The sequence below is a fragment of the Photorhabdus sp. CRCIA-P01 genome, assembly GCF_003545805.1.
Classification (GTDB): domain Bacteria; phylum Pseudomonadota; class Gammaproteobacteria; order Enterobacterales; family Enterobacteriaceae; genus Photorhabdus; species Photorhabdus antumapuensis.
Genome location: NZ_NMQR01000006.1, coordinates 115,343 through 173,013, shown reverse-complemented (window position 1 = coordinate 173,013; position 57,671 = coordinate 115,343). Strand labels below are relative to the sequence as shown.

Genomic DNA, 57,671 nt, shown 5'->3' with positions numbered 1-57,671 from the left:
ATTTTCGTATCGGGACATTCACTCATACCCTTGATGCCAGCAAAATTGACGGTAAACAGGCATGGCAGGTCACATTTACTTTACGTGAACATTTCTCTATTGCCGAAAAACGGGAYGCCCGCACTGCTGATAATATTCAGGCCAAAAAGCAAACAGGTCAGGGCGCAACCATAGCAAAAGAAGCGCCGGAAAAATTTAGCTGGTTTGAAAGAAAAGTATTGAAACCGATTAATGACAAAATAGGMCCCGCCAAATAATGACACCGATTAACCGGCTCTATCTTTCCGGTGATGAAATTCACCTGGTTGACGCCAATATTATGCTGGAACTGTCATCCTGTGGCCGTGGTTTTATCACGGCGGAAACGACAACCGATTACACTGGAAAATGGGTGCGGCTGGATGTCGGTTACACGGATTTGGTATTGCGCTGGTTCACGGGCTATGTGGAACGCTCACAGCCAGCCCAAAACGGTTACCAGCGTTTGTTTGTGCGTGAGCTGGTCGGGGTGTTTGACCGATTATGGTCGTGTTCATTTCAGCATCCAACACTGAACCAGATTGCGGACTGGTTGCAGGAGCACAGCGGACTSACCTTYACATTGCCGGMTGCCCCTTATACGGAGACACCTATCCCGCATTTTACCCATTATGGTACCGGCTATCAGTTGCTGGCTAATCTTGGGCAGGTTTTTTCGATTGAGGATTATCTCTGGTATCAATTGCCGGATGGCTCGGTTTATGTCGGCAGTGGGGCGCATTCGATGTTTGCGGGGAAACCGGTAGAGATCCCCAATGAATTTAGCCAGCGCCAGACGGCGGGCAATGCCATGACCATTCCCATGATCCCATCGTTGCGCCCAGGTGTGGTAGTCAATCAGCACCGGCTGAACAAAGTTAATCTGAATAATGAAAACATGGTGATTACATGGGAAGCCATCAACGAATTGATCGGTCAGTCTCAGACCAGAACGCCCATGCAGCGCCAGATTGATGCCGTCTACCCCGAATTGTCGGCAGGGTTGCACTTACCCAAATTTGCCCGCATTGAGGCACACACCGAAAGCACGGTTAGCGGTGATATTTCCGACCCATTCCGACCGCGCTATGCCGTTGATGTTCAATTGTTAGATAATGATGGTCAGGATGCCGCTGTCCCTGTTTACCACGCTGTCCCGCTGCCTTTGCCGATGGCGGGCAGTGAATCCGGTCTGTTTCAATATCCGCCAGTCGGAACGGTGGTTGAAATCGCTTTTGAGGCGGGCAGGCCGGACAAGCCCTTTATCCGGCAGACATTAAGCCAGGGCAATACCTTACCCGATATCAAGCCAGGCGAACAATTGCAGCAGCAGCGGGCGGAAGTTTCGCAGCGCGTCACGCAGGAGGGGAGTTGGATTCGTCAGACTGACCAGACCATTAACGAATCGTCCATGCACCGTGAAGTCAGGGCAGACACGGAAACACGCACGGTAGTCGCACGGGGAACCACGATACAGGCCACGGATAAGACCACGGTTTTGGGCACGTCTATGCTGTTGGCGGGTGCTGTCCAGCAAATCGCAGACGGTGACTATAGTGTGGCGACATCATCAAATTTCATTGCCAGTGTGGGGAAAGAGGCCAATATCGAAATCGGGCAAACGCTGATAGAAAAAATTGGCCTGCTTAAGCAGAGCATCTCCGGAGCCCGGCAAGAAATCGTCGCGCCAGTGGTCTGGGTGGGCAGCCAGCAAATCAACGTTATGACTTTGATGTTAGAGACGCTGGATGTGGTTAAGGAATTAGCGGAACTGACCGCCGCGCATACGCACCATAACACAGGCACGCCGGAGAACGCCAGCGCGATAAGGAACACGGTCTATAAATCCGATGGACTGAAACAGAAATATTTGCCGGTGATTGGGTGAATATCGTCCATTTGTGTGAGGTTCTTTACGCTGTACCCTAGGTTGATATTTTATGCTATAGGTATTAGACTGGTTATGTCAGTTAAGGAATATCGCGCTAGGACTGAGGCTACCAATCTTGGTAATAGCACAAAAGATACCTCTACCCTGTATGGGTAAAAACAAAAAAGCCAACCTCACCAGTTGGTTTTTTTGTTTTTACCAACTCATCACTTCAATTGATTGAATCATCTGAAAATAAACCTATAATCAACGGCTGTTAGTTTGGGGTAGCGTTCTGGCCTGTGTATCTCTGACGCAAGTTTTCGTAAGTCCTGGCTGAGTACAGGTGGTGCTGATTCAGTGCCTCGGTCAGAGCGCGATATTCCTTAACTGACTTGATGGAAGCCAGCCGGACAGGCAGCGTAAAGGCAATGGCTGGTTAAGTCGTGCTCCTAACTGGAGCAAACGGGTGAAAGCATTTATTGACACTGCTATCATCGTTCTCAAAGCGTTAATCGCGCTTTTAGAGCTGATCCGTGCATTTCTGAAATAGATAACGGAAACGTAGCTAAGGCCATCGGGGTAACCTCCCGGTGGCCTTTAACATTTACCGCTTTTGATCAAGCTACTGTGTTTTATAATCTTTACCCTTCACAAAAATACTGATTTAAAAGCTTAAATTTGGCAATCCCTACTGGATTTGAATCAGTAATCAGGCGATTATTGTTCCGGTAGTATGGGGGTAGTCAACAGATTAGTATAATGAAATTAATGAGTTAATCGCTTGATATGGTTAAACAATTGTGAGTCATACACATAATAACATTGGGATGCCTTTTTAAATGCGGTATCAATCAGCGCTACGGGGTTGTGTTTCGATGGTCTGAAACACAATTATCTCGCCCGCAACATGCGGGCTTTTTTACACCTTCATAGAGCTTGAATACAATTCTGATATTAAAGAATGGACAATGAGTGTAATAAGAAACTGATAATTCAGAGTGTTATATTAGTTTAGTGGTTTAAAAGTTGTCGTTACTTTTTCGGATATAGAAATAACTGATGTGATATCGGAATTGTTTGGTAAATCATGTCGGACGGTTCGTTTGATAGGCTGCTTATTTTCGTCAAAATACCGACTGGGCCATATTTCAGCAGGGGTGACACCAATTTCCTGAGCAATCAGTAATTCCCCTTTAGGCCAGGGGCGCGTTAAAGCATTGGCTAATGTTGAAGAACTTAAGCCGTGCTCTCTGGATAATGATGCCAGCGTTTTATTCTTCTTACGTATCGCAGCGATAATATCGGCGGTGTGCCAGTCTTTTTTCATATTCCTGCTTACCTCTTTGGTGGTGGCGATTCAAACAGGGTTCGCAGTACTGGGATTCATCAAACCAGCGAGACGTTAGTCTCCCCTGCCTGAACCGCCATAGAAGGTGCGATAGCAGGCACACTGGTAAATAGTCTTTACCAGTGTTGATGAATCCAAGGCTGCGACCCCTTGACCATCGGATTTTGCCGATGGCGACACTACTTTAACCGATTGTATTATCTGACTCAAGAATCAAATAAATACCTTAGTGACGGTTTGTCTCACTTTGCTTATGACGAAATAAGCGAACTTATGACGAAAACGGCACTACACCGCACCCGCCTGCATGTTTTGGATCAAAAAATTTTTTCAGTTTTAAAATCTTACAAGTCAAACTGCCAAACCGCACCAGAACTGGCGGTGTGAGAGAAATCACAAACTGAAAGGTTTGAAAAGATTTTCAGGAAATTTCAGTTTTTGGATCAAAAGAAGACAACGGAGAAAATTACAATGCAATGATATTAAAGGAAAAATTATATTTTACATGAAAAATAAGATCATGAAGGAAAGCCGTGCATTTATCATAGAAATCAGATAGGGCGCGGCTTTACAGGATATACAGAACTGAAATTATTTTCTCCTTTTGCATTATGACAAGGAGAAAGTGAAAGCATTAAAGTGTGTTTAATTCATTAATAAGTGCAGGGTTACGTTCAAGCATCTTAAGTAATTTCAGTGATGAATCAGCAGGAATACAGTGGTGCAGGTAGTGTCCATTGATGCCCATAAAAATAAAATGGGTGGACGTAAAGTGGACATAGACAAAGAAAAAGGGGCTACGTTCTCACGTAACCCCTTGATTTATTTGGTGGAGCTGGCGGGAGTTGAACCCGCGTCCGAAATTCCTACATCCTTGGTACTACATGCTTAGTCTAATCTTTACATTCGCTTGCCAGCTGCGGATAGACACGCCACTAACAAACTAGCCTGATTAGATTTAACGCTTCAACCCCAGGCAAGGCATCCACGCGATCTCTTTTGGGTTTGACCTCTCTTGATCCCCGTCCTAAGAGCGGAGGCTAGGGAGAGAGGGCTCTGCGCAGGTTATTAAGCTGCTAGTGCGTATTTTTCGTCGTTTGCGACTATTTTTTTGCGGCTTTTTACGAGGCCAACCGCCCCTCGGCATGCACCTTGGGTTTCGCGAATCCCGTCGAATCCAGAATCAGCCCCAAGTGTCTTAGACGCAAGTATATCAGAACACTAAACCATAATACCAGAATTTATCGCCCGGCATTCTTCATAATACGTGCTTTGTCTAATTTCCATTCACGTTCTTTGATGTCCGAACGTTTGTCGTGTGCCTTTTTGCCTTTCGCTACGCCAATTTTGACTTTGCACCAAGCATTTTTCCAATAGAGAGATAAGGCAACAACGGTATAACCTTCACGATTGACTCGACCATATAATGAGTCAAGTTCGCGCTGATTAAGTAAGAGTTTGCGTGAACGCATTGGATCACAGACGACATGGGAAGAAGCTACATTTAATGGGGTGATGGTGGCACCAAAAAGATAAGCGTCGCCATCTTTGAGCAAAACGTAACTGTCGCTGATGTTGGCTTTACCAGCGCGCAGCGATTTGACTTCCCATCCTTGTAACGAGAGACCCGCTTCAAATTCTTCTTCAATGAAGTATTCGTGACGAGCTCGTCTATTCATGGCAATGGTTGCCGAACCGGGTTTGTGTGCTTTTTTCTTTGTCATAGTGTATGCATTATACTGAATGCTTTGGTGAAAGAAATCTTTTCCCGTGCATATTTGCCGATTAATGAGTGTTTATTGCATTATATGCTGACAGATTTTTCTTTGATCACGTATAGGTGATATTATTTGCTACAATTAAGCCTTACAGGAAATTATATGCCACAGATTAGTCGCTCTGCGTTAGTACCGTACAGCGTGGAACAAATGTACAAATTGGTCAATGATATCGGTTCTTATCCGGATTTTTTACCGGGGTGTGTTGGCAGTCGTGTGTTGAGTGTTAGCAATAACGAAATGACTGCATCAGTCGATGTTTCGAAAGCGGGTATAAGTAAGACCTTTGTTACCCGGAATATTCTGGCCGATAACCAAAGTATTAATATGCAACTGGTCGACGGGCCTTTTCGTAAGTTAATGGGAGGCTGGCAGTTTATACCATTGAGTGAAGATGCCTGTAAAGTTGAATTGCGCCTTGATTTTGAGTTCACTAATAAACTGATTGAATTGGCTTTTGGTAAGATTTTTAAGGAACTTGCCGGGAGTATGGTGCAGGCTTTTACTTTGCGTGCACGCGAGGTTTATCGTGTCTGATATCAATGTCGAAGTTGTTTATGCATTGCCTGATCACCAATATCTGCGTACGGTGAAATTGTCTCAAGGTGCAACTGTTGAGCAGGCAATAGTTGCATCAGGTTTGCTGGCTTTGCGTAATGATATTGATTTGCAAAAGAATAAAGTCGGAGTTTATAGCCGTCCTGTCAAGTTGACGGATATTTTGGAAGAGGGTGATAGGGTGGAAATTTACCGCCCATTATTGGCTGATCCAAAAGAAATGCGTCGTAAACGTGCTGAGCGGGCTAAAAATAATGCTCAATAGTTATCATAGACAGTCAGCGATCTATTTTTTGACTGACTGTCTATATTTCTTTGGTTATTTAAGATCTTCGGTAAGTGAATTTTCGTTTTTAATGTCAGTTAGTACACCATTACTGTCAAATGTCAGGGTCAGCGTTTGCTGAGTCACTTTTTCGTGCCCAGGTTGCTGACGAAATACATAAAACCACGTTTGAGTCCCAAATGGGTCTTGTAACATTGGTGTTCCTAATGTGTAAGCTACCTGTTGCTGGGTCATTCCCTTGTGGATTTTTGATACACTAGCCGGTGTTAGGTAGTTTCCCTGATTAATGTCAGGGCGATAAACAGCCCGTTCCAACGTAGAGCAACCCGCAGTCAGCATAACGAATGATACAGCAGCGGCAGTCAACATTTTACAGCGCATGGTAATTACATTCCTTTAGGAGTCAGGGTGTTGATAATAATAGACCTTGACGAGATTGAAAACCTTTACAAGCTTTAGCTATGACCTTAAATATACGCAAAAGTTGTATCAAATTACGCTGCTAGCAGCTCTTTGGCGTTTGCCAGGGTATTTTTTGTGACTTCACTGCCTGCGAGAAGCCGCGCCAGCTCTTGTAATCTGGCTTTTTTATCCAGCAGCTGCATTTGAGTTTCAGTTTCTTCACCGTCAGTTTGTTTACTGACATAAAAATGTTGGTGACCACAACCAGCTACTTGAGGCAGGTGAGTGACGCACATAACCTGTGTAGATTCGCCTAATTCACGTAACAGACGGCCGACAATTGCAGCTGTTGGGCCGCTGATACCGACATCCACTTCATCGAAAATCAAAGCGGATGTTTCCATTTTTTTAGCTGTTATAACCTGAATTGCCAACGCAATACGGGAAAGTTCACCACCTGAAGCGACTTTTGCGAGAGATTGGTGGGGTTGACCAGGGTTGGTGGTGACATTAAATTCAACTCTGTCTGAACCGTCGGCATTCAGATGTTCTGGTGCAAAAGAGACATCAATGGTAAAGCGACCATGAGGCATGGCGAGTTGATGCATACTGTGGGTAATGAGTTCACTTAATTCTTTGGCATATTGCTGGCGAACCAGATGTAATCTTTCTGCAACTTCCAATGCCTGCTTATGGTGTTTATTAACCTGTTCACTAAGGTGAGTGCAGTCATCTTCTTGCCGCGCCAGTAATTGCTGCTCTTCTAATAATTGTTGATGCAGTGAAGGAAGTTCTTCCGGTACAACGTGGTGTTTACGGGCCACTCTAATTTGTTGTGAAATTTTTTGTTCCAATTCAAAGAGACGATTTGGATCCATATCCAGTTGATCGCCATAGTGGCGGAGTTCGTCGCTGACTTCATTAATTTGAATGGATGCATCTTCCAGCATAGTAAGTAATTGGCTGAATTTATCATCCATAGTGATGAGTTCTGCCAGTTCGTGTTTAGCGTAATTCAGCAGACTGATAATATTTTGTTCATCGTTATCACTGAGTAACTGGAGTGCAGTTTGGCTGACGGATAATAGCTGACCACGGTTTGCTAGCCGTTTATATTCATTATCTTGTTCCTGATATTCACCTGGTTGCGGTGCCAGCTCATTGAGCTCTTTTAAGTGATACTCCAGTAACTGTTGACGAGATTGACGTTCAAGTGCCTGTTGTTGGAATCGAGCTAGATCCTGACAGCTTTGGTGCCATTGCTGATACGCTTGTTTCATTTCATTTTGCAGATTGGATTGATTAGCGTAAGTATCAAGCAGGCATTTTTGGTGACCATTATTCAATAGTAATTGATGGGCGTGCTGACCATGGATTTGAATAAGGTGGGTACCTAATTCACGTAATTGGGAAAGTGGTACGGCAGTGCCATTGATAAAGCCTCGGGAACGGCCATCTGACGTTATTGTGCGGCGTAGTAAGCATTCATTGCTGTCATCAAGTTGGTGGTTTTCTAACCATTGCCGAGCAGAAGGCGTATCAGAAAGAGAAAAGCGGGCACAAATATCAGCACGAGAAGCCCCGCTACGCACCATATTGGCTTCACCACGATTACCCAGGCATAAACCTAACGCATCAATTGCGATGGATTTACCTGCGCCGGTTTCACCGGTGATGGCTGTCATACCTGGCTGGAAGTCAATTTCAAGCTCACGAACAATGGCAAAATTGCTAATGGTTAACTGGGTGAGCATCACACTTCTCCTGTGTATAAAAACACCTCTGTATCTTCATACAGTATAAACTGGTTTTTTATACAGTAAAGTGGTGAAACCTAAATTTTTTAGAACATTTTTTTAGACCAGCTTAGTTTTGTACTTAATGTATTGAAGTAATTATAGTCTTTAGGATGAATGAGATTGAGCTTCTGTTTGCTGCGGCTAATAATGACATCCTCTCCATCCTGTATAGGTAGAACTATCTGGCTATCGCAACTGACTTCATAATCGTTGCTATTTTGGGAAAATTTCAGCCTGATGCTGCTTTCACTACTGATAACCAATGGGCGGGAAGACAATGTATGTGGAAACATCGGTACTAGGACGATAGCATCCAGATTAGGCGTCAAAATTGGCCCGCCTGCCGAAAGCGAGTAAGCTGTGGAACCGGTTGGCGTTGCGATAATCAGCCCGTCAGAACGTTGGGAAAAGGCAAAGCGTTCATCGATATAGACTTCGAATTCAATCATATGTGCCACTTTCCCCGGATGGAGTACGACTTCGTTGATTGCGGTACTGATACGGGGTTTTTGGCCGTTTCTTCTGACTTGGGCTTCTAGTAGGAAACGGTGTTCGTTCCGATATTCACCATCCAATACTTCAGAAAGTTGTTGCAAAGCATTATCAGGATCTAAATCTGTCAGAAAACCCAGATTGCCTCTGTTAATGCCAATGACTTTAATGTCATAGCGGGAAAGGACTCGGGCAGCGCCCAACATATTGCCGTCACCACCAACAACGACAGCTAAATCAGCTTGTTTACCAATTTCGGTCAGACCGCCAGTTAGTACATCTTTTAAACCAATGTCTTTGGCTACTTGACGATCAATAATGACAGAGTAACCTTTGGATTTTAGCCAATGATAAAGCATTTCATGAGTAGCAAGTGCTTCTGGGTGGCGAGGATGACCAACAATACCTATGCATTTGAATTTTTTATTCATCGTTATAATTTCCTTCTAGCAAGAGGTTTTATCCTCACAATACGGCGGGTTCCCTTGAATCCCCAATTTAGATCCCCATAATAGGCTAAGTAGCGAGATTAATGCCAAATACGCGGAGATATTCATGAGTAGTAAAGAACAAAGAATACCTGACGAGCAAGTCTCGGAAGATATGGAAGTTGTATCTGAACAGCAAAACAGTGCGGATAAAGCAGAAGCATCAGAGACTGAAAGCGTTGTTGATCCGCGTGTCGCAGAGCTGGAAGAGCAGCTCAAGCAGGCGCAACAGCGTGAACGTGATGCTATTTTGCGTGCTAAGGCTGAAGTTGAAAATATCCGTCGTCGTACTGAGCAAGATGTGGAAAAAGCCCATAAGTTTGCGTTAGAAAGATTTGCCAATGAACTGCTACCAGTGATTGATAATCTTGAGCGCGCTTTGGAGGCAGCAGATCGTACTAATACCGAAATAGCACCTATGATTGAAGGCATTGAGCTGACGTTGAAATCTTTCCTTGGGGCTGTGGGTAAATTTGGTATCGAAGTTGTTGGCGACACAAATATTCCTTTTAATCCTGAAGTTCATCAGGCCATGACCATGATGGAATCCGATCAGCATGAGCCGAATCATGTCATGATGGTCATGCAGAAAGGGTATACCTTAAATGGCCGTTTGTTACGCCCGGCAATGGTAGCCGTATCGAAGTAATTTTAGCTCAGTAGTAATTTTAGTTCAGTAATAAGTATCAATGCCGCTCCAACTGGGGCGGCATTTTTTTACCGTGGCAATTCAGGTGTCCAGTTAATTGGCGCGATGCTTTGTTTTTCTAGCAATGCATTGGCTTTTGAAAAGTGTTTGCAACCAAAGAACCCTCTGTGGGCAGATAGTGGAGATGGGTGGGGTGCTTTGAGAACATGATGTTTATTAGCATCAATAAAGTTACCCTTTTTCTGTGCATGGGACCCCCAAAGCAGAAACACGACGCCTGAACGGTGCTCGTTGATAGCAGCAATGACTTTATCAGTGAAAGTTTCCCAACCCAGATTTGCGTGGGAGTGTGCATTACCACGTTCTACGGTGAGTACGGTATTGAGTAGCAACACCCCTTGTTTGGCCCAACTGATTAGGCAACCGTGATTTGGATGCTGGAAGTCAGGTATATCGGATGCCAGTTCTTTGTACATATTAACCAGTGAAGGTGGTGCAGGAATACCCGGTTGCACAGAAAAAGAGAGACCGTGTGCCTGATTAGGGCCGTGGTAAGGGTCTTGCCCAAGTATCACAACCTTAATATCAGTCAATTCGGTGTAGCGGAATGCATTGAATACATCCTGTTGTGGCGGATAAATGGTTTTACCTGCCTGACGTTCTTTTGCGACATAAGCCAGTGTGTCGAGAAAATAGGGTTGTTTTTTCTCATTACCGATTACGTCGTGCCATGTGAGAAGTGCGGACATAGCAAATCCTTTTTTATATGATTACCAAATGGATGTTAGCTTACCGATTACAAAATCAGAGGAAAACCTTTGATGCACACTAAAACTAAATTCTTGATAACTATTTCAATGTTGTAAAGTATTTTTGAAAGTTTATCCAAAGAATTGCTTTGTGGTTAGCCATAAAAACTTATTTAAAACATAAGATAGCAATATGTTTTGTAGTAACTATATGAAATTAACTGATCTGAATCAATGAATATCCTCATTCATGTGGGGATACTGAAATGAGATATATTGGTTTGACCAAATAACCAAGATAAATTCTTGATAATTTTATTTACTGTGTGAACGTTAGAGATAGAAATGATTACGGGTATTCAATACTGTGAAGGCCAGATTGTGGTTAAGGATGAGCTGGATTATTTGAATATCGTATGAAACCCAAACGGTATGTGTTGTAAACCGTTAGTTCACTTTGATTCTTTCTTTGGCTATTTATTGATAAATAATAGGTAGAAATTTTTCTGTTATCAGAGAGAAGAATCACAGTTGATTAACTTTGTTAACAAAGTTTAAACATTGATTTAACCTAATGGCATTCCCTGCCGATAGATTAGTTGTACTGATTAAATCGTCGATTATTTTCAGCTATCCTTAGGGGAATTTTATGAGTTTATCAATTGAAATGAATCTGTCAGTCGATTCAAGTTTTCCCGTTTTAAATAATCTTCAACTTGTTACACCGCCTTCTGTTCCAGACCAGAATATTGAAAAAGCGACTACTGAGGTTTTTTCCTTCTCGGAAACAACTAAACAGAATAATAGAGTCTATCAATCATTAATTAACGAGCAGAGTATTAACATTAATTTAAAGTCAATCACAGGAATTAAGTCTGAGCAAATTAGAGGTAAGCAATCCCATGAAATTGATTATATGTTGACTTTAATTTCTGATGATGTCTACATAAGCACCACTATGGGAATAGGTGATTATGTTCGTCTTTCTGATGGTGAATTATTAAAGGCAGGAATAGAACCGGCAAATTTAAGGGATAAAACAACGGGTTTTCAGGCGGGTATTTATCGGAATGATGATCTCTATATAGTTGCTTTTGTGGGCACTAATGATTTGAAGGATATATTAACTAATTTACGACAAGGTTTTGGATTTGATGAAGCTCAATACCATCAAGCCATTGATTTAGCTCGTGCTGCCAGAATGGCATTTGGGGAAAATTTGTTATTTACTGGACACTCTTTGGGAGGTGGATTAGCAGCGACAGCCGCATTATCAGTTGGAAAGCCTGCGGTAATATTTAATTCAGCCGGTGTTTCTGACAATATGATGAAAAATTTGGGTTTTTCACCTCAAGAGGGTAGGGCTATCGCTGAAAATGGATTGGTACGTCATTATATTGTGGAGCATGATTTACTTGATGCATTACAACAGAAATTGCCAGTATCTCAGCCAATAGGACATAAAATCTTACTGAAATATAATGATGATTCAGGAGAGTCAGGTCAAGGGTTTCCTAATAATCTGATACGTGGATTAAAAGCACATTCTCTTGAAAAGGTGCTGGAATTATTAACGATATACAAACCTTGGTCATCTTTAAATGATGAACAGCAAGAAGAATCTCTAGTCATGCTTAATGAATCGGATCTGAGCGTTTCCGCATAATTAAAGAGAGGCACGATGAAAATTGGTGAAGTAATTGAGCCTGAATCGGAACAGGATTGTCAGCGGAGTGAAGAAAATATAACCCCGTTACAATGGGCGATATTCAATCAGCAAATGGATGATGTTAATAATTTGCTGAAGGAGGGCGCTGATCCTACTCAACCTGGTTTGCAACAAGAAAGTGCTTTACATACGGCTGCAAAAATCAACAACCCTGATTATCTTAAATCTTTGTTAACAGTCGCGTCGGATGTAAATATTATGCATCCTGTAACTTTAGCAACACCTTTACATGTTGCGGTTCAGGTGGGGAGAGAAATGCAGGTCGAATTACTGTTGGTCGCCGGTGCTAATCCCAATCAAACTAATCGGATTGGGGATACTCCGTTACATATTGCAGCCAAAATTAATTCGCCGAAACTGGCATTGATATTGTTGAATTCAGATGCTGATCCTAAATTGCAAAATAAACAGCAGCTAACGTTCCAAGCGTATTTTAATCTCACACCGCTAAAAGTGCGGAGCGGTGAGATGCAAGCGGAATATGAGAAAGTCAATTATTGGCTGAAAGCTCAGCAAGTCAGCCAATATTATTTGAAATAAAATATAAACGGGCTAATCTAATCGGCCCGTTTAAAGATTCACTCATCGCTACTGGCTGAGGCTTCCGGTTTTGGATTCCCAGAAGGTTTACGGCGTTTGCCGATATTTTTGCTATCTCGATGGCGTATTTTGACTTTTTTCTTTGATTCTTCCGCTTTCTTTTTCTCTTTGCGTTTAGCCAATACTTTTTTCGATGGCTTATTGAGGGCTTTGTCACTCGGTGCTTTGGTTGTTGGGCGAAGCTCATCAACAACTCGTGACTGTAGTGGTTCATTCAGATAGCGACTGATTTTGCCTAATAAAGGATGATCATGTGCTTCCACTAAGGTAATTGCAGTACCTTTGCGACCTGCACGAGCTGTCCGGCCGATACGGTGTAGATAAATATCCGCAGTGCGTGGTAAATCGAAATTGAAAACGTGACTGATATCATCAATATCCAATCCACGGGCGGCAACATCCGTTGCAACCAGAACAGTAATGCTGCCATCATTCAGGCGTTTAACCGCTTCTGTCCTCTTCGCTTGTACCATTTCCCCTTCAAGGAACCGGGCTTTAATACCGGCTTGATGCAATTCATCCACAAGTTCGTGCACACGTTCACGTTTGCGAACAAAAATAATGGATTTAGTGACATCGGGTTGTCTTAGTAAATGGCAAAGCAGGGCTGTTTTGTGTGCCAAATTATCTGCACGGTAGTAAAATTGCTGGATTTTTTTGCGTTCACGACGTGACGGTTCTGCATCAATCTCAACTGGGTCTTCCAATAAACGTTCAGCAAAATCACGAATGGCTTCCCCTTCCAGCGTCGCGGAGAATAGCATGGTCTGCTTGCGCCAACGGGTTTCACCCGCTATGGTTTCAATATCGTTGGCAAAACCCATATCCAGCATACGATCGGCTTCATCAAGGATCAGTGTTTCAACTGCCCGGCAATCAAAGTTTTCTTCCTTGATATATTGCAGCAGACGGCCGGTAGTGGCGACGACAATATCTTGATTTTCGCTGAAAATTTCTGCGTGATTCATATAGGCTACGCCGCCAGTAATGGTAGCGATATCCAAATTGGTATGCGCAGCGAATTCTTTTGCCTGATCTGCCACTTGCATAGCCAGTTCACGGGTAGGTGTCAGGATCAGAATGCGTGGTGGCCCAGATTTTTTGCGTGGAAAATCCAATAAATGTTGCATGGCTGGCAGCAGGTAAGTTGCGGTTTTACCAGTACCGGTAGGTGCTGATCCTAGTACATCACGCCCATCCATTGCTGCCGGAATAGCAGCAGCCTGAATTGCTGTTGGGCGGGAGTAACCTTTATCATTTAGGGCGTCAAGCAGGCGTTCATCAAGCTCGAGCTCGGAAAAATTTGTTGCAGTCATTATACACCTCTGTTTAGGTCGCCGATTATAAACAGGTTGGGCGTATTGTTCATCTATTAAAGTGGTTAGTTAAGGTAGATAGCTTTTACCGAAACATAATAACCTTTATCCTATGGCGAAATTTTTTTGTGCTAACTGATGTAGGTTATTAATTTGAAACAGAAACGACCTTTACGCCGGGACGGATTTACTTTCAAGCAATTTTTTGTTGGTCATGATCGGTGTGCGATGAAAGTCGGGACTGATGGCGTTTTATTGGGGGCATGGGCTCCGGTGAGTGGCAAAAAAGCGATTTTAGATATTGGTTGTGGCAGCGGACTCATTGCGTTGATGCTAGCACAGCGTACGGATGAAAATACTAAAATTGACGCCGTGGAGCTGGATACCGAGGCTGCATTGCAGGCACAAGATAATGCAGAACAATCTCCGTGGCGGAGAAAAATAGATGTTTATCCGCAGAATATTGGTGATTTTGCTAAACGGTATTCACAGTGTTATGACTTAATTGTCAGTAATCCACCCTATTTTGAACTGGCTGTTGCTTGTCGAAATGAGGCAAGGGAACAGGCTCGTTATACGGGGTCGCTGACTCACCAGCGGTTATTACAATATGCAGAGACATTGATTACACCGGATGGCCTGTTTTGTGTGGTATTGCCATATGCCATTGGTGAGGAATTTGAAACAATGGCATATCATCTGGGTTGGTTTTCCCATCATCGGGTCAACATCCGCGATAGGCAAGGCAAACCGTTGCATCGGGTGTTATTGGCATTTTCCCGTAAGGAAAAAACGGGTTTAATCAGTGAATTGACTATTCGTCAGCTAGACGGTGCATATACGCAAGAATTTCAGCAATTGGTGACGGATTTCTATCTCTATTATTGAACATAATCACGCCGGAGCGTGGTTATGCGGAGGTTTTGCCAGCAAAAATCAGGGTGTCAGAATCGTTGGTTTTGATTCTGGCAGTAAATCGGGATAATCCAGTGTGAAATGCAGACCTCGACTCTCTTTTCTTTCTAGCGCACAACGTACGATTAATTCAGCGATTTGCACCAGATTTCGTAATTCCAGCAGATTGTTGGAAATCCTGAAATTGGAATAATAATCGTGAATTTCCTGTTGCAGCATATTAATACGGCGCAGTGCGCGTTCCAGGCGTTTGGTTGTACGCACAATGCCGACGTAATCCCACATAAATAGACGTAATTCGTGCCAGTTGTGCTGAATGATGACCTGTTCATCTGAATTGTCAACCCGGCTTTCATCCCAGAAGGGAAGTTGCGGTACTTCTTCTATTGTTTCAATCTGTTGTTGGATATCCTCGGCAGCAGACCAGCCAGACACCAGGCATTCCAGCAGAGAGTTAGATGCCATACGATTTGCGCCGTGCAGACCCGTATAGCTGACTTCACCGATAGCATATAAGTTGTTGAGGTCAGTATGTCCCTGATGATCGACAACAATACCACCGCAGGTGTAATGCGCGGCAGGAACGATTGGAATCGGCTCTTTTGTTAGATCGAAGCCCATTGTCAGTAATTTTTCATAAATCATTGGAAAATGCTGGATAATGAAATCCGCTGGTTTATGGCTAATATCTAGAAACATGCAGTCAGCACCAAGGCGTTTCATTTCGTGGTCAATCGCTCGTGCTACGATATCGCGAGGGGCTAGTTCAGCACGTTCATCAAAATCAGGCATAAAGCGGCTGCCATCTGGGCGTTTTAGATATGCACCTTCACCTCGTAGGGCTTCTGTCAATAGGAAATTGCGCGCCTGTGGATGAAACAGGCAGGTCGGGTGAAACTGGTTAAATTCCAAATTGGCGATACGGCAGCCTGCACGCCATGCCATTGCAATGCCATCACCGGATGAGATATCGGGATTTGTCGTATATTGATAGACTTTAGCTGCGCCGCCTGTTGCCAGTACAACAACCTTAGCGCGATAAGTTTCCACCTGTTCTTGTTGGCGATTCCAGATATAAGCGCCGATGACTCGGTTATCACCACCTAACCGGGCCTTATTTGACGTAATTAAATCAACTGCATTGCAGCGCTCTCTCACCGTGATATTCGGATGAGACATCGCTTTATCAACCAGTGTCGTTTCTACTTCTTTGCCGGTTGTATCAGCATGATGCAGAATACGGCGATGGCTGTGACCACCTTCACGGGTCAGATGATATTGTTTTTCTCCATCTTCGTTGGTTTCTGTATCAAACATAACACCTTGATCAACCAACCATTGCACGCAATGACGGGCATTGATGGTGATAAATTCAACAGCGTTTTTATCGCAAAGCCCTGCTCCGGCGATCAGGGTATCTTCAACATGAGATGCGATACTGTCTGTTTTATCGAATACAGCGGCGATACCACCCTGTGCATAATAAGATGCACCTTCGCTAAGAATACTCTTACTTAATACAGTGACTTTATATTGTGAGGCGAGTCGTAAAGCCAGAGATAGGCCGGCGACACCGCTGCCTATAATAAGTATATCGCTGTAATGTTGAGAGAATAATGATTGCATAATTGATGATGTATGAATGAAGATGGGTAAAAATCATGTTAGCCTATCAGATATGATAAAGGCTATGATTGCAACAAAATGATGACAGAAATTGAACTTCGCAGAATTTTATTACTCAAAGTCATGCTTGCTCGGAAATAGGACATCATGGTTAGTTCAGTAAATATCAATGTGGAGCTTTGCTTCGGGAGATTTAACCTCGGATGAGCGAGCAGTTAACGGATCAAATGCTGGTCGAACGAGTGCAGAAAGGTGACCAACAGGCGTTTAACCTACTGGTAGTCAGATATCAGCATAAAGTGGCGAGCCTTGTATCCCGCTATATTCCGCAGGGTGATGTGCCCGACGTTGCTCAGGAGGCATTTATTAAAGCCTATCGGGCATTGGCTTCGTTTCGTGGCGATAGTGCTTTTTATACTTGGTTGTATCGTATTGCAGTCAACACTGCGAAGAATTATTTGGTTTCTCAAGGGCGCCGTCCTCCATCCAGTGATTTGGATGCCAGTGACGCAGAAAATTATGAAACTTCAAATGCACTAAAAGAAATTTCGAACCCTGAGAATTTAATGTTGTCAGAAGAATTAAGGCAGGTGGTTTTCCGAACCATTGAATCTCTTCCTGAAGATTTGCGAATGGCAATAACGCTAAGGGAATTAGATGGGTTAAGCTATGAGGAAATAGCTGCCATTATGGATTGTCCGGTAGGTACGGTTCGTTCCCGTATCTTCCGTGCAAGGGAAGCCATTGATGATAAAATTCAACCACTGATTTAAAATTAAAAATAGTGGAACAATACTGAAGGGTACTTTGGCATGCAAAGAGAAAAACTTTCCGCACTGATGGATGGCGAAACTCTTGATAGTGAAGTCGTTAGTATTTTGTCTAAAGATTCTGTTATGCAGAAACACTGGGAAAATTACCACTTGATCCGTGACACATTGCGAGGTGATGTGACGGAAGTATTGCATATGGATATTGCTAGCCGGGTTGCATTGGCACTTGAAAAAGAGCCAGTTCATTCTAACCTTGGGGCTGTTCCTGAATCTCAGCCTCAACCAGAAACCTGGCAAAAAATGCCGTTCTGGCACAAGCTTCGCCCTTGGGTGAATCAAATGACTCAAGTGGGTGTTGCAGCCTGTGTTTCGCTAGCAGTATTGGTAGGTGTACAACAGTACAACAGTCATAGTGCTGAGGATCTTGAATATCAAGCTGATACGCCGGCATTTAACACCTTGCCAATGATGGGATCGGCTTCTCCGGTGAGTTTGGGAGTGCCTTCCGGTGATGATGTATTTGGCAATGATCAACGCATTCAAATGCAGGAGCGTAATAAACGTATTAACATCATGCTGCAACAATATGAACTCGATCGCCGTGTGCATTTTAAGCAAAATGATGAGCGGGGAATTTCACCACAGGTTGCTATTCCGGTTCCCGGAACGCAATCTTTAGGAACACAATAGCAGTAATGAAACATATTTGGTTCTCCGTCTGTTTGCTGGCGGGCAGCCTGTTTGCTCCTTTACAAGCCTCGGCGCAGCTCAGCAGCGCTGAGGTTTTGTTGCAGGCGATGGGTAATGCCACTCAGTCTCTAACTTACGAGCTTGCTTTTATTAATCTCAACCAGCAGGCTATTGTCTTAGTTCGTTATCGCCACGCCGTTATCGACGGTATTCCAATCGCTCAAATTATGCAGATGGATGGTTCTCGTAGGGAGATTGTCCAGCGTGGTAATGAGATCAGTTATTTTGAACCTGGATTGGATGCTTTCAGTCTTAGCGGTAATCATATTATTGATTATTTACCGGCCGTCATTTTTGCTAACTTCAATCAGTTGAAAAAATATTACAATTTCATTGATGTTGGTCGTACCCATATCGGTGATAGACCTTGTCGGGTTGTACGCATCACCTCTAAAGATGAAGTGCGTTATAATTATATCTTACTGATCGACGAAGAAACTCATTTACCATTACGTATTGATTTACTTGATCGTGATAGTGAGGCACTGGAACAATTTAGGGTTGTTTCTTCTACCATCGGTGGGGATATCAATGATGCAATGAGTGTGATTACTCGTTTGAATATGCCACCAATGCTGGTCATTTCACCGTCGGAGAAGGTTATATTCAATTGGAAAGTGGGTAAATTGCCGGCTGGTTTCATTGAGGTTTCGCGTAACCGTCGTAAATTGTCAAATAGTGGCACACTTGAATCTATGATGTTCAGTGATGGTTTATTTAGCTTTTCTGTGAATGTGACTAATGCTGATAAAACCGGTAAGTTGGAATATCCTCTTCGTCGTGGGGCCCGCACGATTTATAGTGCAATACGTGGCGCAAATGAGGTGACAATTATTGGTGAATTACCATTGGCGACTGCCAAGCGTATCGCCGCTGGTGTCGCATTTATAGGAGCTGACTGATGGTTAAAGAGTGGGCAACAGTAATTCACTGGCAACAGGGACGGGCATTATTACGTTATGGTTCCTCTTCTGGTTGTGGCAGTTGTCAGGCGCGAGCAACGTGTGGTTCTTACTTACTTAATAAATTAGGGCCTGATGGCATACATCAGCTTGAACTTGAGATTTTACAACCGTTGCAACCAGGGCAAAAAGTGGAAGTTGGGATCCCGGAAGGGAGCTTGTTGCGTTCGGCATTGCTGGTTTATCTGACTCCGCTTATTGGGCTATTCCTTGGTGGTGCACTTTTTCAGTTATGGGTGACCAATCAATTATGGGTGTTTTGTGGTGGTGTTTTAGGCGGCGCGTTAGGATTCTTCTTTGCCCGCGGAATTGCCACTTACTGGGATAATCGTCAGGAATATCAACCTGTCGTTTTACAAATCGGCTTGCCTCCTGATGCCATTCACATTCAGCATCGGGAATAAATCTGTTTTAATCATCCAAAGCATTTAATTTACTAACTCATACTTTAAAGCCGCAGGCATGACTAGGTTTTCGTAGATTTGGCATGTAGAATACAGCCTTTCAGGCCGGTGGCCGACCTAATAAACCGTCGCTTTATGTCCCTCTGCGTGTCCATTAGGCGAATGATTCAGAAATATCAAGGCAGAAAAATATTTATAATGAAGCAAATACGAAATTTCTCCATTATTGCTCACATTGACCACGGTAAGTCGACGTTATCTGACCGTATTATTCAAATTTGTGGTGGCTTAACAGATCGTGAGATGGCAGAGCAAGTGCTAGATTCAATGGATCTTGAGCGTGAGCGTGGTATCACCATTAAGGCCCAGAGTGTTACCTTGGATTACAAGGCGAATGATGGGCAACTCTATCAATTAAACTTTATCGATACGCCGGGGCACGTTGATTTCTCATATGAAGTTTCCCGTTCACTAGCTGCCTGTGAAGGGGCATTGCTGGTGGTTGATGCTGGACAGGGAGTGGAAGCCCAGACGCTGGCTAACTGTTATACCGCGTTGGATATGGATCTAGAAGTTGTTCCTGTTCTGAATAAAATCGATTTGCCGGCGGCGGAGCCTGAGCGTGTAGCGGAAGAGATCGAAGATATTGTCGGTATTGATGCTACTGATGCAGTGCGCTGTTCAGCCAAAACGGGTGTTGGTGTACAAGATGTCATTGAGCGCTTGGTTAAAGAGATTTCCGCACCAGAAGGCGATCCTGATGCGCCATTACAGGCACTTATTATCGACTCATGGTTTGATAACTACCTTGGTGTTGTCTCTCTGGTTCGGATTAAAAACGGTACCCTGCGTAAGGGTGACAAAATCAAGGTGATGAGTACCGGTCAGGTGTATAACGCTGATCGTCTTGGAATTTTCACACCTAAGCGTGTTGACCGCGATGTACTGGGTTGTGGTGAAGTGGGTTGGCTGGTGTGTGCGATTAAAGACATTCTTGGTGCGCCCGTGGGGGATACATTGACGCTGGCCCGGCAGCCAGCGCAAAAACCACTCCCAGGCTTTAAGAAAGTCAAGCCACAGGTTTATGCTGGGTTGTTTCCTATCAGCTCTGATGATTATGAGGGATTCCGTGATGCATTGGGTAAGTTAAGTCTGAATGACGCATCCTTGTTCTATGAACCGGAAAGCTCGACTGCACTCGGTTTTGGTTTCCGTTGTGGTTTCCTTGGCCTGCTACATATGGAGATCATTCAGGAACGTCTGGAACGTGAATATGATCTTGACCTCATTACCACTGCGCCAACGGTTGTGTATGAAGTGAAAACGACCAGCCACGATGTTCTCTATGTGGACAGCCCATCTAAGCTGCCACCACTGAATAATATTGAAGAGTTACGTGAGCCGATTGCCGAGTGTCATATGTTGTTGCCCCAGGAATATTTGGGGAATGTCATTACGTTGTGTATTGAAAAGCGCGGGGTGCAAACTAACATGGTTTACCACGGTAAACAGGTTGCACTGACTTACGAAATACCGATGGCGGAAGTGGTTTTAGACTTCTTCGATCGATTGAAATCTACCTCTCGCGGTTATGCTTCACTGGATTATAATTTCACTCGTTTCCAGTCATCTGATATGGTTCGTGTGGATGTATTGATTAACACTGAACGAGTTGATGCATTGGCGTTGATTACGCACCGTGGCAATGCACAGTACCGTGGCCGGGAACTGGTGGAGAAGATGAAAGAACTTATTCCTCGTCAGCAGTTCGATATCGCAATTCAGGCTGCGATTGGTAATCATATTATTGCTCGCTCAACAGTGAAGCAATTGCGTAAAAACGTCTTGGCGAAGTGTTATGGTGGTGACGTCAGCCGTAAGAAAAAGCTATTGCAGAAACAGAAAGAGGGTAAGAAACGCATGAAACAAGTGGGTAACGTTGAGTTACCACAGGAAGCTTTCTTAGCCATTCTTCATGTTGGTAAAGACAATTAATAAGCTTGTAAGGAGTCTAAATGGCTAACACTTTTGCCCTGATCCTAACGCTGGCAACGTTAGTCACCGGCATTATTTGGTGTATTGATCGTTTCAAATGGGCACCAGAGCGCAAGAAAAAACTTGCCAGATTGCAGGAGCTGACTGAAGGTACAATGGATCAGGAGCATCTGGCTGAGACTATTAACAAGCCAACATGGGTGGATACCTGTTCATCTATTTTTCCTGTGTTAGCCGTGGTTCTGATCCTGCGCTCTTTTGTTTATGAGCCTTTTCAGATCCCATCGGGTTCCATGATGCCGACTTTATTGATAGGTGATTTCATTCTGGTAGAGAAATATTCATACGGATTGAAAGACCCTATCACTCAAACGACACTGATTAAGACTGGCGCACCAAAGCGTGGTGATGTTGCTGTATTTAAATACCCGTTGGATCCAAGTCTTGACTACATCAAACGGGTGATTGGTTTACCCGGTGATAAAATTATTTATGATCCGGCAAAGAAAGAGTTGCGTATTTTTTCTAATTGCAGCAAAACAGGGAATTGTCAGGAAGAATTACCGGTTTCTTACGGTTCACTATTCCCAAGTGAGTGGACAATGCAGCAATATGGTGTCGATTCCAATGGTGAAAGTTTGAGAAAGGTAGGTGTTTTCCAAATCCCCGTTGAAGAAACGTTGCCACCTTACAGTATGCGGCAGGGTGAACGGATTGAGAATTTGGACGCAGTGACCCATCATATTTTGGAGATTCCAGGTGTACTATCGGTACCTAATTTCCGTCAGCCTGGCTTGCCAGAGGGAATGTGGATTGTGCCCGAAGGTCACTATTTTATGATGGGCGATAACCGTGATAATAGCGCTGATAGCCGTGCATGGGGCTTTGTCCCTGAGAAAAATCTGGTCGGTCGCGCTTCAGCCATCTGGATGAGTTTTGAAAAACAGGAAGGGGAATGGCCTACCGGAGTTCGCTTCAGCCGTATTGGTGGAATTAATTAATATTTTTATATTAGCGAAGCATTAATTTTACTCGCAGTGTAGAATGTCCTTCCAAACTTAATGGCTGGCTCCTGTAAGGGGCCAGTGCAAACGCAACAGTTTTGTCGGGGGGTTCCTGTAACAGGTCTGTTGCGTGTGCGTTTTTATTTGACGAATTCTGACCGATATTGGTAGCACATGAATCCCATCGTAATTAACAGATTGCAGCGTAAGCTGGGGTACACTTTTGAGCAGCATGATTTGCTGATACAAGCGTTAACTCATCGTAGTGCCAGCAGTAAACATAATGAGCGGCTGGAATTTCTTGGTGACTCAATCCTGAGTTTTGTTATTGCCAATGCGTTGTATCATCGTTTTCCTCGTGTTGATGAGGGGGATATGAGCCGCATGCGTGCCACATTGGTGCGCGGTAATACGCTGGCTGAATTGGCAAGGGAATTTGAATTAGGTGAATGCCTTCGTTTGGGGCCGGGGGAACTGAAAAGCGGCGGCTACCGTCGTGAATCAATACTGGCTGATACGGTTGAAGCACTGATTGGTGCTATCTTCCTTGATAGCGATATTCAGACTATTGAAAGAATTATTCTGAGATGGTACGAAACCCGCCTGAATGAAATCAGCCCTGGCGACAAACAGAAAGATCCGAAAACCCGTTTACAGGAATATTTGCAAGGGCATCATCTGCCTCTGCCATCATATCTGGTTGTTATGGTTCGTGGTGAAGCTCACGATCAAGAATTTACTATTCACTGTCAAGTGAGCGGTATTGAACAGCCGGTTAAAGGAACAGGCTCCAGCCGTCGCAAAGCGGAACAGGCAGCGGCTGAGCAAGCATTAAAACAACTGGAGCTTGAATGAGCGAACAAGAAACCTATTGCGGATTTGTTGCAATAGTTGGACGGCCTAATGTGGGAAAATCCACGCTGTTAAATCAGCTTTTAGGCCAGAAAGTGTCCATCACTTCCCGTAAACCGCAGACGACCCGTCACCGTATTATGGGTATCCATACTGAAGGTGCTTATCAGACTATTTATGTGGATACGCCTGGATTACATATTGAAGAGAAACGGGCGATCAATCGGCTGATGAACCGAGCAGCCAGCAGTTCTATCGGTGATGTGGAATTGGTCATTTTTGTTGTTGAAGGGACTCATTGGACCCCGGATGACGAAATGGTAGTGAACAAGCTGCGTAATTTGCGTTGTCCGGTTTTGCTGGCTATTAATAAAGTGGATAACGTGACCGATAAAACCAGCTTGTTGCCACATATTGGTTTTCTCAGTAACCAGATGAGTTTCCTTGATGTTGTCCCAATGAGCGCTGAAAAAGGCATGAATGTCGATACGATTGCTAAAATTGTGCGCGGATATATACCGAAAGCGGCTCATCATTTTCCGGAAGATTATATTACTGACCGTTCTCAGCGGTTTATGGCTTCTGAAATTATCCGAGAAAAGCTTATGCGTTTTCTGGGTGATGAATTGCCATATTCTGTCACGGTTGAAATTGAGAAGTTCGTGGCGAATGAGCGCGGTGGTTACAATATCCACGGTTTGATTCTGGTTGAACGTGAAGGTCAGAAGAAAATGGTTATTGGTAATAAAGGCAGTAAAATCAAGACTATTGGTATTGAAGCCCGTCAAGATATGGAAAGGTTGTTTGATGTAAAAATCCACTTGGAACTGTGGGTTAAAGTTAAAGCGGGTTGGGCTGATGATGAGCGAGCGCTACGTAGCTTGGGTTATGTCGATGATTTGAAATAAGGCATCATCTGTGGACGGCTGGCAACGTGTTTTTGTTCTTCATGGGCGTCCTTACAGTGAAACTAGTCTGTTACTAGATCTGTTTACTGAAAATGAAGGGCGGATTAGCGTGTTGGCAAGAGGTGCGCGTAGCCGTCGTTCCAATTTGAAAGGCTGCTTGCAGCCATTTACCCCGTTGCTGGTTCGTTGGAGTGGACGGGGGGCGGTTAAAACGCTGCGTGATGCAGATCCTATCTCTCTGGCCCTTCCTCTTACCGGCAGTGTGTTGTACAGCGGTTTATATATCAATGAGTTGTTGTCAAGAGTGCTTGAACAGGGGACGGCTTATCCTGCTTTATTCTTTGATTATCTCCAATGCTTGCAGGTTCTTGCTGCCAGTGAATATACACCGGAACATGCGTTACGTCGGTTTGAATTGGCGTTGTTGGCAAATCTTGGTTATGGCGTTGATTATCTGCATTGTGCGGGCAGTGGTGAACCTGTAGCCGACACGATGACCTACCGTTATAGAGAAGAAAAAGGATTTATCGCTAGCTTGGTTGTTGATCATTACAGTTTTACCGGGCGCGAATTAAAATCACTGGCAACGCGTGAATTCCCTGATTCTGCAACATTAAAGGCAGCAAAGCGTTTCACGCGTATTGCATTAAAACCTTATTTAGGTGGCAAGCCTCTGAAAAGTCGTGAATTATTTCGGCAGTTTGTACGTCAGAAGCCTGAAAAGAAAGAAAACTAATGAATTTGTTTCTCTTCAAGATGGAAAGTGTAAACTTGTCACATTCAATATGACTACAGGAGAGAAATATGGCTGAAGTATTATTAGGCGTTAATATCGATCATATTGCGACAGTGCGCAATGCTCGTGGTACCAATTATCCTGATCCGGTTCAAGCGGCTTTTGTTGCGGAACAGTCGGGAGCAGATGGCATCACCATTCATTTACGTGAAGATCGCCGTCATATTACCGATCGGGATGTAGAACTGTTGAAAAAAACTATCCAGACTCGGATGAACCTTGAGATGGCCGTGACAGATGAAATGGTGGATATTGCCTGTCGTATTAAACCTGAATTTTGCTGTTTGGTACCTGAAAAACGTCAGGAAGTGACAACAGAAGGGGGCTTAGATGTTATTGGTCAGAAAGATAAAGTTGCTGCGGCGGTTAAGCGTCTATCTGATGCGGGTATTCTTGTCTCGTTATTTATTGATGCGGAACATCGACAAATTGATGCGGCTAGTGAAGTTGGCGCACCTTTCATTGAGATTCATACGGGTGCTTATGCCGATGCAGAAAATGAAGTAGAACAGGAAAAGGAGTTTCATCGTATTAAAGTAGCCGCGACTTATGCAGCGAGTAAAGGTCTAACGGTTAATGCCGGTCATGGTCTGACATATCATAATGTACAACGCATTGCTGCTCTGCCAGAAATTTATGAGTTGAATATTGGTCATGCCATTATTGGACGTGCGGTATTCAGTGGTTTGACTGCTGCTGTGGCAGATATGAAAACCCAAATGCGGAAAGCTCGCCGTTAATGGCTATTATTGGGTTAGGTACGGATATTGTTGAAATTGCCCGTATTGAAGGGGTTGTCGAGCGCTTAGGTGAGCGCTTGGCAAAACGTATTCTCAGTGACTTGGAATGGGAACAATATCAGCAACATGAAAAACCGGTTCGCTTTCTGGCTAAGCGCTTTGCGGTAAAAGAAGCCGCAGCAAAGGCACTGGGAACGGGTATCCGTAATGGGCTGGCATTTAACCAGTTTGAAGTGCTTAACGATGATTTGGGAAAACCCATTTTGCGGCTCTATGGTGCAGCCGCAGAATTAGCACAGAAACTGGGAGTAACCTCTTTGCATGTCACATTGGCTGATGAGCGTCGTTACGCCTGCGCGACAGTTATTCTGGAAAGTTAATTTCAGATTTTATCGGCATGATGTAATAGCACAAATTTATCCCACAATTGTTCTTCTGTTTCTTGTCGGTCTGGATCGGTAATAATGGTATTATTTATCGGACAGACTGATTGGCAAGTTGGCGCATCATAATGACCGATGCATTCAGTGCAACGATCAGCATCGATTTCATAAATCTCATCTCTCATTGATATCGCCTGATTGGGGCATTCGGGTTCACACATATCACAATTGATACAGCTTTTTTTGATTAATAACGACATTTTAATAACTTAGTTTATTTTTCATTTTATACCAGTGTGTTATCGTCAATTTTAATTTCTTACTCTTACACACTTATTGTATTTTTATACGGCATAAATTACATTGAAAAACCAAGTCTGGCAACAAAAAACCATAATATATGAAATTTTTCTGTCTTAGAAAACTTTTATGTGTGAATTGTATTGTGTGGTTATCCATATGGAAAATATGTCAAGGACGTGTAAAATTTCCAATATTATGTAGTTAATAGGTCTTGAGAAAGAATAGCTTGAATAATAACAGAATATTTATAACCTATAGTATTATAGTATAAAATTCCAAAGACCGGATGTTATTCTAATCCCGGTCTTCTTGTTAATTATGATAATGGCGCAATTGACCAATCAAATTCCGATGCTTTATCAAAATAATTCTAAAATCTGAGATAGATAACAACTATGAATGTTGAAAGTTAATTATCTGATACCCCTACTACGAATATGCGTACAGGTGGAAAGCTTGTATCGCGAGACTGCCAATGTGATATTATTACTAGGTTTTCTTTATTGATTTTTAATATTTCAGCTCCTTCGCCATAGTTACCTCCACTGATATATCCTCCCATGCTGGAAAGTATAGCATGAGGTTCATAAGAGTATGCAATTGGGTATGTGATAGTGAATTTTCCCTCGTTAGCTAAATTTGGAGCCTTTGCATATACAGATTGGAATAAGAGATATTTTCTCTTTAATCCACTAAAAAATGGAATTTTAAAGGTCATGAAATTATTCCCTTGTGTAAACAAAGGAGTACCTGCCAATAATAATTCCAATAAACCGAGATTTTTCACAAACTCATTTTTATTGGGAATATCTGCACCATTTTGGTTTTTGGCCAATTTGCCGTTAATATTATCATTTATATCGGAAACAAGTTTCTGAGTTGCGGCCAGTGTATTACTATTGCCAATGATATCTGTGAGTTGAACAATACCTTTTTGTGTTAATGAGGCATCAGGAATTTTTGTTGTGATTTTTTGTTCTAACGCTTTATTTAATTGTGCCGTGAGTTTGGTGATATTACCATCATCCAAAACATCACTGCCAGATTCTGTCGCAATAAAATCAGCTACAACAGATGATATTGTGGAAGATTGGCGTAATGCTTTATTTAATATATGAGTAGTGATACTTTCTGGGGGAAACCCAGTTTGTAAATTCTCACTTTCTTCGTATCTTTCTTGACTCACTACATTAGCATTATTTCTAATAGAAAACGCTTTAAAATCATTCTTTTTACTCATGTATTTTTCTCCGATTAAGTACTGAATTTTACAAGCAATATAGTGATTTTTTATAAAAATAACTTCTCCCCATTCACGCCAGTTATAGTTTAGTTAGAAAAAAGAATAATGGAATATTCTTATAGCTTATAGGGTTAATTATTTTTCATATATTTTAGTAATAAATAATTTCCATGTTGAAAGGTTTGTTCTGGAAAATAAATTTCAATTATGGATAAGGTCACTAATATCGCATGAGCTAACAAATATTGGCGGAGGATAGATTGTATGATAACAGAGTATTTATCGCTGTAGTATTGGTGATAATACAATGATTAAGACCGGGCCCTGCCTGAATCCCGGTCTTTTTATTAATTACGATAATGGCGTAATTGGCCAGTCAATTTCTGGTGCGTTTGACGTATCAGCCCGATTAAGCATGACTCGGTATTTTTTCCACTCTTTAAGTAACAATGTTTCTTCATTTGTGGCTATATCAAGTTCGACCGCATCAGCAAGCGGCGTTATTTTTTCATTTGCAAGAGATATAAATTGCGCTTTTTGGCTTTCCGCTATGGATATCAATTCCTTTTTTGTCGGGGGTGGAATATCTTCCCAACAAGGGAGACTATCTTCGCCAAAGGACAGTATTTTTCCTTCTGGTGGTATTCCAGAGAACTTATGGAATATGTCATCAGTTACAGATATGGGATCGTTTGGCCATGAGTCTGCTTCAATGTAATCTTGCTGTAATGATAGCGGATAAAATGCTTTATTTAATGCGCTAAATACATAGTTTTTATCATTCATATTAATACCCTATTGCTCTATAAAATGCTGCTACAGGAATTTGTAAATTTGGAATACTGCTAAAACATTGGAATTGGCTATTATTGACCGTCATTATTGAAAATATGCCGGCATGTTGAGGTGCATTACCAACGTGAGTTAACGTGACGTTGAGACATTTATTCGGGAATGGGATTGGAAAGTGATTTAAAGCACCAGATTCGGCATAAGCATTGCCTTTAACTGATGCTATTCCCCACATTTCAATTAAACCTGAAGGTAATTTCTGCCATCCGACCTGATTCAGGTTAGAGGTGAAAAACGACATATTAGGTACCTGATTTTCACCATTCCCTATTGTTATATTTGTTGAATCTGATAAACCAAGGTTCTTTATAAACTCAGCTTTATTAGGAATGTCTGCGCCGTTTTGGTCTTTTGCCAGAGCATTATTACTTACATCAGAAACAAGCTTCTGAGTTGCAGCGAGTGTATTACTGTCGCCTATTTGATCTGTGAGCTGAATAATTCCTTTTTCTGTTAATGAGGCATCGCGAATTTCTGTTGTGTTTTTTTGTTCTAAGGATTTCTTAAATTGGGTGGTGAGTTTGTCTATATCCCCATTATCCAGAACGTCTTCGCCAGATTGTGTTGCGATAAAATTAGCGACGACAGTGGATATGGTTGATGACTGACGTAATGCCTTATTTAATAGTTCAGCGGTAATATCTCCTGTTGGAAATCCAGTTTGCAATTTTTGTTCTTTTTCATATGCTTCTTGCTTCACTATATTTGCATTGTCACTAACAGAAAAAGCCTTAAAATCATTCTTTTGACTCATATATTTTTCTCCAATTAAGTACTGCATTTTATAAACAATATAGTGAATTTTTATAAAAATAATTTTTCCCTATTCACTCCAGCTACAGTTTAGTTAGAAAAAAGAATAATGGAATATTCTTATAGCTTATAGGGTTAACTATTTTTATATAATTGGTGGTAATGAATATGTTAATGATTTGTAATCTAAAATATTTGCATTTGATATTTGAAAGTGATTTTTATTAATTCCATTTGTGGTCTGAGAAGGTTGGGTGATTGCTATTATTTAAGTCTATTTGTTCTAATTATTTATACCCTTCATCTTTCAAGCAGCAGCTTGAAAGATGAAGGGTATAGGTAAATATCTTTATCAAATAGGGGAATGAATTGTCCCCTGAAAAACAAAATGGGAAAAGGGCTGCCATGCAGCCCATAATTCTAATCAGCAATATAAATTTCTGTAATATCAGGGCAATCCTCTTTGTTTACTATAGATAACCTCAGTCCTCCATCTGACGAATGCACAACGAGCCATCCTCTTGATCCATATCCGGAACCAACCAAAATATTATCGATAGGAGGCATTTGTAAAGGTAAAAATATACCTGGGCTACCAGTACGTAAATATATACATCTTCCTCGTATGTCCTGACTCAGTGATATGCTACTTCCGCTATCTCCACCGGCTCCTATTTTTTGCCATCCCTGATTAGGGCCTTTCTTTTGATATCGCTTGTCAGATTCCGAGCGTGAATACGCTCCGACATCTCCGGCTTCCAGATTGATGTCTTCAACCAGCGCTTTGCCGTTAATTTTCCTGTTATTAGGAACCGCATTTTTTGCCAATGCTACGGTTTCTGATAAACCAAGTTCATTGACAGTAGGTTTGTTTTTGGTTGTATAAATACTCGTCCAATCTTCTTCAAATCCATAATTATCGCGAGCCGAGCGATAAGCAATACCGCCGTTTTTGTAATGCACTTTCAACTGAAAAGCCGGACAACTCCCAACGCCATTATAGAAGTGCACAATATGATCACTAAATTTCGGACTCAGTAAGTCATATGATCCTGAATCTACATTCCACGGGACCTGGTTATCAACAGAGTATTTTCCTGTTAATCCGAGCCTAAATGCTCCCACATCGCCAGCTCCTAAATTGATATCGCCAGTCAATGCCTTACCATTAATTTTCCTACTACTCGGCACAGCATTTTTCGCCAAATTGACGGTTTCCAATAAGTCGAGATTTTTCACAAACTCATTTTTATTGGCAATATCCGCCCCATTTTGGTTTTTAGCTAATCTATTGTTAGCATTGTCATTTACATCAGAAATAAGCTTCTGAGTTGCAGCGAGTGAATGACTATTACCAACCACATCTGTAAGCTGAACAATACCTTTCTGTGTTAATGAAGCATCGGGAATTTTTGGTACTATTTTTTGTTCCAGTGCCTTATTTAATTGAGCGGTGAGTTTCTCTATATTTCCATCATCCAGAACATCATTGCCAGATTGTGTCGCGATAAAATTAGCGACTACAGAGGATATCGTGGATGATTGACGTAATGCCTTATTTAATATATTAGTGGTAATACCATCGGGTGCAAACCCGGTCTTCAAATTATGACTTTCCTCATATTTTTCTTGGCTCACTACATTAGCATTATTACTAATGGAAAAAGCCTTAAAATCATTCTTTGGACTCATATTATACTCCTTAAAATTTATAAATAACATATTGGATTGTTGTGGAAATAATTCTTTATTTAATGCGCTGAATATATGGTTTTATTGTTCATGGTTTTTTGCTAATTTTAAGTAAATAATTATAATAATTTGATTTTTATTAAATTAATATCCTATTGCTTTAAAATATGCTGTAACAATGGGAGTCCAATTAGTAGGGCTTCTAAAACATCGAAATTCACGCTGATTTTCTATGATTACTGAAAATATTCCTGCTGCGTTAGGGCTGTGGCCATTATGAGTTAACGTGACATTAAAACATTTATTTGGGAATGGTATTGGAAAGCTGTTTAAATATCCAGATGTGTAAGAACCATAACCATTAACTTGAGCTATTCCCCACATTTCAATTAGACCAGAAGGTGATTTTTGCCAGCCAATTTCATTCAAATTTTTGGTGAAAAATGACATGTCTGGAATCTGATTAATCCCCGCTCCTACTTGCCGTTTTGCAGCTTCATTTAAACCTAAGTTTTTCAAAAACGTATTTTTATCAGGAATATCTGCGCCGTTTTGTGCTTTTTCCAATGCGGAGTTAGAAATTTTAGTTATAATTTTTTGTTCTAATGCTCTATTTAATTGAGTGATTAGTTTAACAATATCCCCGTCATCCAGAACATCATTGCCAGATTGTGTCGCGATAAAATCAGCCACGACAGAGGCTATTGTTGACGACTGACGTAATGCCTTATTTAATACATGAGTAGTAATATCTTCTGGTGGAAACCCAGTTTGTAAATTCTGACTTTTTTCATATTCCCCCTGACTCACTACGTTGGCATTATTATTAATGGAAAAAGCTTTAAAATCATTCTTGGGACTCATATACACTTTCCTTAAATAAAATAATGTTATGTTATAATTAACATGTTGAGTTATAGTATAGGTAATTTATCGAGATTGATTTTAATTATAGTCTACTCCAAAAAGAGGATGGTAGGATTATATTATAACTTAAACGATTGATTATTTATGTATGACTGGTGGCAATAAGTTATTTAACATATTGTTATCGAAAGTATATTCAAGATGTTTATATTTCACGTATGGAAATTATTTTATCTTATTTCTTTTGGGAAATTTTAAATTATTTCCAAAAGTTTTATTAAAATACATTGTGTCAAAGTGGTAACTACGAAAATACTATTGTTTTGTCTATTGATTAGATTATTATATTTGTTTTATACCCTATGGATTTCAAGATACATCGCGGCGGCAAGGGAGCGAATCCCCGGGAGCATAGATAACTATGTGACCGGGGTGAGTGAGTGCAGCCAACAAAGAAGCAACTTGAAAGATGACGGGTATATGTTATGTTCCATAAATATAGAGGGGTATATTTATCAAATAGAGAGAAGAGTTATCTGCTAAAAAAATAAAAAAGGGCTGCTATGCAGCCCATAATTCTAATTAGAAATTATGTTTGACCGGATTAATACTGCCAAAGCATTGGAAATCGACCGGTCAAAAAAGTCATTATCATCACTGGAAAAAAGATCGGGGATAGAATAGTGCCCGGTCTTGATAATTTTATTATTCTGGTATTTGTGGCCACTCAATATCTAAAGACATTGAAGTATCAACACGGCTCAGTAATACCACATACTTCTTCCAGGCAAGCAATAATGCTTTCTCTGGGTCTGAGGCCATCTCAGTTTCAATGGCATATTGTAATAAAGTGATAGCTTCATTAGCCTGTTGACGAAGAATGACACGGTGTTGTTCTGCCTGTTTAATCTGGTTGGCTTTTTGAGCTTCAATATCCGTTACCCATTTTTCACCATCCCACTTATCAAAATCGGTGCTTGGTTGTTTGAATGTCAGTGTTTCTGGTAATTCACCCGGTTTAATGATTTCCTTCTGTTCCCCAGTTTGGGTGTTGTAAGCTATTCTCCCTCGATAGTCTGGTACCATTTGCCAGCCGGTTAAATCAGGTGAACGACAGGCGATATATCCCTCTTGGGCTTTAGGTGGCGCGTCTATGCAGGAATTGGCAGGAAGGCCGATACCAACGGGAAGGTACTCATCAGAACTGTTTAAATATTCCAGCGTAATCGCATCGTAATTAAACACAACGATACTTCCGGCACTGATGGCAATATTATTTTTATCCAGTACAGCCTTATTCATCATGCAATCCTCACAATGTAATTAAATGCCACATTTCGTGGACGTGTTTCTGTTCCCGTTGAAGCAGCAATCGCATTATCCATATAGCCGTAACCACCAGATCCCATGCCGATAGCGATGCCTATTCCGCGAGGATCAATGCCGTAGTTAATGTTTTGGTAGACACTATTGAGAATACGGCCCGCTGCACCTACCCCGTCGGTTCCGCCATTTGAGTTGGACCACATCCGGACAACCCTGTGACTATGTGGAGCAATATCTGCTAGTTGCCCGGATAATAGATATCGGCCAATATCCACCCCACGCCCATCATCCCAGCCCCGGATAAATTCACCCCGTAAATCGGGTAATCTGCCAGTAGGGTAAGCTTGCGCTAATTGTGGATATAAAGTTTGATCGAAGATCGCTCCATTGCATTTCACCCACCCATTTGGTGGTATGTCAGTCGGCCAAGGAAGTGGTATTCCTACCGGGATTTCTTCAAGTACCAACGTGCTCATTATGCTGCCCTCATCATATAGTTAAACGCTAGGTTATGTGGCTTTGATACCCCGATATCGGTCATCCGCCACTGGGATAAACTGCTGCTAATTTTGGATATAAAGTTTTATCGAAGATTGCTCCATTACATTTCACCCACTATTTGGTGTATGTTAGTCGGCTAAGGAGGTGGTACACCTACCGGAATTAACTTTTCCAGTTTTTCACAAGTACATTTTTATTAGGAATATCTGCAACATTTTGTGATTTTTTCAATGCGTAATTGGAAATTTTAGTTATGATTTTTTGTTCTAACTCTCTATTTAATTGAATGTTGAGTTTAACGATATCACTATCATTGAGAACACTATCACAGATTGTGTCATGATAAGATTATCTACAACAGAGACTGTTGTTGACGATCGACGTAATACCTTATTTAATAAATGAGTGGGGACATTATCTGGTAGAAATCCAGAATACAAACTCAGGATTTTTTCGTATTTTTCTTGATTTACTACATTAGCATTATTGCTAGTAGAAAAATCCTTAAAATCATTTTTGGGACTCATATACTTTCCTCAAATTAGATTATGTATTTATAGACCATACCTTGAGTTGTTGTAAAGATAGTATCCGTTCATTTATAATTTAGTTCAGAAAAGGAATAATGGAATGATTTATAACTTAGGTTGTTAACTACTTATACCCGCTTAACTTGAAGATGCAGGATTCATAACCTGGAAGTTGTCATTAATACGGCACGACAAGTTCCCGGCCAGTTCCGGTAATATTTCCGTAAAAAAGCGATGTATTGCCTGCTTGAACAAGGTCGTCGAGGCGAAATAATGGTTATTCCTGACTTGTTCATTCATCACCTTCCACAGCCTTTCTATCGGGTTCAGATTCGGGCTGTACGGTGGCAGGTAATGAAGCTCAATATTCATCACATAAGCCCAGTCTTTCACCAGCCTGCTTCGGTGGTAACCAGCTCCGTCAAGGATAAGACCGGGGTGAGCGAGTGCAGCCAACAAAGAGGCAACTTGAAAGATGGCGGCTATATATTACCACAACTATTAATCTCGAAGGTTTAATTAGAGATTATATTATAATTATGAAGATTTATTTATAAAAAGATGGGTGTTAGCTCTGGACAGCAACTGAAAGATTATTGTCGTCTGAACGATTGTGATCTCTCTGTACCAGAAAGACGTTTATATCCAGAAAGCAGAAATTTTATTTATGATATATTTTTGTTTTTCTTTTGTTAATATTATGCTTTAAGGATTTATCTGTATTTTTATAAAAAAATCAGACTATTATTGTTAGATGATATTTTTGTAGATGAACTATTATTTTATTTTGCTTATTCATTTTACCATATTTATAGAGATATAAGCTCATTATATCTTTGGGATTAATGCTTCTATTTTTCGGTATATTGTGTTGTCTTTGTGAATAAATTTATTCTTAAGGGAGAAATATGTTTAAAAAATTAGAACAAGTCATCTTTGATACCCGTGATAACAAAAGCATTTTCTCTCTTATTTCTTTGGTTATATACCCTATGGATTTCAAGTTGTATCGCGACGGCAAGGGAGTGAATCCCCGGGCGCATAGGTAATTATGTGACCGGGGTGAGTGAGTGCAGCCAACAAAGAGGCAGCTTGAAAGATAACGGGTATAAAAAGAACAATGGGATAAATAAGATAGTGGCTGAAAACAGCAATCAGCCTGAATTAAAACAAATTATATAAAACATGCTTAATTGATTGCTGTCATTGTGCTTTTTACCGTGGGAAGGACGGGGGATTTGTATCATCCGCGGGAAATTAGATTTTCAAAACAATTGTTGTATCTATCAGATGCAGTAGTTTTCCATACCCAATGGATTTCAAGATGTATCGCGACGGCAAGGGCGCGAATCCCCGGGCGCATAGATAACGATGTGACCGGGGTGAGTGCGTGCAGCCAACAAAGAGGCTGCTTGAAAGATAACGGGTATATTTAACCTAAACTTAATTAAGGGATTATTTATGGGGAAATCATCAAACCGTAGTGCGGAATTTTTCTTTACTGGGAAATATGATGATGATGATGGTGGGAATAATATTGTTGCTATTGGATTGGGAGGGGAGATTTATGCCAAAAAAGGGAATGATAATATTACCGTTGGTGCGCTTGAGACAACAATCCATGCCATTTCTGGCGATAAGGCTGTAGAGGGTGCTGCCGGATATCTAAAAATAGTGGATATTGACAGTAATCTGAAGGTACATGGTGCCGCGGGTTATGTAAGTATTGATAAAAGCGGTAATGGCAATATTTCATTTGTTGGCGCGGCGGGTGGTGTTTCCATGGATCACCGAGGGAGCAGCGGTAATCTAAATTTTTCTGGGGCTGCCGCTTATAATAACCTCAGTCGTAAAGGTCAATCCGGTAATGTGGCATTTAAAGGTATCGGTGGTTATAACGGATTATGGCACGAAACTAATCAGGGGGATTTAAACTTTAATGCCGCAGGGGCGGGTAATAAAATTGACCGTACCTGGCATGACCGTTATGAAGGAAGCAAGGGAAATGTGATATTTGTTGGTGGAGGGGCAGCAAATAGCATCAGTTCGCGGGTGGAAAGCGGTAATATTACGCTCACTGGTGCTGGGGTTGATAACCACATTATTCGTAAAGGGAAAGAAGGCAATATTATCTTTCAGGGTGCCGGAGCATCAAATCGCATTGAACGTTTGCGAGATAGTAAAGATAAATATGAACAGACTCGCGGTAATATCGATTTTGAAGGTGCCGGTGGTTATAACAAAGTTTATTCTGATATAGCTCATGGTAATATCCGTTTCTCCGGTTCCGGTGGTTACAATGAAATATCAAGAATAGGTGAGGATAGCGATTCGTATAATAAAGCTTTGGGATACGCTAGCGCGGAGGAAATTGTATTAATAACGGCGAAGATGGGATCCCAGAAGCCTCAGCAAGTGACTGCTATTAAATCAACGACTGAGTCTAATACTTATCTCTTTGCATTTGCTGACGGAAAATATACTAAGATCAGCAAAGTTCAGCTAAAAAATGATCCTAAAACCAATAAATTGAGTTATTACGCCACTTCATGGCGTAAAAATGGTAATCAACTCAAAAATCTTGCTACGGAAAATATCTCTTTAGAGAATGGATATGATGATATAAGCAATGATGGTGATTATCGTCTTTCCAATTTAATCTTTGAACATCATCAACCCGTTACTATTCAGCATACTGTTGAAGAAGATTTGCGAGAAAATCAGTGGGTGACTTATGCCAGCGGAACCACGGCTAAAGCAGAAGATATCAAGCTGATTGATGCAAAAATGCATGGGCGTTCAATCCATTCTAATGGTTCGGTATTGGATGTTTCGGCGGTGAAATCGAATTGTCGATCAAATGCTTATGTCTATGCCAAATATGTCGAGTCATATACCAAAGTGGTTGTGGTGGAATTGAAGAATGATGATAAAACCGGCGAGCTGAAATATTATGCCAGTGCCTGGTATAAAGCGGGCGACCATACCCGAGATTTAGCCAATGAAGATTTTTCACGTGCAAATGGTTATAGCCCGATGGAGGCGGGAGGATATTCACTCACTAACCTTAAATATCAAGTCGATACTGTACGTCGTGTCTCTGAGCATTTAGAGCATATTGAAGAAGATAGTCTTCAGGAATGGGTGAAATCATCTTCGAATATCGGTGATAGCTCCGGTGATGTTAATTTTAGCGGTATGGGTGGCGGAAACGTCATTAAATCCAGTGTAATAAATGGCAATGTTAATTTTGAAGGTGATGGGATTGCTAACGTCATTCTTCATAGTTCGAGATCCGGTAATACACATTTTAAAGGCGCAGGTGCTGCCAATATCATCGAAAAAAGTGGCATAGATGGCAATCTGACATTCCGTGGTGCAGGTTTGGCGAATGTCCTTGTTCACCAAAGCCGGAATGGGGAAATGGATGTTTACGCCGGTGGTGCGGCAAACGTTCTGGTACGTGTCGGTGATGGACTGTATCTGGCTCACCTTCTGGCGATTGGCAATATCTCAATCCACCAAGGTAATGGCGACAGCCGGGTCATCATGTTTGGGGGGTATAACACCCATACCCAAATAGGTAATGGCAGCGCGAATTGGTTAGGTGTCGGCGGTTTTAATGTGATGACCCAAAAAGGTAAAGAAAGTATTTCTTCGGTACTTTTGGGTGGTGCTAATGTGTTGACCAAGCTTGGCGAAGATAATCTGGTTTCCGGCATGCTCGGGGGAGCCAACATTATCACGCATATTTCGGGTGATAATAAAATATCAGACACCACAGCAATTGCGCTGGGCGGTGCCAATATCCTGACCAAAGTAGGCAACGGTGATACTACCGGCATTATGCTTGGGATTGGTAATGTGCTGACTCATGTTGGTAATGGCGATCGTTACAATTTCGCGAAAGGTAAAGCGAATATCATTACCAAAGTGGGCGGAATGCGAGAAGTCACGGTAGTTCAGGGCGATGTTAACATTATCACCCATGTTGGTAACGGTGATGATTATACGGGAGCTTGGGGCAAAGCTAATGTCATTACTAAGGTAGGCGATGGGAATAATGTAGTACTTGCCAAAGCTGATGCCAACATTGTGACTCAGGTCGGGAACGGTGACAGCTTTAATGCCTTGTGGAGTAAAGGCAATATCGTCACCAAAGTCGGTGATGGTATGCAGGTTACTGCGGCAAAGGGTAAAGCCAATATCACCACTACGGTAGGGAATGGTTTAAGCGTCACTGCGACACATGGCGACTTGAATGTGAATACCAAAGTAGGTGACGGAGTTTCGGTCAACGCGGTGTGGGGTGAATATAACGTCAACACCAAAGTTGGAAATGGTCTCAATGTTGCGATCATGAAAGGCAAAGGTAATGCCAATATTCATATTGGCGATGGCCTGGGGATCAATGCCTCTTATGCCCGCAATAATGTGGCGATTAAGGTGGGTAATGGTGATTTCTACAGTCTTTCTATTGCAGAGAGCAACACACAAAGTAGTCATCTCTCTTCTCTGTTTGAGAATATTAAACAAACTGTGTTCAATGTAGAGGGAAGCCAGGCGATTAATTATCTGATTCGTGGTGATGAGGCAAATACTTCTGGCGTCAATAAAGGTAGAGGGGCGATTAATTTAACCGAAGTTTCCGCCATTGATGGTTTCCAGATGGATAAAATTGATGAAGTGAGTTCGGATCTGGCGAACAACTTGAGTGGTGCAATAACCCCGGTAGAAACGCCTGATATTAAAGTTATTCAGAATGACTTGCAGATTGGAGATAATGTTGGTTCAGCTCAGGATCAGGCATCACCACACGCTGATGCGGTTGTCAGACATGCGAAGCAGAATAAAGCCGCGCAAAATGCGTTAAGCGATAAAGAAAAAGCGGAGATAAATCATCAGCGTCTGCAACAAGAGAAAGATAAACAGCTTAAAACGATTTCAAAATCACAAGGCCAACTAGAATCAACCAATCAGGCTGCGCTGAATACCAATGGTCAAGTGCAGCGTGATGCAATAAGTGAAGAGTCTAGGGGAGTCACGGAAGAACTATTCTCCCTGACTCAAGGTATGGGGGCGCTTAATAACTATGGAAATTATGATGGTAAATCAGGTGATGAGTGGCGTAATCGGTTTGCTGGTGGATATCTGGATAATATCCAGAATAAATTAAATGATGCCAAACTTACTGCACAGAAAAAATTAGCTGATGCACAGCAGCACTTTATTGATAAACGAGAAACAGTAATAACAGCCATTAAGAAATCAGAAGTAGGTTTCACGAAAAGCGCTGAGAATCTAGATAGTGCAGACGACGATATTGCAGACGCTGAGAAAAAAGCGGAGCAGAGAAAAGAAGAGGCATTATTACAGAAACAACGAGCCGATAAAGCGGTGAGTGACGCCAATACCGCGTATGACAAAGCGAAACAGCGTGGTGAAAGTGATAGTACAGCGGCGGAAAATAAAACGACACAGGCGCAGAAGAATGCAAAAAGCGTGAAACAGGCTGATAATGCTAAACCGGATCGCATTGGGGCAGCGGGCAGCGGTTTGTCTGGAAACGCTTATACACCGATTGAGGTGGAGAAATCGAAGAGTCATATCGATCCTGCATCAAAAGCTGAACCTGACGGTTGGCTCAGTGAAGATCTGGCACTAACAGTAGAAGATTTGGCTGCTTTGAATAATGCGCAACAAGCAGTCAATCGGTTACAGCTTAATAAAGGGATGCGCTCAGAAAATACCGGTGCTTCGATCATGTCAATGTTTACCGAAACATCATCCGATGGCGCGGTGAAATCAACTTTAAATAAATCCAGAGAATTAATCAGAAAAGCGCCGACGATTTCAGGTATTGATCTGCAAGGATTAGGGGGAAATAACCCTAGATCTCGTTCTTCTGTACTTAAAAAACTAGAACTTATCTTACTGAAGAAGGATGACAAGCGGTTTATTGATTCGACTAAAAGACGTCATATCGATCTGCCTAATAAGGCGCTGGTGGCCGTGCGTGAGGCTTTTAACCGTACCGTTGAGCAGCCCGATGAACAGCATGTATTGCAGCTTGAACAAGCACTGGCGCATTGGCAGCAGCATGATCCCAAGGAATTCGCTCAACGTAGCAAGCTGGTGAAAAGCTTACGTTTTGAGATGGGTGAGCTGGTTGCTCACATTCAGGCCCAGAGAGCTGAGTCAGCCAGGATTTTGGGTATCACTGTGCCCCCTGAGCAGGTTGCGCAGTTCGGACAGCAGGTATCGTTCGATGGGATTGGCCGTGTGGTGGGCCTGAAAGGCGATATTGCACAAAGCGAAATTAATCGTCTCACTGATTTGCAAATTAAGCCATTAACCCAGACTAACTCTGTAGCAGAGCGGGAAGCACCTAAGACCGAAAACGAAAGCCTTATCGTTTTCGTCAGCCGATTACAACAAGAAGCTATCCCAGCAGGTAAGCCGCTGATTGAACGTGCCAGAAAACTTTGGCTTACCGGGCAAGTGACAAATGAAAAAACCAAAGAATTATTTAAGGATGCTGTTGCCCAGTTGCAAACATATCCTGAATTGCACACGCTGGCTCAACAGCTATTGACTGATGCCAACAGAGAGAAGGCTACTGGACAATATATTGATAACCTGTTTGGTCGCCATTTTGATTCTGAACTGGCTTATGAACTGGTGAAAACGGCTTCACCAGAGGCGAAAAATACCGCTGAACGAACAGGTAACTTCTTGGTGGAAGATTTTGGGCGGTGGATAGGTGAGCTTTATCCTGAAGGCGAGAAACGTAACGGGGCAATTGATAAAAAGATGAAATCTTTTGCCGAGGCTATTGATAAGGATTTTCGCCCTTGGTTCAGCCGGGTGCCTGAGGTAACGACATTCTTGGACGATCCGACTTTTGCTAATTTCAAGACCATGATGACCAAGGTTGATGATGGTTTTTCTGTGATTAAGGTGCCGTTTCTGGCGGTAAAAATGGCGACCACATCGGGAATGGGGATGGATGTTGCTGACTGGAAGAGAAAAGGGGATTCTTTCTATCTGAACGTGATCACCAAAGCTCGTTCAACCAGTACTGAACTGACTGCCGGGACGAATGCGGAGGATGTTAAGTACAAAGTAGAAATTACGGAAAAGCAGACCAATGATTATGGCACGGCGTTGCCCTACCAACCTGCGAATAATAAACATGACGACTTTTTGTATGGTAGAAAGGTCGCGGCAGGCCGGATCTTGACTCCCGGACGGGAAACGGCATTTGAGAGTAATGCATTGGAGCGAGGCCAGTCTGTGGTAACTGGCGCGTCTGGCTCGACCAATATCATGGTTCACCTCAATGACTATATTGCCAGCAAGCAACCCGACTTCTCAACCGGGCAGAGCTATCTCAATACGCTGTCGTTTTTGGTATTTGATGGTGGTCACTCTGTCAACGAAAGTCTGGTGGTTTATCGGGCACTACAAGCAACTGATGAGATAAAACGTAAACAGATACTGAACAGCTACACGGCTAATTATCAGGATCTGGCGGATATTGCTGGGGAATCGGGTAAGGTGTGGGTAAATCAGGCGCTGGATAACGCGTTTAAAGAAACTCAAGAGTTTTATCAGAAGTATGCGGTAGTAAAACCACAAAGCCGCCCTGCGGTGGAAGACTTAGAGGGGTTATCTGGCAAAAATAAAGGGGTAGAGCCGACGATTATCGGCGATAGTCATCTGAAAAAGTCCGTTGATGGCTGGCAAAAGGTGGATGTAACGCCACAGACTGATGGTCGTGAAACCCGTTTTGATGGTCAGATTATTCTTCAGATGGAAGATGACCCGATAGCTGCCAGAGCAGCCGCTAATCTGGCGGGTAAACACCCGGATTCCAGCGTGGTTATTCAACTCGACGCCAACGGTAAATATCGTGTTGTTTATGGCGATCTGTCTAAATTATCAAATAAATTACGTTGGCAGGTTGTCGGTCATGGTCGTGATACGTCAGAGCAGAATAACATTCGTCTGAGTGGTTACAGCGCTGATGAATTGGCGACGAAACTAAATCAGTTTTATCAGGCGGCTAAGCTGGGCAAACAGGCCATCAGCAAACCCGATCACATCAGTTTGGTGGGTTGTTCACTGATTAGTGATGATAAACGGGATGGCTTTGCGCGTCGCTTTATTACTGAATTGGATAAACAAGGCATTCGCAGTGATGTGTCAGCCCGTAGTAGCGAAGTTGCGGTTGACGCAACAGGCCGTAAATTTACCCGTGACGAAAATAACCAATGGGTTAACAACTCGCCTGATAACAAAATTGTATTGAGCTTGAATGCTGAGAATAAACTGATAACGCATACCGAACAGGTTCGTCGTGGTATTGCTGAAAGCGATATCGACTTCGCTAAAGTCGGGTATACGCAGGCTGATTCGGTTACCAAAGGGGAAATTGCGGATAACACAGAAATTTTCATTAAGCCACAAAAGCGTGAAAAGGTTAATACCAGCGATAACTCGCATCGTCAGCTCAGTTACTCCGGTAATATCCAAGTGGATGTCGGTGAAGGAGAGTTTACGGCGCTTAATTGGGGAACCTCGAACGTAGGTATTAAAGTGGGAACCGGTGGTTTTAAATCGCTGGCTTTCGGTGACAACAATGTGATGGTTCACATTGGTCATGGTGATAGCAAACATAGCGTTGATATAGGCGGCCATCAGGCGCTTGAAGGTGCGCAGATGTTTATTGGTAACCGTAATGTCAGTTTCAATCAAGGACGCAGTAATGACTTGATTGTGATGATGGATAAATCCATCCCAACGCCACCGTTGGTCAATCCATTTGATGATACTGCCCGTATTGCTGAGGTATTGAAAGGTATTGCTCGTTCCGGTGAAACGCAGGATTGGTTAGCGGCACAAGATCAGCAATGGACAATTGCCGGAGCGAGGAAGTTTGTGCGTGATATGTCTGGTTTAGACCAAACTAGTAGCGTGGATTACAAAACGCTGCTTGATTTGGACTCACAACATGAACGTAGCAGCCGTGGTTTGCAGAATGACGCCGAATCAGCACTGAATAAGAAATTTAATCAGTGGTTAGGTGAAAATGGCAATAGCATTGAAATGGGCAAAATGAGCCGGGCAGATAAATTCCGTCAGGCTAATCAGAAGCTGGCCTTCAACTTTGCTGTTGGCGGGCGTGGCGCTGATATTCAGGTGACGACCGGCAACTGGAACTTTACGTTCGGTGACAATATTCAGTCAATTTTGGATACCAATCTGGGTTCACTGTTTGGTCTGATGACCCAGCAATACTCGGCAACGGGTATGGCGAAAACAACCTTCACCTATACCCCGCAGGATTTACCGCGTCAGCTTCAGAATAAGCTGCTTGGCCGATTATCGGAGGTGGGGGCGGATACCACTTTGGCGGATATTTTTGGTGTGGATTACACCGCGGATGGACGTATTGTTTCCCGCACGGGCAAGCCTGTTGATGGCGAGGTGATGCTAAAAGAGATGCTGGAAGTGATAAAGGAATTTAGTGGTGATCAACTGGCAACCTTCACCAACCCGGGGAAATTGCTGGATAGTTTGGAGGCCGGCATCAAAGCGGGAGAAGATGGGGTCAGGACATTTGCGGAAAGTCATGGCTTGAAAGAGAAAGCACCCGATAAAAATCAGGAACAAGGCGCGGTGGTTAGCACCAACGGAGATAACGCTCAGGCTAATAGCAAAGCAGAACGTGCATTTGGTTTTAATTCGCTGAATTTACCTAACCTGTTTGCAACGATGTTTAGCAAAGATAAACAAGCAGAGATGCAATCATTAGTGACCAATTTGAAAGAGAATCTAACCGCAGATCTGCTCAATATGAAGCAAAAAACCTTTGATTTCCTGCGTAACAGTGGTCATCTGCAAGGAGATGGCGATATTAATGTGTCGTTGGGAAATTATAACTTCAACTGGGGTGGTGACGGTAAAGATCTCGGTGCCTATTTGGGCGATAACAACAACTTCTGGGGTGGTCGCGGTGATGATGTTTATTACTCGCTAGGAACATCCAATATCTTTACGGGTGGTGAAGGTAATGATATGGGCGTTCTCATGGGGCGTGAAAACTGGATGTTTGGCGGCAATGGTGATGATACCGCCGTGGTAGCCGGACGTATTAACCATGTCTTTATGGGCGAAGGTAATGACCAGACATTTGTCTTTGGTGAAGGCGGCCTTATTGATGCGGGTAATGGGCAGGATTACGTCGTGACTTCCGGTAACTATAACCGGGTGGATACTGGGGCAGGTCAGGACTACGCGGTGACCATCGGCAATAACAACCGGGTTGATTTAGGTGAAGGCGATGACTTTGCCAGAGTATTTGGCAATGACAACCGGATCGATGGTTATTCCGGTAATGATACGATTAAGCTGATGGGCTACCATGCGATGATTAATGGCGGAGAAGGTGATGATCACTTAATAGCTGCTGCGATTTCGAAGTTCAGCCAGTTTAACGGCGGTGATGGACAGGATTTGTTAGTGCTGGGCGGTTATCAGAACAGCTTCCAGGGTGGAGCCGGTGTCGATAGCTTTGTGGTCAGCGCAGAAGTGATTGATAACCGGGTTAACGATATCAACGCAGAAGATATGATCTTGTTTAATGGTGTTGATTGGAAGGACTTATGGTTCCAGCGCAGTGGATATGATTTGGTGCTGTCAGTGAACCGCCATACTCAGGACAACACTGCTCAGGAGATCTTTGAATCGGTGGGTTCAGTTACCTTTAATGATTACTTTAATGGTCATCGTGCCAAATTAGTGACGCAGATGGGGGATAAAGACAAATCAGGCGAGTATAAATTTACGGCACTTTCTGACAATGTGGTTGATTCATTGATTCAGGCAATGAGTAGTTTTTCCCCGACAGTGGGCGATAATGGTTTTATTGAGAGTCTGGGCAGTAAGGCGAGAGCTGCTGTTGCCACGGCATGGGCCGATGTAACTCTTGGCAAGGGAAAATTTGCTTAATTAGCTCTCTGTAAATCAGCAAAATAATTGTCGTAGAAATAAAAATAGCTCACAGATAATGTGGGCTATTTTTTTGTTTTTTTGTGAAGTTTAAGTTGGTACTATTTCTGAGTTTTATTTGTTAATGTTGAATTTATTATAAGAATGCAAGAAGTAATAATATTTCTGATTATTGTCATGAATTATTTATTTCGATAACGTATTAGGATTTTTTTGTGGGTATATGTAATGCTATTATTGCTGAGGTGGAGTCGGTTTGTTTTGTTATATTTTCTTTAATAACATAATGATTAAAATAAGTTTATTGCTTGTTTTTACATTGATGTTATCTTTATCTTTATCTTTATCTTTGTATTTGAAAGTTTCTATTTAAATAAATTTTTAGTAAATGAAATCTATTGTTTTTTGTGAGGGATAAATGAGTAATAAGAATGACTTTAAAGCGTTTTCTATTGGTAATAATGCTAATGTAGTCAGTCAGGAAAGATATGAAAAAAGTCAGAATTTACAAACTGGGTTTCCACCAGAAGATATTACTACTCATGTATTAAATAAGGCATTACGTCAGTCGTCAACAATAGCGTCTGTCGTAGCTAATTTTATGTCAGAGCAATGTGGAAAGGATGTTTTGGATAATGGCGATTTGGCAACCCTTAATAAGACTTTTACTGATTCATTACAGTGTCATATGAATAAACAACTCCCTGGTAATTTATCACCTAATGGTTATCAACAACTGCCGGGTGGGTTGATACTTCAATGGGGAAGACATAATTTTACTCCATTAGCGATAAACAAAGTTATTTTACCAACATCTTTTAAGCATGGTTGTCTGAAGGTTTTTATGTCACCTGTTGGTGATTGGATATTTCTGATGTCAGCAGCACCTAACGGGACATTGAATACTTTTTACTCTTGGGTTGCCGCGCGAACTGTTAACGCTTATGGAACTGAAATTAAGTTATCTGCTAATGATACTTATGTATATGGAGATTATTTCGCAATCGGTTTTTAATTAACACTTTAAAATGAATAATAAGCCGAACTTGTTTCGGTTTATTATTTAAAGGGAATGTGTGAATGTCATGAAATAGAATTTCATTATATATTTTTCTATTAATCCTGGGGATCTTATAGTGATAAGAAATATATAAAATGATCTCGGATATATATTCCCAATGTAATAATAAGAAAATATATCTGGAAAATAGGTAAAATAAATCGTTATAATCATCCCTGATGTAATCAAAAGAGATACCGCAGTGATTGAAATATATAGTGACGAATATTGGATGCAGCAGGCGATAGAACGAGCAATGAAAGCGCAAGAACAGAGAGAAATACCTGTTGGTGCTATATTGGTCGCTGATAATAAAATCATTGCAGAAGGTTGGAATCAATCTATTATTGCGCATGATCCTACCGCTCATGCTGAAATTATTGCGTTACGCAAAGGGGGAGGACAGTTACACAATTATCGTTTGCTAAATACTACTCTATACGTCACGCTTGAGCCTTGCACTATGTGCGCTGGCGCCATGATACATAGCCGAATACAGCGGTTGGTTTATGGCGCCAGTGATATGAAAACTGGCGCCGTGGGTTCTTTGGTTGATATATTGCGCCATCCTGGCATGAATCATCAAATTGATATTACCAGTGGCGTACTTGCTGAGGAATGTTCAACGATGTTGAGTGCTTTTTTCAAACAACGTCGGCTGCAACATAAAGCATTAAAAGCCGCCAGAAAACAGCAGCAAGAAAATCAATAGATATTATTGATTCACTCTTTTAGTACCCATATATGGTACTCGTCGTTTATCATCTCCGCGCCTTCCAGGATTTTTTCGAAGCCTGGGAACCTTTTATTCCATTCACCGAGTTGGCGAATATATTGTAACCGGGGCGTATGTTCATCACCAAAACGTTCTCCCGGTAGGATTATTGGTATACCTGGTGGATAAGGAATGACACTCACAGCCGATATGCGTCCTGCCAGTTCATTAAGTGGAATATGTTCAGTACGGCCCCCCATATGATCAAGGTGTGCTTGTCGGGGGAGTTTCACTATTTCAGGTAATTGGCTAAATGATTTCTTTTGTTCAATATCCATTTCATATTCTTTTATATACCCAAATATTTTATCTGAAATGTCTTTGAGTCCCATATTTTCATAATATTCAGGGTATTCTTTCGTGAGTTTTGGCAAACATTGTTTAAGTGAAGTATTCGCGTCATAGTGTTTTTTGAAATTTAACAATACATTGATCAATGTTCCCCATTTACCTTTGGTGACACCAATAGAAAACAGGCAAAGAACGATAAAATCGGTGGTACGTGCCGGCACAATATCATGCTGACTAAGATAAGCGGAAAGAATTTCGGCTGGAATGCCATTTTCCAGTAATTCATCATTATCATTCATTCCTGGGCATAAAATACCGACTTTTGTTGGATCTAACAGGCACCATTCCTCTGATAGATTGGTAAATCCATGCCATTTGTCTCCCTCTTTTAATACCCAACAGGAAGGGTCCGTTGCCAATTGTTCTCTGCTCGCTTCATGGAAAGGAATTAATTTACTGTTATCCGCGCTGATAATCTCTCTGGCATTCCAAGGTAAGAAGAACCAATCATCTTTTTGTTTAAATTGATGATGGGTTTTTGCTAATGTCAGACGGAAGTCGACGGCTTCATTAATCGCATTTTGTATCAGTCTTTGCCCCTGCGGGCCATCCATCATGGCCGCTCCAATTTCATTAGTGGCGATCAGCGAATATAGCGGTGACGTTGTGGAATGCATCATATAAGACTCGTTGAAACGGGAATGTTCAACGGGTTTTTTACCATTGCGGATATGGATATAGGATGATTGTGATAGCGCTGCCAACATCTTATGCGTGGATTGAGTGGCAAATATTGTCGGGCCATTATTGTCAAAATCATTTGGGTCATCACGCATTGAGTAACGATGTTTATACATAGGGTTAAAACGAGCATAAGCAAACCAAGCTTCATCAAAGTGAATTTGATCAACACTTTTTGCGAGTAAATCTTGTGCTTGTTCTGCGTGATAACATATTCCATCATAAGTACAGTTGGTGATGACCGCATAAACAGGCTTATTGTCTATTGCGATCGCTTTTAACGGGTGTTTATCAATGAGTTGTTGGATATATTCTGGTTGAAATTGATCTCTGGGAATGGGACCAATAATGCCATAGCGGTTGCGTTGAGGAATAAGATAGATGGGCAAAGCTCCAGTCATTATTAAACCTTGCCCAATAGATTTATGGCAATTGCGATCGCATATAACAATTTCTTTCTCACCAATAATGGCACCCATGATAATACGGTTAGAACCCGAAGTGCCGTTAAGAACGCAATAGCTTTGATGGGCACCAAAAATAGTTGCGGCATATTCTTCTGATTCTTTAATAGCACCTGTATGATCTAGCAGTGAGCCAAGTATTTTTCTTTCTATTCCAATATCACTGCGGAATAAATTTTCCCCAAAGAAATTAATTAATTCTCTTCCTACCGCTGTCTTAGTAAGCGCGACACCACCCTGATGTCCAGGAGCAGTCCAGGAATATTCTGGTGATTCTTGGGTGTATTGCAGTAATGCACGAGTGAAAGGCGGTAATAATTGAGCATAATATTTCTTAATTAGCGAACTGGCGCGAGAGGCGATAAATCCAGCTGTGTCTTCAAGCATCCAGACGAATTCATTTGCCAATCCCATGACTTCAAGCGTCAGCGTGTCGATGCTGGAATATTCCGCGGTTAACAGTACCGGAATGGTTGTATTGTGTTTGCGTATTTCTTGCAGTAATTCTAGGACTTGTTTATGAGATTCATAGTTATTATCTCCTGAAGTCCAATCAACAAAAATACAGCATAGTGAGGAATCAGAACAAACGGTAGCTATACCATCTTGGAATGTCGCAGCCAGGATAACAGAGAAATTGTTCTTTTTTAATGCTTCGATTAACTCTGTAAAGGCTCGGCCATTTGCAGTCGTCGGGTTAAATACATGGCTGCTGACGACCATAATTTTATTTTGTTCGTTAATGTCTAAATTAATCATGATTTATCCTTTGGGAGAGATCGCGTCCTGACGAATTTAGTATGGTTAGTCGGATTAGCTGTCAAACATAATATAACTGAGGATATATAATGGCTGTAATTGACTTCTTAGAGCCTTATATTTGTTTACTTATTTTGGTTGGTTTTCTTGGGAAATTAATTTTTTCCGGTTTTCTTTGGCCTGTAAATATCCGACTAAACTAAGCTGATAACGGCGAATATTTTCAATGTAGCGATAAGCTTCATGTCCACGGGCATAGCCATAGGTGGTATTTGTATAATATTTTTTCTGGCTTAATAGTGGAATCCGTTTTTTGACATCAAGCCAGCTATCGGGATTTCCTTTCTGTGATGCCGTCAGTTTGCGGGCATCCAGCATATGTCCATAACCCATATTGTAAGCTGCCAGTGCAAACCAGATACGCTCATCTTTAGGGATATTTTCAGGTAGTCGTTTCATTAGGTTTTGCAGATAGATCGCGCCTCCCTGAATACTCTCCTCTGGATCAAGGCGATCAACGACGCCTAACCCTTTAGCGGTCTGGCTGGTTAACATCATCAGGCCACGCACACCCGTGGGTGAGGTTGCCTGTGGATCCCAATGAGACTCTTGCCAGGCAATGGCAGCGAGCAGTTGCCAGCTGATATCACCGGAATATTTTTCAAATAGTGGCCGATAGGTAGGCAGAATATTATTGATGGCACTTAAAAAAGAGAGTGTATCGAAATAATCAAATGAGTTGACATGACCAAAGTATTTCTCTTCCAATCGTGGCATGACATTTTTTTCCGTTAGCTGGCTGAAAAAATCCAGCATGGCAGCATAAAGGCTGTAGTCGTCAATGCGTTTTAAATACCATGTCAGCGGGTTATCTTCGCTAACATCAAAAGCAACGGCCAGATTAGGGTGAGTACGTTGTTGTAACGCGACATTAATTGAGTCACCTAACGTATAATCCAGTTTACCTTCTGATACCTGTTCCAGTAGTTCGCGAGTGTTATATTGTTGTGTCTCCTCCCATTCGATCTCATGCAGATCTGTATTTAACTTTTTCAATGTGCTGGCATGTGCAGAACCAGAAGCGACTAGCAGTTTGCCTTTTAAGTCTTTAAAAGAGCGAGGGCGTGGAGTTCCTTTGCGATAAATCAGTTGCTGAGAGACAGAATAGTAAGCCGGACCTGCGCGGGTTTGAGCCAATCTTTCTTGATGATAGGTCAAGCCGGCGGCCAGAAAATCAGCTTCACCCTTTTCCAGGTCATCGAATAATTGATTGATATTTGTTCTGAATTTGATTGCCAATTTGACGCCAAGATAATCAGCAAAGCGTTGTGCCAGCTCGTAATCAAATCCATTTGGTTCTTTCTTACTGGTAAGGTGAATCAGAGGTGAGCTAATGGTACTAATCCGTAGCTCTCCTCTGGTCATGATCCTGTTAAGCTGCTCCTGTTGTTTATTCGGCCAACTGATGTTCAGACTGATGATGGCAGCAGAAAAAAGAGCGATAACAATGATAACGAAATAATTTATTTTTATATTATTCAAACGGTTATCTCTGTGTAACGTGGTATGGTGCTATGTGGAAACGCGCTATATTGTTATTGGTTGAATTTCCAGTGATTGAGCATTTTGCGGAACAAAAACTGGCTGTGCAATCTAATTGATACTATTTGCATGACTTATCCATAGGATAATTGGCTGTAATAATCGTCACGCAAACGGTTTCGTCATGGATGACAATCCTCTATAATGGGCCCATTTCCCCTTAGACATCTATTAAGCTTTGCTTCTAAGATGAGAGAATTGATTACTATGAAAATTCTACGTGGTTCACCTGCTTTATCTGCATTTCGTATCACTAAACTCCTTTCCGTGTGCCAAGAACAGCAACTTCCGGTCAATGATATTTATGCCGAATATGTTCATTTCGCAGAGATTCATGCACCTTTGAGTGATGTTGATTCAGCAAAGTTACAACAATTATTAAAATATGGACCTTCGCTGGCTGAACATGAACCCCAAGGTACATTGCTGTTAGTGACGCCTCGTCCGGGAACGATTTCCCCGTGGTCTTCCAAAGCAACCGATATTGCTCACAATTGTGGCCTGTCCCAGGTTGTGCGTCTGGAGCGTGGCCTGGCTTATTACATCCAAAGTGGTGAAATGAGTGATACACAGTGGCAAATATTGTCATCACTGCTGCATGATCGGATGATGGAAACGGTCTTTACTCAATTGGAACAGGCGGAGAAATTATTTTCTCGTCAGCAACCCGTTCCGTTAAAACGCATTGATATTCTGCAAGCAGGACGCAGTGCGTTAGAAACTGCCAATATTGAACTTGGATTGGCGTTGGCCCCGGATGAAATTGATTATCTGATGGACGCTTTCCAGAAATTAGGGCGCAATCCAACAGATGTTGAGCTTTATATGTTTGCTCAGGCTAATTCAGAACATTGCCGTCATAAAATCTTTAATGCTGATTGGATTATTGATGGTCAGGAGCAGCCAAAATCATTGTTCAAAATGATTAAAAACACCTATGAGCAGACACCTGATTATGTCCTGTCAGCCTATAAAGATAATGCCGCGGTGATGGAGGGATCTTCTGTTGGTCGTTTCTTTGCTGGTGCGGAAAACGGTTCATATGATTACCATCAGGAGCAGGCTCATATTCTGATGAAAGTGGAAACGCATAATCACCCGACTGCGATTTCTCCTTGGCCGGGTGCATCGACCGGTTCTGGTGGTGAAATCCGCGATGAAGGGGCGACCGGTCGTGGTGCTAAGCCAAAAGCGGGTCTGGTGGGATTTTCGGTATCCAATCTGCGGATACCGGGTTTTGAACAGCCATGGGAAGAGGATTTCGGTAAACCGGAGCGTATTGTCAGTGCTCTGGATATCATGATGGAGGGCCCCTTAGGGGGCGCGGCATTTAATAATGAATTTGGTCGTCCGGCGTTGTTGGGTTATTTCCGTACCTATGAAGAAAAAGTAAACAGCCATAACGGCAGCGAATTACGGGGCTATCACAAGCCAATTATGCTGGCGGGTGGGATCGGTAATATCCGTGATGAACATGTCAAAAAGGGTGAAATTTCTGTTGGCGCAAAACTGATTGTGCTCGGTGGCCCGTCCATGAACATTGGCTTGGGTGGTGGTGCCGCATCTTCTATGGCATCGGGGCAATCCGATGCTGATTTGGATTTTGCTTCGGTTCAACGGGATAACCCGGAAATGGAACGCCGTTGTCAGGAGGTGATCGATCGCTGTTGGCAGTTAGGCGAAAACAACCCGATCCTGTTTATTCATGATGTGGGGGCGGGTGGGCTTTCCAATGCCATGCCTGAACTGGTCAGTGATGGTGGTCGTGGTGGACGATTTGAGTTACGCAGAATTCTTAATGATGAGCCGGGGATGAGCCCGCTGGAAGTCTGGTGTAACGAATCACAAGAGCGTTATGTGCTGGCTGTTGAGCCGGAACAACTTCCGTTGTTTGAAGAGATTTGTCGGCGAGAGCGTGCACCTTACGCCATTATCGGTGAGGCAACAGAGGAACGTCATTTACGGCTTAATGATGAACATTTTGATAACCAGCCAATCGATATGCCTCTGGATGTACTGCTAGGTAAAACGCCAAGAATGTTGCGTAATGTCAGTACATTAAAAGCGAGCGGTGAAAGCCTTGAGCGTCGGGATATCGATCTGGCGGAAGCTGTGAAACGCATTATGCATTTGCCGGCTGTGGCAGAAAAAACCTTCCTGATAACGATAGGTGATCGCTCTGTGACAGGCATGGTTTCCCGTGATCAAATGGTGGGTCCGTGGCAGATTCCAGTTGCGGACTGTGCTGTTACCACCGCCAGCCTTGATAGCTACTATGGTGAAGCAATGTCCATGGGTGAACGTGCGCCGGTCGCTTTGCTGGATTTTGCTGCTTCCGCCCGAATGGCGGTCGGTGAAGCACTGACCAATATCGCTTCTGCTTATGTCCAGGATTTAAAACGCATTAAACTTTCAGCTAACTGGATGTCTGCTGCGGGTCATCCTGGCGAAGATGCTGGTTTGTATGCAGCGGTGAAAGCGGTGGGTGAGGAATTGTGTCCTGCGCTAGGGTTGACTATTCCGGTGGGTAAAGATTCCATGTCGATGAAAACCCGTTGGCATGAACAAAGTGAAGAGCGTGAGATGACGGCACCTTTATCACTGGTGATTACCGCTTTTGCCAGAGTGGAAGATGTCCGCCGTACAGTCACGCCTGAACTTTCCACTGATGAAGATAATGCGTTATTGTTAATCGATCTGGGTCAAGGGAAGAATACACTGGGCGGTACCGCATTGGCACAAGTTTACCGTCAACTGGGTAATAAAACTGCGGATGTACGTAGTGCTGAGCAATTGGCTGGTTTCTTCAATGTGATTCAGCAACTGATTTCGGAACAAAAATTACTGGCCTATCACGACCGCTCTGATGGTGGTTTACTGGTAACCTTGGCTGAAATGGCTTTTGCCGGGCATTGTGGCATTGAAGCTGATATCAGTGTATTTGATGAAGATATTCTGGCTGCCCTCTTTACCGAAGAGTTGGGTGCTGTCGTTCAGATTCGAGCATCGGATAGAGGATTTGTTGAAAGTGTTTTAGCAGAACATGGTCTGGCCGATTGCGTGCATTATCTGGGTAAAGCCAAGGCAGGTGATGATTTTGTTATCTTTAGTGGCAATACTGAGGTATACCGCCAGAATCGCAGTACCTTGCGCTTATGGTGGGCAGAAACCACATGGCAAATGCAGCGTCTGCGTGATAACCCGGAGTGTGCAGATCAGGAACATCAGGCTAAACAGGATAATCAGGACCCAGGACTGAATGTAAAACTGACCTTTGATATTTCAGACGATATTGCGGCGCCTTACATTTTGCAGCAGATAAAGCCGAAAGTGGCGGTACTGCGTGAACAAGGCGTTAACTCTCATGTTGAAATGGCCGCCGCGTTCCACCAAGCCGGTTTTGAGGCGATTGATGTTCATATGAGCGATTTGTTGTCTGGGCGCATTGGATTGAGCCAATTCCAGACACTGGTTGCTTGTGGTGGCTTCTCCTATGGTGATGTGTTGGGGGCAGGTGAAGGTTGGGCGAAATCAATTCTGTTCAATGGGCGTGTTCGTGATGAATTTGCGGCTTTCTTTGCACGACCGGATACATTGGCGCTTGGTGTTTGTAATGGTTGCCAGATGATGTCTAACTTACGGGAGTTGATCCCAGGTGCAGAACATTGGCCGCGTTTTGTCCGTAACCGTTCAGAACGTTTTGAAGCTCGGTTCAGTTTGGTGGAAATTACTGACAGCCCGTCACTGTTCTTGCAAGATATGGTCGGTTCTCGTATACCGATTGCGGTTTCTCATGGTGAAGGACAAGTGGAATTCCGCGATAGCCAGCATCTTAAGATGCTTGAAAGCAACCAGTTAGTGGCTCTGCGTTACGTGAACAACTATGGTCAGGTTACGGAAAACTACCCGGCTAACCCCAATGGTTCAGTGAATGGTATTACCGCAGTCACCAGCCTTGATGGGCGGGCAACTGTGATGATGCCACATCCAGAGAGGGTATCCCGCACGGTGAATAACTCCTGGCATCCAAATGAGTGGAGCGAAGATGGCCCGTGGCTGCGAGTTTTCCGTAATGCTCGTAAGCAGTTAGGGTAATCAGGTCGTTTTTTAAACGATAGTATAGATTGGCTTCATTGAGATTCTTTGTTTAGTAACTGACATGAGATCACAATTGAAGCCATTTTTTTATTTGTTTTAGCATTCCATCCAGAGGTATAAACGGCTATGTTTGGATGGCTTGGTAATGAATCTAGATAGAAAGTTTTTTCATGCTTTAGCTAATATATACCCAATGGATTTCAAGATGCATCGCGACGGCAAGGGAGCGAATCCCCGGGAGCATAGAGAACTATGTGACCGGTGTGAGTGAGTGCAGCCAACAAAGAGGCAACTTGAAAGATGACGGGTATAACTATATAAATTTTCTAGACTTATATATTGAGCGTATGGAAATGAGCTGGTTTTGTCGAATGCGAAGTTGATAGATAAACCGATTTCGATCCCAGTCGTGTTGTTTGAGGATAGACCTATAATAAGGGGTTGGAGTCCAATAGAACGAATAGAAAGAATCACATCATCCTGACCTCAGAGAGTAAATCGGGGTGACGATCCAACACTTTAAGCAACTTCACTAAAGCTAGAGATGGCCTGGTCTTGCCGTTTTCATAGCGCGAGAAAGCATTGATGCCGCCGCCGAAGATTTCAGAAGCTTCCCGCTGATCAAGCGCGAGCTTCTTACGTACTCTGGCAATGAACTTAGGATCGACTATGGCCGCGTTGACTTGCTTCGAGAATGTACTCATTTCGCACATGACGCGTTCCGATTCCGCAGCATCCAAAATAGATTCGGCGCAGGCAGGGCAGAAGTCGCCTGTTACTGCAGAAATGACTGTGGTTTCGCCCTTGTAAGTATAGGGCAGATCGCGGGTGTCATGGATAAGTTCCGCTGCACCGCAAACAGGGCATTTCATGTTCATAGCTCCTATTCATAACTCTTTGAAGGACACGATCAGCACGTCATCAATGACCGTCAGTTTCAGATACACGTCGCCTACCTGTATACTTGGTCGGTACACGTCTTGCCAGACAGTGTGATCAGAATAAGTAGTCATACTCTTGTAGAAGTCTGCTGGAGTGAGCGCTATCACCATGGCCAACATATCGGAGAACTCAAGCCCCAACTCATTCGCACCGACTCGCGCTGCATGTGTGGTACGTACCTTTCCCGCTTCAATCATGGCCTTGACCACTGATAACTTACAATGTGGGGTTCGTTTTTCCATATGAGCGGATATTAACCTAGTTGGTTAGTATAATGCAATAGTTTGATCTTAGTGGTAAGTGTTAGCGTTATATCAAAGGCTTAGGGATAGAGCCCCTCCATCAATCTTTATCGGAGCGCTTAATATAGAAGTCTTTTAGACTTATAAAATAAGATTCCAAAATAGTGCTACATCAACCACATATAGTGGCTCCCCGTTTTGTGTTTGACACATATTTTCCCCCGAATAGAGACCTTTTTGCCTTTATCTACGATGGTACATCATTTGCTGATAAAGGCCATATGTGGGGTAAATATGGACCATTGATAACTCAGATGTGAAAATTTTGGCTCGGTAAATTCCTAGAAATTTAACTCTATTTTCCATTGTCTCAATTACCCGACAAACATGCATTATAGATGTCTCAAAAAGGAGACATGTAATTATTTGATTTTAATCTGTTTTTATTTGCGTGATTTTAGATGTCTTTAATTGGCGACAAAAAATAAATTTTACTCATACCGGAAAAGAAGCTGTCTGGTTGCTGAAACGTTATGTTTAATTTTTTATACAGTAAAAACAATTATTTATGATTGATATTTTAATGTTGGCATGGAATCTGCATTAAACTGGCACAGTTGCTCATTCAACTTCTTATGTCGGCCCACATTAGGTGGAGAAATGCCACATAAACTATCGAATGATGCCAGAGTAAGGTGCCTACCGTCCAACTCAGTGATATCGCTTTCGAGCCTTATCAAACATCGGGCGACACGTGGAGTGAGGCACCACCTATGCCTGACTGTAGATAAACAACAGGCATAAGCCATCCTCACTGGCGGGATAGTAAAAAACTATTATCCCGCCGTCATCCCCCAGGTGTTTACCTGCCCCTTTGTACTGTTTGCGTCTTACACTGATTTTCAGTCAAAGCAGAATTTATCAGCCGATGGGTTTTTCTATCTGCCCTTTGTCGGTTAGCATTGGTGTACTGACAGGTTACGAGATGATTTCCTTGAAAAAATGGCGTTTATTTCCGCGCTCATTGCGCCAATTAGTTGTCATGGCCTTCTGGCTAGTGTTATTGCCGTTATTGGTTTTGGCTTATCAGGCTTATCAGAGTCTTGATCAACTCAGTGAGCAAGCGGCTGATATAAACCGTACCACACTCGCGGATGCCCGCCGCAGTGAGGCTATGACAGGTATTGCGTTGGAGATGGAGCGCAGTTACCGCCAATATTGCGTGTTAGGGGATAAGACGCTGGAAAACCTTTACCAAAGGCAATATCAGCAGTACCTTAAGATGCTGAAAGATCAGATGGTTATACTTGATGATCAACAGTATATTAAGATGCTTAATGATTTGCTGTCGCAGTTAACAAAAATCGCTTGTCTCAATAGTGAACCTACCCAACCTGCCGCTCAATTACTTGAGCAATTTT

General features: G+C 42.5%; 44 protein-coding genes, 1 other RNA gene and 2 pseudogenes (2 of these 47 running past the window's edge). 25 read left to right on the top strand and 22 right to left on the bottom strand.

Annotated elements, in window-relative coordinates; translation table 11 throughout:
- The 3 genes from D3222_RS06505 to dinQ all read left to right on the top strand — a co-directional run.
- Positions 1-257 carry the final stretch of a baseplate complex protein gene (locus D3222_RS06505; RefSeq protein WP_118985428.1) on the top strand. It extends 280 nt beyond the left edge of the window, so 257 of the gene's 537 nt are visible here — the last part of the coding sequence; its start codon lies off the left edge, out of view; it ends in the stop codon at positions 255-257.
- On the top strand, positions 257-1,906 hold the full coding sequence (locus D3222_RS06500; RefSeq protein ID WP_118985427.1) for a hypothetical protein: 1,650 nt from the start codon (positions 257-259) through the stop codon (positions 1,904-1,906). Before D3222_RS06505 ends, D3222_RS06500 begins: the two co-directional genes overlap by 1 nt.
- A gap of 463 nt (positions 1,907-2,369) precedes the next feature.
- On the top strand, positions 2,370-2,441 hold the full coding sequence (gene dinQ / locus D3222_RS26615; protein ID WP_369293964.1) for a damage-inducible type I toxin DinQ: 72 nt from the start codon (positions 2,370-2,372) through the stop codon (positions 2,439-2,441).
- Between the two features lie 456 nt (positions 2,442-2,897).
- Here dinQ and D3222_RS06495 read toward each other — a convergent pair whose 3' ends face one another.
- The 3 genes from D3222_RS06495 to smpB form a co-directional block, all read right to left on the bottom strand.
- On the bottom strand, positions 2,898-3,218 hold the full coding sequence (locus tag D3222_RS06495) for a helix-turn-helix domain-containing protein (RefSeq protein ID WP_118985426.1): 321 nt from the start codon (positions 3,216-3,218) through the stop codon (positions 2,898-2,900).
- Between the two features lie 848 nt (positions 3,219-4,066).
- Positions 4,067-4,430, bottom strand: a transfer-messenger RNA (tmRNA) gene (gene ssrA, locus D3222_RS06485).
- 50 nt (positions 4,431-4,480) lie between these two features.
- A complete protein-coding gene (gene smpB, locus D3222_RS06480; RefSeq protein WP_015833415.1) occupies positions 4,481-4,963 on the bottom strand; it encodes an SsrA-binding protein SmpB in 483 nt (160 codons plus the stop codon).
- Positions 4,964-5,119: 156 nt separating this feature from the next.
- Between smpB and D3222_RS06475 the strand changes: the two genes are divergently transcribed.
- Both D3222_RS06475 and D3222_RS06470 read left to right on the top strand, forming a co-directional pair.
- Positions 5,120-5,554, top strand: a complete 435-nt coding sequence (locus D3222_RS06475; protein WP_118985425.1) for a type II toxin-antitoxin system RatA family toxin — start codon at positions 5,120-5,122, stop codon at positions 5,552-5,554.
- Complete coding sequence (locus D3222_RS06470) at positions 5,547-5,840, top strand: RnfH family protein (protein WP_118985424.1); 294 nt, start codon at positions 5,547-5,549, stop codon at positions 5,838-5,840. The genes D3222_RS06475 and D3222_RS06470 overlap by 8 nt, the downstream gene beginning before the upstream one ends.
- Before the next feature lie 54 nt (positions 5,841-5,894).
- On the opposite strand, the gene bamE is transcribed toward D3222_RS06470, so the two are convergent.
- The 3 genes from bamE to nadK all read right to left on the bottom strand — a co-directional run bounded on the left by bamE (position 5,895) and on the right by nadK (position 8,985).
- Positions 5,895-6,242 (bottom strand): outer membrane protein assembly factor BamE, encoded by a 348-nt coding sequence (bamE, locus tag D3222_RS06465; RefSeq protein ID WP_118985423.1) that lies wholly within the window; start codon positions 6,240-6,242, stop codon positions 5,895-5,897.
- Positions 6,243-6,355: 113 nt separating this feature from the next.
- Positions 6,356-8,017, bottom strand: a complete 1,662-nt coding sequence (recN, locus tag D3222_RS06460) for a DNA repair protein RecN (protein ID WP_118985422.1) — start codon at positions 8,015-8,017, stop codon at positions 6,356-6,358.
- Positions 8,018-8,106: 89 nt separating this feature from the next.
- The gene (nadK, locus tag D3222_RS06455) at positions 8,107-8,985 is read right to left on the bottom strand and encodes an NAD(+) kinase (protein ID WP_118985421.1); all 879 of its coding nucleotides are present in this window, start codon (positions 8,983-8,985) and stop codon (positions 8,107-8,109) included.
- A 124-nt stretch (positions 8,986-9,109) separates the two neighbouring features.
- Here nadK and grpE point away from each other — a divergent pair, with 124 nt between their 5' ends.
- A complete protein-coding gene (gene grpE, locus D3222_RS06450; protein WP_118985420.1) occupies positions 9,110-9,691 on the top strand; it encodes a nucleotide exchange factor GrpE in 582 nt (193 codons plus the stop codon).
- 68 nt (positions 9,692-9,759) lie between these two features.
- Here grpE and ung read toward each other — a convergent pair whose 3' ends face one another.
- Complete coding sequence (gene ung, locus D3222_RS06445; protein WP_118985419.1) at positions 9,760-10,440, bottom strand: uracil-DNA glycosylase; 681 nt, start codon at positions 10,438-10,440, stop codon at positions 9,760-9,762.
- A 649-nt stretch (positions 10,441-11,089) separates the two neighbouring features.
- Here ung and D3222_RS06440 point away from each other — a divergent pair.
- Positions 11,090-12,106: a phospholipase gene (locus D3222_RS06440; protein WP_118985418.1), complete on the top strand. Its 1,017-nt coding sequence runs from the start codon at positions 11,090-11,092 to the stop codon at positions 12,104-12,106.
- 15 nt (positions 12,107-12,121) lie between these two features.
- Entirely contained in the window at positions 12,122-12,709 is a 588-nt protein-coding gene (locus tag D3222_RS06435; RefSeq protein WP_118985417.1) for an ankyrin repeat domain-containing protein, read from the top strand.
- Between the two features lie 38 nt (positions 12,710-12,747).
- Here D3222_RS06435 and srmB read toward each other — a convergent pair whose 3' ends face one another.
- The gene (gene srmB / locus D3222_RS06430; protein ID WP_118985416.1) at positions 12,748-14,085 is read right to left on the bottom strand and encodes an ATP-dependent RNA helicase SrmB; all 1,338 of its coding nucleotides are present in this window, start codon (positions 14,083-14,085) and stop codon (positions 12,748-12,750) included.
- A gap of 153 nt (positions 14,086-14,238) precedes the next feature.
- On the opposite strand from srmB, the gene trmN reads away from it, so the two are divergent.
- On the top strand, positions 14,239-14,973 hold the full coding sequence (gene trmN, locus D3222_RS06425; protein WP_118985415.1) for a tRNA(1)(Val) (adenine(37)-N(6))-methyltransferase TrmN: 735 nt from the start codon (positions 14,239-14,241) through the stop codon (positions 14,971-14,973).
- Positions 14,974-15,021: 48 nt separating this feature from the next.
- On the opposite strand, the gene nadB is transcribed toward trmN, so the two are convergent.
- Positions 15,022-16,626: an L-aspartate oxidase gene (gene nadB, locus D3222_RS06420; protein WP_118985414.1), complete on the bottom strand. Its 1,605-nt coding sequence runs from the start codon at positions 16,624-16,626 to the stop codon at positions 15,022-15,024.
- Between the two features lie 203 nt (positions 16,627-16,829).
- On the opposite strand from nadB, the gene rpoE reads away from it, so the two are divergent.
- The 11 genes from rpoE to acpS all read left to right on the top strand — a co-directional run bounded on the left by rpoE (position 16,830) and on the right by acpS (position 26,190).
- Complete coding sequence (rpoE, locus tag D3222_RS06415) at positions 16,830-17,399, top strand: RNA polymerase sigma factor RpoE (protein ID WP_118985413.1); 570 nt, start codon at positions 16,830-16,832, stop codon at positions 17,397-17,399.
- A gap of 39 nt (positions 17,400-17,438) precedes the next feature.
- The gene (gene rseA, locus D3222_RS06410) at positions 17,439-18,089 is read left to right on the top strand and encodes an anti-sigma-E factor RseA (protein ID WP_118985412.1); all 651 of its coding nucleotides are present in this window, start codon (positions 17,439-17,441) and stop codon (positions 18,087-18,089) included.
- A gap of 5 nt (positions 18,090-18,094) precedes the next feature.
- Positions 18,095-19,051: a sigma-E factor regulatory protein RseB gene (gene rseB / locus D3222_RS06405; protein WP_118985411.1), complete on the top strand. Its 957-nt coding sequence runs from the start codon at positions 18,095-18,097 to the stop codon at positions 19,049-19,051.
- Positions 19,051-19,515: a SoxR-reducing system protein RseC gene (rseC, locus tag D3222_RS06400; protein WP_118985410.1), complete on the top strand. Its 465-nt coding sequence runs from the start codon at positions 19,051-19,053 to the stop codon at positions 19,513-19,515. The genes rseB and rseC overlap by 1 nt, the downstream gene beginning before the upstream one ends.
- A 198-nt stretch (positions 19,516-19,713) precedes the next feature.
- Positions 19,714-21,510 carry a translation elongation factor 4 gene (gene lepA, locus D3222_RS06395; protein WP_118985445.1) on the top strand — a complete coding sequence of 599 codons (1,797 nt, stop codon included), beginning with the start codon at positions 19,714-19,716 and terminating at the stop codon, positions 21,508-21,510.
- 20 nt (positions 21,511-21,530) lie between these two features.
- A complete protein-coding gene (gene lepB / locus D3222_RS06390; protein ID WP_118985409.1) occupies positions 21,531-22,511 on the top strand; it encodes a signal peptidase I in 981 nt (326 codons plus the stop codon).
- A gap of 177 nt (positions 22,512-22,688) precedes the next feature.
- Positions 22,689-23,369, top strand: a complete 681-nt coding sequence (gene rnc, locus D3222_RS06385) for a ribonuclease III (RefSeq protein ID WP_118985408.1) — start codon at positions 22,689-22,691, stop codon at positions 23,367-23,369.
- Positions 23,366-24,274 (top strand): GTPase Era, encoded by a 909-nt coding sequence (gene era / locus D3222_RS06380; protein ID WP_118985407.1) that lies wholly within the window; start codon positions 23,366-23,368, stop codon positions 24,272-24,274. The genes rnc and era overlap by 4 nt, the downstream gene beginning before the upstream one ends.
- A gap of 10 nt (positions 24,275-24,284) precedes the next feature.
- Positions 24,285-25,010 carry a DNA repair protein RecO gene (recO, locus tag D3222_RS06375; RefSeq protein ID WP_118985406.1) on the top strand — a complete coding sequence of 242 codons (726 nt, stop codon included), beginning with the start codon at positions 24,285-24,287 and terminating at the stop codon, positions 25,008-25,010.
- A gap of 68 nt (positions 25,011-25,078) precedes the next feature.
- Positions 25,079-25,810 (top strand): pyridoxine 5'-phosphate synthase, encoded by a 732-nt coding sequence (gene pdxJ, locus D3222_RS06370; protein WP_118985405.1) that lies wholly within the window; start codon positions 25,079-25,081, stop codon positions 25,808-25,810.
- Entirely contained in the window at positions 25,810-26,190 is a 381-nt protein-coding gene (acpS, locus tag D3222_RS06365) for a holo-ACP synthase (protein ID WP_118985404.1), read from the top strand. The genes pdxJ and acpS overlap by 1 nt, the downstream gene beginning before the upstream one ends.
- Before the next feature lie 2 nt (positions 26,191-26,192).
- On the opposite strand, the gene D3222_RS06360 is transcribed toward acpS, so the two are convergent.
- The 9 genes and pseudogenes from D3222_RS06360 to D3222_RS06315 form a co-directional block, all read right to left on the bottom strand.
- Positions 26,193-26,453 carry a YfhL family 4Fe-4S dicluster ferredoxin gene (locus D3222_RS06360; RefSeq protein WP_118985403.1) on the bottom strand — a complete coding sequence of 87 codons (261 nt, stop codon included), beginning with the start codon at positions 26,451-26,453 and terminating at the stop codon, positions 26,193-26,195.
- A gap of 452 nt (positions 26,454-26,905) precedes the next feature.
- Positions 26,906-27,736, bottom strand: coding sequence for a phage tail protein (locus D3222_RS25860; protein WP_232832425.1), 831 nt, complete (start codon positions 27,734-27,736; stop codon positions 26,906-26,908).
- A gap of 354 nt (positions 27,737-28,090) precedes the next feature.
- A complete protein-coding gene (locus D3222_RS06350; protein ID WP_118985402.1) occupies positions 28,091-28,525 on the bottom strand; it encodes a tail fiber assembly protein in 435 nt (144 codons plus the stop codon).
- A gap of 1 nt (position 28,526) precedes the next feature.
- The gene (locus D3222_RS06345; protein WP_049582183.1) at positions 28,527-29,345 is read right to left on the bottom strand and encodes a phage tail protein; all 819 of its coding nucleotides are present in this window, start codon (positions 29,343-29,345) and stop codon (positions 28,527-28,529) included.
- A 419-nt stretch (positions 29,346-29,764) separates the two neighbouring features.
- Positions 29,765-31,036: a phage tail protein gene (locus tag D3222_RS25855; RefSeq protein WP_232832424.1), complete on the bottom strand. Its 1,272-nt coding sequence runs from the start codon at positions 31,034-31,036 to the stop codon at positions 29,765-29,767.
- Positions 31,037-31,180: 144 nt separating this feature from the next.
- Positions 31,181-31,900 carry a gp53-like domain-containing protein gene (locus D3222_RS06335; RefSeq protein WP_118985401.1) on the bottom strand — a complete coding sequence of 240 codons (720 nt, stop codon included), beginning with the start codon at positions 31,898-31,900 and terminating at the stop codon, positions 31,181-31,183.
- A gap of 708 nt (positions 31,901-32,608) precedes the next feature.
- Entirely contained in the window at positions 32,609-33,208 is a 600-nt protein-coding gene (locus tag D3222_RS06330) for a tail fiber assembly protein (protein WP_118985400.1), read from the bottom strand.
- Positions 33,205-33,681 (bottom strand): annotated as a pseudogene (locus D3222_RS06325) (phage tail protein); the annotation flags it as partial. The gene D3222_RS06330 and the pseudogene D3222_RS06325, both read right to left, overlap by 4 nt.
- A gap of 717 nt (positions 33,682-34,398) precedes the next feature.
- Positions 34,399-34,692: pseudogene (locus tag D3222_RS06315) on the bottom strand (transposase); the annotation flags it as partial.
- A 1,029-nt stretch (positions 34,693-35,721) separates the two neighbouring features.
- Between D3222_RS06315 and rtxA the strand changes: the two are divergent.
- From rtxA to tadA, 3 genes are all read left to right on the top strand, one after another.
- The gene (gene rtxA, locus D3222_RS06310) at positions 35,722-45,276 is read left to right on the top strand and encodes an MARTX multifunctional-autoprocessing repeats-in-toxin holotoxin RtxA (protein ID WP_118985398.1); all 9,555 of its coding nucleotides are present in this window, start codon (positions 35,722-35,724) and stop codon (positions 45,274-45,276) included.
- 418 nt (positions 45,277-45,694) lie between these two features.
- Positions 45,695-46,291: a gp53-like domain-containing protein gene (locus tag D3222_RS25850; protein ID WP_232832423.1), complete on the top strand. Its 597-nt coding sequence runs from the start codon at positions 45,695-45,697 to the stop codon at positions 46,289-46,291.
- 247 nt (positions 46,292-46,538) lie between these two features.
- Positions 46,539-47,048, top strand: coding sequence for a tRNA adenosine(34) deaminase TadA (gene tadA, locus D3222_RS06300; RefSeq protein ID WP_369973499.1), 510 nt, complete (start codon positions 46,539-46,541; stop codon positions 47,046-47,048).
- Between the two features lie 11 nt (positions 47,049-47,059).
- Here tadA and D3222_RS06295 read toward each other — a convergent pair whose 3' ends face one another.
- Both D3222_RS06295 and mltF read right to left on the bottom strand, forming a co-directional pair.
- On the bottom strand, positions 47,060-49,366 hold the full coding sequence (locus D3222_RS06295; protein WP_118985396.1) for an Orn/Lys/Arg decarboxylase N-terminal domain-containing protein: 2,307 nt from the start codon (positions 49,364-49,366) through the stop codon (positions 47,060-47,062).
- A 129-nt stretch (positions 49,367-49,495) separates the two neighbouring features.
- Entirely contained in the window at positions 49,496-50,908 is a 1,413-nt protein-coding gene (mltF, locus tag D3222_RS06290) for a membrane-bound lytic murein transglycosylase MltF (RefSeq protein ID WP_118985395.1), read from the bottom strand.
- Between the two features lie 267 nt (positions 50,909-51,175).
- On the opposite strand from mltF, the gene purL reads away from it, so the two are divergent.
- The gene (gene purL, locus D3222_RS06285) at positions 51,176-55,063 is read left to right on the top strand and encodes a phosphoribosylformylglycinamidine synthase (RefSeq protein WP_118985394.1); all 3,888 of its coding nucleotides are present in this window, start codon (positions 51,176-51,178) and stop codon (positions 55,061-55,063) included.
- A gap of 473 nt (positions 55,064-55,536) precedes the next feature.
- On the opposite strand, the gene D3222_RS06280 is transcribed toward purL, so the two are convergent.
- A complete protein-coding gene (locus tag D3222_RS06280) occupies positions 55,537-55,938 on the bottom strand; it encodes a type II toxin-antitoxin system MqsA family antitoxin (RefSeq protein ID WP_118985393.1) in 402 nt (133 codons plus the stop codon).
- A gap of 15 nt (positions 55,939-55,953) precedes the next feature.
- On the bottom strand, positions 55,954-56,250 hold the full coding sequence (locus D3222_RS06275; protein WP_118985392.1) for a type II toxin-antitoxin system MqsR family toxin: 297 nt from the start codon (positions 56,248-56,250) through the stop codon (positions 55,954-55,956).
- A gap of 985 nt (positions 56,251-57,235) precedes the next feature.
- On the opposite strand from D3222_RS06275, the gene D3222_RS06270 reads away from it, so the two are divergent.
- Positions 57,236-57,671: the 5' end (the start) of a sensor histidine kinase gene (locus D3222_RS06270; RefSeq protein ID WP_198672757.1), read on the top strand. Its footprint extends 1,004 nt past the window's final position; the window shows 436 of its 1,440 coding nt (coding positions 1-436); it begins with the start codon at positions 57,236-57,238; its stop codon lies beyond the right edge, outside the window.

Bases quoted from the DNA above. Each gene is read 5' to 3' on its own strand.
- D3222_RS06495 (WP_118985426.1), bottom strand. From the start codon at position 3,218: ATGAAAAAAGACTGGCACACCGCCGATATTATCGCTGCGATACGTAAG.
- smpB (WP_015833415.1), bottom strand. From the start codon at position 4,963: ATGACAAAGAAAAAAGCACACAAACCCGGTTCGGCAACCATTGCCATG.
- D3222_RS06475 (WP_118985425.1), top strand. From the start codon at position 5,120: ATGCCACAGATTAGTCGCTCTGCGTTAGTACCGTACAGCGTGGAACAA.
- bamE (WP_118985423.1), bottom strand. From the start codon at position 6,242: ATGCGCTGTAAAATGTTGACTGCCGCTGCTGTATCATTCGTTATGCTG.
- recN (WP_118985422.1), bottom strand. From the start codon at position 8,017: ATGCTCACCCAGTTAACCATTAGCAATTTTGCCATTGTTCGTGAGCTT.
- nadK (WP_118985421.1), bottom strand. From the start codon at position 8,985: ATGAATAAAAAATTCAAATGCATAGGTATTGTTGGTCATCCTCGCCAC.
- grpE (WP_118985420.1), top strand. From the start codon at position 9,110: ATGAGTAGTAAAGAACAAAGAATACCTGACGAGCAAGTCTCGGAAGAT.
- ung (WP_118985419.1), bottom strand. From the start codon at position 10,440: ATGTCCGCACTTCTCACATGGCACGACGTAATCGGTAATGAGAAAAAA.
- D3222_RS06440 (WP_118985418.1), top strand. From the start codon at position 11,090: ATGAGTTTATCAATTGAAATGAATCTGTCAGTCGATTCAAGTTTTCCC.
- D3222_RS06435 (WP_118985417.1), top strand. From the start codon at position 12,122: ATGAAAATTGGTGAAGTAATTGAGCCTGAATCGGAACAGGATTGTCAG.
- srmB (WP_118985416.1), bottom strand. From the start codon at position 14,085: ATGACTGCAACAAATTTTTCCGAGCTCGAGCTTGATGAACGCCTGCTT.
- nadB (WP_118985414.1), bottom strand. From the start codon at position 16,626: ATGCAATCATTATTCTCTCAACATTACAGCGATATACTTATTATAGGC.
- rpoE (WP_118985413.1), top strand. From the start codon at position 16,830: ATGAGCGAGCAGTTAACGGATCAAATGCTGGTCGAACGAGTGCAGAAA.
- rseA (WP_118985412.1), top strand. From the start codon at position 17,439: ATGCAAAGAGAAAAACTTTCCGCACTGATGGATGGCGAAACTCTTGAT.
- rseB (WP_118985411.1), top strand. From the start codon at position 18,095: ATGAAACATATTTGGTTCTCCGTCTGTTTGCTGGCGGGCAGCCTGTTT.
- rseC (WP_118985410.1), top strand. From the start codon at position 19,051: ATGGTTAAAGAGTGGGCAACAGTAATTCACTGGCAACAGGGACGGGCA.
- lepA (WP_118985445.1), top strand. From the start codon at position 19,714: ATGAAGCAAATACGAAATTTCTCCATTATTGCTCACATTGACCACGGT.
- lepB (WP_118985409.1), top strand. From the start codon at position 21,531: ATGGCTAACACTTTTGCCCTGATCCTAACGCTGGCAACGTTAGTCACC.
- rnc (WP_118985408.1), top strand. From the start codon at position 22,689: ATGAATCCCATCGTAATTAACAGATTGCAGCGTAAGCTGGGGTACACT.
- era (WP_118985407.1), top strand. From the start codon at position 23,366: ATGAGCGAACAAGAAACCTATTGCGGATTTGTTGCAATAGTTGGACGG.
- pdxJ (WP_118985405.1), top strand. From the start codon at position 25,079: ATGGCTGAAGTATTATTAGGCGTTAATATCGATCATATTGCGACAGTG.
- acpS (WP_118985404.1), top strand. From the start codon at position 25,810: ATGGCTATTATTGGGTTAGGTACGGATATTGTTGAAATTGCCCGTATT.
- D3222_RS06360 (WP_118985403.1), bottom strand. From the start codon at position 26,453: ATGTCGTTATTAATCAAAAAAAGCTGTATCAATTGTGATATGTGTGAA.
- D3222_RS25860 (WP_232832425.1), bottom strand. From the start codon at position 27,736: ATGAGTAAAAAGAATGATTTTAAAGCGTTTTCTATTAGAAATAATGCT.
- D3222_RS06350 (WP_118985402.1), bottom strand. From the start codon at position 28,525: ATGAATGATAAAAACTATGTATTTAGCGCATTAAATAAAGCATTTTAT.
- D3222_RS06345 (WP_049582183.1), bottom strand. From the start codon at position 29,345: ATGAGTCAAAAGAATGATTTTAAGGCTTTTTCTGTTAGTGACAATGCA.
- D3222_RS25855 (WP_232832424.1), bottom strand. From the start codon at position 31,036: ATGAGTCCAAAGAATGATTTTAAGGCTTTTTCCATTAGTAATAATGCT.
- D3222_RS06335 (WP_118985401.1), bottom strand. From the start codon at position 31,900: ATGAGTCCCAAGAATGATTTTAAAGCTTTTTCCATTAATAATAATGCC.
- D3222_RS06330 (WP_118985400.1), bottom strand. From the start codon at position 33,208: ATGATGAATAAGGCTGTACTGGATAAAAATAATATTGCCATCAGTGCC.
- rtxA (WP_118985398.1), top strand. From the start codon at position 35,722: ATGGGGAAATCATCAAACCGTAGTGCGGAATTTTTCTTTACTGGGAAA.
- D3222_RS25850 (WP_232832423.1), top strand. From the start codon at position 45,695: ATGAGTAATAAGAATGACTTTAAAGCGTTTTCTATTGGTAATAATGCT.
- D3222_RS06295 (WP_118985396.1), bottom strand. From the start codon at position 49,366: ATGATTAATTTAGACATTAACGAACAAAATAAAATTATGGTCGTCAGC.
- purL (WP_118985394.1), top strand. From the start codon at position 51,176: ATGAAAATTCTACGTGGTTCACCTGCTTTATCTGCATTTCGTATCACT.
- D3222_RS06280 (WP_118985393.1), bottom strand. From the start codon at position 55,938: ATGAAATGCCCTGTTTGCGGTGCAGCGGAACTTATCCATGACACCCGC.
- D3222_RS06275 (WP_118985392.1), bottom strand. From the start codon at position 56,250: ATGGAAAAACGAACCCCACATTGTAAGTTATCAGTGGTCAAGGCCATG.